The sequence below is a fragment of the Serratia myotis genome, assembly GCF_027474885.1.
In the GTDB taxonomy this organism is placed as follows: Bacteria; Pseudomonadota; Gammaproteobacteria; order Enterobacterales; family Enterobacteriaceae; genus Serratia; species Serratia proteamaculans.
The window spans coordinates 4196336-4254006 of sequence record NZ_CP099707.1 but is presented as its reverse complement, the minus strand read 5'-3'; the positions used below and the strand labels follow the sequence as shown (position 1 = coordinate 4254006).

At 56.1% G+C, this 57671-nt stretch carries 50 protein-coding genes (2 of these 50 running past the window's edge); 38 read left to right on the top strand and 12 right to left on the bottom strand.

Annotated features, from left to right (window positions below; all coding sequences use genetic code 11):
- Both NHG65_RS20010 and NHG65_RS20005 read right to left on the bottom strand, forming a co-directional pair.
- Window positions 1–1427, bottom strand: partial view of a phosphoethanolamine transferase gene (locus NHG65_RS20010; RefSeq protein WP_499182587.1) — the 5' portion only. 181 nt of this gene lie to the left of the window's left edge; only the first 1427 of its 1608 coding nucleotides appear in the window; it begins with the start codon at window positions 1425–1427; the stop codon falls past the left edge of the window.
- A gap of 64 nt (window positions 1428–1491) precedes the next feature.
- Window positions 1492–2340, bottom strand: a complete 849-nt coding sequence (locus tag NHG65_RS20005; RefSeq protein WP_207979560.1) for a MurR/RpiR family transcriptional regulator — start codon at window positions 2338–2340, stop codon at window positions 1492–1494.
- 168 nt (window positions 2341–2508) lie between these two features.
- On the opposite strand from NHG65_RS20005, the gene murQ reads away from it, so the two are divergent.
- Genes murQ through yfhb form a run of 3 tightly spaced genes read left to right on the top strand, consistent with a single transcriptional unit; the run spans window position 2509 to window position 5449 of the window.
- Entirely contained in the window at window positions 2509–3402 is an 894-nt protein-coding gene (murQ, locus tag NHG65_RS20000) for an N-acetylmuramic acid 6-phosphate etherase (protein ID WP_207979561.1), read from the top strand.
- A 19-nt stretch (window positions 3403–3421) separates the two neighbouring features.
- A complete protein-coding gene (locus NHG65_RS19995; RefSeq protein WP_219016810.1) occupies window positions 3422–4789 on the top strand; it encodes a PTS transporter subunit EIIC in 1368 nt (455 codons plus the stop codon).
- Window positions 4790–4792: 3 nt separating this feature from the next.
- Window positions 4793–5449 (top strand): phosphatidylglycerophosphatase C, encoded by a 657-nt coding sequence (yfhb, locus tag NHG65_RS19990; protein WP_099062695.1) that lies wholly within the window; start codon window positions 4793–4795, stop codon window positions 5447–5449.
- A gap of 42 nt (window positions 5450–5491) precedes the next feature.
- Here yfhb and yiaY read toward each other — a convergent pair whose 3' ends face one another.
- Both yiaY and NHG65_RS19980 read right to left on the bottom strand, forming a co-directional pair.
- Window positions 5492–6643 (bottom strand): L-threonine dehydrogenase, encoded by a 1152-nt coding sequence (gene yiaY, locus NHG65_RS19985; RefSeq protein WP_499182586.1) that lies wholly within the window; start codon window positions 6641–6643, stop codon window positions 5492–5494.
- Window positions 6644–6842: 199 nt separating this feature from the next.
- Window positions 6843–7895 (bottom strand): DUF2157 domain-containing protein, encoded by a 1053-nt coding sequence (locus NHG65_RS19980; protein WP_499182585.1) that lies wholly within the window; start codon window positions 7893–7895, stop codon window positions 6843–6845.
- 110 nt (window positions 7896–8005) lie between these two features.
- Here NHG65_RS19980 and tadA point away from each other — a divergent pair, with 110 nt between their 5' ends.
- Entirely contained in the window at window positions 8006–8518 is a 513-nt protein-coding gene (tadA, locus tag NHG65_RS19975) for a tRNA adenosine(34) deaminase TadA (protein WP_261427867.1), read from the top strand.
- Here tadA and mltF read toward each other — a convergent pair whose 3' ends face one another.
- Window positions 8519–9979: a membrane-bound lytic murein transglycosylase MltF gene (gene mltF / locus NHG65_RS19970; protein WP_499182584.1), complete on the bottom strand. Its 1461-nt coding sequence runs from the start codon at window positions 9977–9979 to the stop codon at window positions 8519–8521.
- Window positions 9980–10258: 279 nt separating this feature from the next.
- On the opposite strand from mltF, the gene purL reads away from it, so the two are divergent.
- From purL to NHG65_RS19895, 15 genes are all read left to right on the top strand, one after another.
- Window positions 10259–14149, top strand: a complete 3891-nt coding sequence (purL, locus tag NHG65_RS19965) for a phosphoribosylformylglycinamidine synthase (RefSeq protein ID WP_207979567.1) — start codon at window positions 10259–10261, stop codon at window positions 14147–14149.
- Between the two features lie 800 nt (window positions 14150–14949).
- Window positions 14950–16386, top strand: a complete 1437-nt coding sequence (locus tag NHG65_RS19960) for a sensor histidine kinase (protein WP_099062690.1) — start codon at window positions 14950–14952, stop codon at window positions 16384–16386.
- A 2-nt stretch (window positions 16387–16388) separates the two neighbouring features.
- The gene (qseG, locus tag NHG65_RS19955) at window positions 16389–17261 is read left to right on the top strand and encodes a two-component system QseEF-associated lipoprotein QseG (protein WP_207979569.1); all 873 of its coding nucleotides are present in this window, start codon (window positions 16389–16391) and stop codon (window positions 17259–17261) included.
- Window positions 17258–18595 carry a two-component system response regulator GlrR gene (gene glrR, locus NHG65_RS19950; RefSeq protein WP_099062688.1) on the top strand — a complete coding sequence of 446 codons (1338 nt, stop codon included), beginning with the start codon at window positions 17258–17260 and terminating at the stop codon, window positions 18593–18595. Before qseG ends, glrR begins: the two co-directional genes overlap by 4 nt.
- Before the next feature lie 129 nt (window positions 18596–18724).
- Window positions 18725–20347 (top strand): NAD+ synthase, encoded by a 1623-nt coding sequence (locus NHG65_RS19945; protein WP_099062687.1) that lies wholly within the window; start codon window positions 18725–18727, stop codon window positions 20345–20347.
- Between the two features lie 10 nt (window positions 20348–20357).
- Complete coding sequence (gene glnB / locus NHG65_RS19940) at window positions 20358–20696, top strand: nitrogen regulatory protein P-II (RefSeq protein ID WP_004847623.1); 339 nt, start codon at window positions 20358–20360, stop codon at window positions 20694–20696.
- A gap of 223 nt (window positions 20697–20919) precedes the next feature.
- Window positions 20920–21843, top strand: a complete 924-nt coding sequence (locus NHG65_RS19935; RefSeq protein WP_219016806.1) for a LysR substrate-binding domain-containing protein — start codon at window positions 20920–20922, stop codon at window positions 21841–21843.
- Between the two features lie 115 nt (window positions 21844–21958).
- On the top strand, window positions 21959–23422 hold the full coding sequence (locus NHG65_RS19930; protein ID WP_085118316.1) for a gamma-aminobutyraldehyde dehydrogenase: 1464 nt from the start codon (window positions 21959–21961) through the stop codon (window positions 23420–23422).
- Between the two features lie 61 nt (window positions 23423–23483).
- Window positions 23484–24638 carry a putative ABC transporter substrate-binding protein YdcS gene (gene ydcS, locus NHG65_RS19925; protein ID WP_085118314.1) on the top strand — a complete coding sequence of 385 codons (1155 nt, stop codon included), beginning with the start codon at window positions 23484–23486 and terminating at the stop codon, window positions 24636–24638.
- A gap of 55 nt (window positions 24639–24693) precedes the next feature.
- Window positions 24694–25722, top strand: a complete 1029-nt coding sequence (locus NHG65_RS19920; protein ID WP_219016805.1) for an ABC transporter ATP-binding protein — start codon at window positions 24694–24696, stop codon at window positions 25720–25722.
- Window positions 25723–25729: 7 nt separating this feature from the next.
- On the top strand, window positions 25730–26668 hold the full coding sequence (locus tag NHG65_RS19915) for an ABC transporter permease (RefSeq protein ID WP_369804750.1): 939 nt from the start codon (window positions 25730–25732) through the stop codon (window positions 26666–26668).
- Window positions 26658–27464: an ABC transporter permease gene (locus NHG65_RS19910; protein WP_085118310.1), complete on the top strand. Its 807-nt coding sequence runs from the start codon at window positions 26658–26660 to the stop codon at window positions 27462–27464. Before NHG65_RS19915 ends, NHG65_RS19910 begins: the two co-directional genes overlap by 11 nt.
- Window positions 27465–27510: 46 nt before the next feature.
- On the top strand, window positions 27511–28935 hold the full coding sequence (patD, locus tag NHG65_RS19905; RefSeq protein ID WP_099062685.1) for an aminobutyraldehyde dehydrogenase: 1425 nt from the start codon (window positions 27511–27513) through the stop codon (window positions 28933–28935).
- A gap of 213 nt (window positions 28936–29148) precedes the next feature.
- Window positions 29149–31059: an NAD(P)-binding protein gene (locus tag NHG65_RS19900; protein ID WP_413481376.1), complete on the top strand. Its 1911-nt coding sequence runs from the start codon at window positions 29149–29151 to the stop codon at window positions 31057–31059.
- Window positions 31056–32243, top strand: coding sequence for a c-type cytochrome (locus tag NHG65_RS19895; protein ID WP_499182583.1), 1188 nt, complete (start codon window positions 31056–31058; stop codon window positions 32241–32243). Before NHG65_RS19900 ends, NHG65_RS19895 begins: the two co-directional genes overlap by 4 nt.
- A gap of 165 nt (window positions 32244–32408) precedes the next feature.
- On the opposite strand, the gene hmpA is transcribed toward NHG65_RS19895, so the two are convergent.
- Window positions 32409–33599 (bottom strand): NO-inducible flavohemoprotein, encoded by a 1191-nt coding sequence (gene hmpA, locus NHG65_RS19890; protein ID WP_499182582.1) that lies wholly within the window; start codon window positions 33597–33599, stop codon window positions 32409–32411.
- Window positions 33600–33972: 373 nt separating this feature from the next.
- On the opposite strand from hmpA, the gene glyA reads away from it, so the two are divergent.
- The 5 genes from glyA to NHG65_RS19865 all read left to right on the top strand — a co-directional run bounded on the left by glyA (window position 33973) and on the right by NHG65_RS19865 (window position 39254).
- Complete coding sequence (gene glyA, locus NHG65_RS19885; protein ID WP_099062681.1) at window positions 33973–35226, top strand: serine hydroxymethyltransferase; 1254 nt, start codon at window positions 33973–33975, stop codon at window positions 35224–35226.
- 282 nt (window positions 35227–35508) lie between these two features.
- Complete coding sequence (locus NHG65_RS19880; RefSeq protein WP_219016802.1) at window positions 35509–36693, top strand: NupC/NupG family nucleoside CNT transporter; 1185 nt, start codon at window positions 35509–35511, stop codon at window positions 36691–36693.
- An 82-nt stretch (window positions 36694–36775) separates the two neighbouring features.
- Window positions 36776–37519, top strand: a complete 744-nt coding sequence (locus NHG65_RS19875) for a glutamine amidotransferase (RefSeq protein ID WP_099062679.1) — start codon at window positions 36776–36778, stop codon at window positions 37517–37519.
- A 1-nt stretch (window position 37520) separates the two neighbouring features.
- Window positions 37521–37949: a cytidine deaminase gene (gene cdd / locus NHG65_RS19870; RefSeq protein ID WP_099062678.1), complete on the top strand. Its 429-nt coding sequence runs from the start codon at window positions 37521–37523 to the stop codon at window positions 37947–37949.
- 153 nt (window positions 37950–38102) lie between these two features.
- On the top strand, window positions 38103–39254 hold the full coding sequence (locus tag NHG65_RS19865; RefSeq protein WP_207979581.1) for a 3-phenylpropionate MFS transporter: 1152 nt from the start codon (window positions 38103–38105) through the stop codon (window positions 39252–39254).
- Here NHG65_RS19865 and csiE read toward each other — a convergent pair.
- Window positions 39251–40516 carry a stationary phase inducible protein CsiE gene (gene csiE, locus NHG65_RS19860; protein ID WP_207979583.1) on the bottom strand — a complete coding sequence of 422 codons (1266 nt, stop codon included), beginning with the start codon at window positions 40514–40516 and terminating at the stop codon, window positions 39251–39253. The two genes, NHG65_RS19865 and csiE, sit on opposite strands and share 4 nt — an antisense overlap.
- Window positions 40517–40660: 144 nt before the next feature.
- On the opposite strand from csiE, the gene NHG65_RS19855 reads away from it, so the two are divergent.
- Entirely contained in the window at window positions 40661–41329 is a 669-nt protein-coding gene (locus NHG65_RS19855) for a DUF1007 family protein (RefSeq protein WP_207979584.1), read from the top strand.
- Window positions 41320–42342 carry a nickel/cobalt transporter gene (locus NHG65_RS19850; RefSeq protein WP_099062675.1) on the top strand — a complete coding sequence of 341 codons (1023 nt, stop codon included), beginning with the start codon at window positions 41320–41322 and terminating at the stop codon, window positions 42340–42342. The genes NHG65_RS19855 and NHG65_RS19850 overlap by 10 nt, the downstream gene beginning before the upstream one ends.
- A gap of 63 nt (window positions 42343–42405) precedes the next feature.
- Here the strand turns inward: NHG65_RS19850 and suhB are convergent, their stop codons facing one another.
- A complete protein-coding gene (gene suhB / locus NHG65_RS19845; protein WP_085118289.1) occupies window positions 42406–43209 on the bottom strand; it encodes an inositol-1-monophosphatase in 804 nt (267 codons plus the stop codon).
- A gap of 119 nt (window positions 43210–43328) precedes the next feature.
- Between suhB and trmJ the strand changes: the two genes are divergently transcribed.
- The 11 genes from trmJ (at window position 43329) to sseB (ending at window position 52351) form a co-directional block, all read left to right on the top strand.
- A complete protein-coding gene (gene trmJ, locus NHG65_RS19840; protein WP_085118287.1) occupies window positions 43329–44063 on the top strand; it encodes a tRNA (cytosine(32)/uridine(32)-2'-O)-methyltransferase TrmJ in 735 nt (244 codons plus the stop codon).
- A gap of 194 nt (window positions 44064–44257) precedes the next feature.
- On the top strand, window positions 44258–44752 hold the full coding sequence (gene iscR, locus NHG65_RS19835) for a Fe-S cluster assembly transcriptional regulator IscR (protein WP_085118285.1): 495 nt from the start codon (window positions 44258–44260) through the stop codon (window positions 44750–44752).
- Between the two features lie 54 nt (window positions 44753–44806).
- Complete coding sequence (locus NHG65_RS19830; RefSeq protein ID WP_085118284.1) at window positions 44807–46021, top strand: IscS subfamily cysteine desulfurase; 1215 nt, start codon at window positions 44807–44809, stop codon at window positions 46019–46021.
- A gap of 24 nt (window positions 46022–46045) precedes the next feature.
- Entirely contained in the window at window positions 46046–46432 is a 387-nt protein-coding gene (gene iscU, locus NHG65_RS19825) for a Fe-S cluster assembly scaffold IscU (protein WP_012146333.1), read from the top strand.
- Between the two features lie 125 nt (window positions 46433–46557).
- Window positions 46558–46881: an iron-sulfur cluster assembly protein IscA gene (gene iscA / locus NHG65_RS19820; RefSeq protein ID WP_085118282.1), complete on the top strand. Its 324-nt coding sequence runs from the start codon at window positions 46558–46560 to the stop codon at window positions 46879–46881.
- Between the two features lie 63 nt (window positions 46882–46944).
- Window positions 46945–47466, top strand: coding sequence for a co-chaperone HscB (hscB, locus tag NHG65_RS19815; protein WP_261427873.1), 522 nt, complete (start codon window positions 46945–46947; stop codon window positions 47464–47466).
- A gap of 27 nt (window positions 47467–47493) precedes the next feature.
- Entirely contained in the window at window positions 47494–49344 is a 1851-nt protein-coding gene (hscA, locus tag NHG65_RS19810; RefSeq protein ID WP_261427874.1) for a Fe-S protein assembly chaperone HscA, read from the top strand.
- Window positions 49345–49346: 2 nt separating this feature from the next.
- Entirely contained in the window at window positions 49347–49682 is a 336-nt protein-coding gene (fdx, locus tag NHG65_RS19805; protein WP_085118276.1) for an ISC system 2Fe-2S type ferredoxin, read from the top strand.
- Window positions 49683–49695: 13 nt separating this feature from the next.
- A complete protein-coding gene (iscX, locus tag NHG65_RS19800) occupies window positions 49696–49896 on the top strand; it encodes a Fe-S cluster assembly protein IscX (RefSeq protein WP_085118275.1) in 201 nt (66 codons plus the stop codon).
- Between the two features lie 239 nt (window positions 49897–50135).
- A complete protein-coding gene (pepB, locus tag NHG65_RS19795) occupies window positions 50136–51431 on the top strand; it encodes an aminopeptidase PepB (RefSeq protein WP_085118273.1) in 1296 nt (431 codons plus the stop codon).
- Window positions 51432–51520: 89 nt separating this feature from the next.
- On the top strand, window positions 51521–52351 hold the full coding sequence (sseB, locus tag NHG65_RS19790; RefSeq protein ID WP_499182581.1) for an enhanced serine sensitivity protein SseB: 831 nt from the start codon (window positions 51521–51523) through the stop codon (window positions 52349–52351).
- Between the two features lie 142 nt (window positions 52352–52493).
- On the opposite strand, the gene NHG65_RS19785 is transcribed toward sseB, so the two are convergent.
- From NHG65_RS19785 to NHG65_RS19770, 4 genes are all read right to left on the bottom strand, one after another.
- Window positions 52494–52646, bottom strand: coding sequence for a Hok/Gef family protein (locus NHG65_RS19785; protein WP_207979597.1), 153 nt, complete (start codon window positions 52644–52646; stop codon window positions 52494–52496).
- A gap of 283 nt (window positions 52647–52929) precedes the next feature.
- Window positions 52930–54108 (bottom strand): MalY/PatB family protein, encoded by a 1179-nt coding sequence (locus NHG65_RS19780; RefSeq protein WP_499182580.1) that lies wholly within the window; start codon window positions 54106–54108, stop codon window positions 52930–52932.
- A 1-nt stretch (window position 54109) separates the two neighbouring features.
- Window positions 54110–55549, bottom strand: a complete 1440-nt coding sequence (nhaC, locus tag NHG65_RS19775; RefSeq protein WP_099062670.1) for a Na+/H+ antiporter NhaC — start codon at window positions 55547–55549, stop codon at window positions 54110–54112.
- A 123-nt stretch (window positions 55550–55672) separates the two neighbouring features.
- The gene (locus tag NHG65_RS19770) at window positions 55673–56710 is read right to left on the bottom strand and encodes a LacI family DNA-binding transcriptional regulator (RefSeq protein ID WP_219016792.1); all 1038 of its coding nucleotides are present in this window, start codon (window positions 56708–56710) and stop codon (window positions 55673–55675) included.
- 149 nt (window positions 56711–56859) lie between these two features.
- Here NHG65_RS19770 and NHG65_RS19765 point away from each other — a divergent pair, with 149 nt between their 5' ends.
- Window positions 56860–57671 carry the beginning of an alpha-2-macroglobulin family protein gene (locus NHG65_RS19765; protein WP_499182579.1) on the top strand. The gene runs 4180 nt beyond the window's last position, so 812 of the gene's 4992 nt are visible here — the first part of the coding sequence; it begins with the start codon at window positions 56860–56862; its stop codon lies off the right edge, out of view.

The following is a 57671-nucleotide window of genomic DNA, read 5'->3' as shown; positions in this document are numbered from 1 at the left end:
AGGGTCCGTTGCCGGTCTGAATCAGAAAGTACCAGCAGCGGAACTTCATAATTCTGCCGGGTACCTGCGCCATGGCGCAGGTAAAGTTTGCCGTCAATCTCACGGTGGGAAAGACCGTGGTCAGAGAAATAGAATAATTTAAACGGGGAGTGAGTCGCCTGCAGCATTTCATAAGCATGCTCGATGAAACGGTCCGTCTTGCGGTAGGTTGAAAGGTAACAAGCGAGCTCAGCGTTATCGCTGGTGAAAACCGGCGGCTCACCACCAAGGCGTTCGCAAAAGTCCGGGTGAGATCCCATGATATGCAGAACATACAGGTTTCCCAGACCATTGCTCGCCAATGAGCTTTGTAGCAGAGGCAATAGCTCATCATCGTCGGTGTTAAGTGACTGGTAATCCCCCTGTTTCAGGAACTGGTGCTCATCACTGAACATGGCTATTTTGGATACCGGCGTATCAAACTGGCCAATCAGACCCTGGTTGGAAAACCAATGGGTGTGTAATCCTGCGTTTTTCGCCAGCGTAATAATATTATCTGCAATATGACTGTTTTCCCCTTCACTCAATGCCAGCGTTCTCGGCAAAGATTCGAAGGTGTTCGGCGCGGTGGAAATATAATTACTGTAAAAGGTCCCGTTGACGTGATCCAGGAAGGGGGTTGTCGGCGTCGGATAACCGAATAATGACATGTAGTCCCTGCGCATGCTTTCGCCAACCACAATGACATAGTTAGCCTTGTTACTATTAGCGCCATTAAGGAGCCAATTGGGTTGTGAAAGCGTACTGACATCAATTTCAGCCATTTTTTGGTTGTAGCTCTGGTATGAAGAAATTAGTGAGGAAAAGAAATCCACTAATTTTAGGTTTCCCATTCCCCCACTGAGTATTCTGGCGAACAGCAAAACGATAAAAATCACCAAAAATGGCAATATCTTTTTAGTCGATAGTGGCCGCTGCCAGCTATAGCGAGCAAGAATAAACAATGTGAGCAGTGTGGCGCAAGGTAACAAATAGCAGCCGGCAGGTATGGCGCGCAGAAATTCGATGGCTTCCCCCCTGTTGGTTTGAAACAGGGCCGACACCACGGAGACTGACGGTGGGCCGTAGAGCATCCCTACAGGGGCATAAATGGCACAGAATATAATGTAGGGGATAACCAGAAAATATCGCGTGAGGGGGATGGCAGATAATAATAACAGGCTAAGGGAAATAAACAGGATATCAACCCCTTTGGTGCCGCCATACCCCATCGCTTTTATTAATATCAATGAAACGACAACGAAGAGCAAAAAATTGCGGGCCACGGGGGATGTTGCGAGTATGTGGGTTCTATTTAAAATTGTTGTATGTGTTTTCATAAACTCTATTATCAATATATTGCTGTCCATGGCTGTTAAAATTCCGGGCGGAATTTGAACAATAAACACCACACACTCTATTTTTAGATATGCTTTTTATATCCTGGTATTTGTGGCCTGAGCATTATACGACTCAGACGAGTTTTTTCACTAATTGTTCGCTATGTTTTATTCGGTTGCGGGCATGATCAAGATCGTGCTGGATTAAGGCCATAAACAGCAGGTCGGTGAGGGCATATTGAGCGGTGCTGGAAGAAATAGCGGCGCTGCGGGTATTGGGTTCTTCAGCAATGGTATATAAACAGTGGTCGGCGCGTTGTTGCAGGCCGTTCGGCGAGAAGCTGGTGAGCGCCAGCACTTTAGCGCCGGCCAGGCGGGCTTCTTCCGCTGCCAGGTTGATTTCCCGCCGCTCACCGCTGAACGAAATTGCCAATAGCAAATCCCGCTTATCCAGCGCCTGAACCGTTGCTAACTGGACGTGCATATCTTGCTCGGCCACCGCCATCACGCCAATTTTCATCAGTTTGTAGGAGAAGTCCTTGGCGACCAGGCCGGAAGCGCCAATTCCCAGCAGAATAACCCTCCGCGCCTGACGTAACATTTCCAGCGCCTGATGCAAACGTTCCTCACTGTTGATGTCCAGCGTGGCGCGCAGTGCTGCCTGCTTCTCTACCAACAGTTTTTCTCCGACGGTTTTCAGGGCGTCACTGCTGAGGATCTGGTTATGCACCGTCACCGAGGGTTCTGTCTGCGGTTGTGCCAGGGTTTCACTCAGCGCCAGTTTTAGCGCCGGGAAGCCCTTGTAACCCATCTTCTGAGCAAACTTCACCACGCTCGACTGACTGATCCCAGCCAGTTGGGCCAGCTTTTGTGAGCTGAGATGGCGCGCCTGCTCGGCGTTATGCAGCAGAAAGTCCGCCAGTTTGCGGTCATTTTGAGCCAGCGTTGGATACATCTGGCGAATACGAAGAAGGGTACTCATTGATATTTCCCTGAAAACCAGACGCCATTCTGCCACGTCGATGGCGAAAACGCGCAGTGAAAATTTTTTGTGAGCGAGTCTTTAAAATAGCAAAAAGCGCTCGCTTTGTTGAATAAAATATTCAAATAATGATTTAAGTTTGTGAATTAAAAATTCAAAGGTGAAGAGATGAACTTAGGCGCATTAGTATCCGAAACCCGCAACCCAGCCACCATGGGGCTGGACGAGATGTCGACGCTGGAGATGGTGAGCTGTTTTAACCGGGAAGATCGCAAAGTGCCCGAGGCGATTGAAAAAGTGCTGCCGGCCATCGCGCAGGCAGTGGATTTGGCGGCGGCGGCATTGAAGGCCGGTGGTCGGTTGATTTATTTGGGCGCTGGCACCAGCGGCCGCCTTGGCGTGTTGGATGCTTCTGAATGCCCACCGACCTTCGGCGTGCCGCATGGCATGGTGATCGGGCTGATTGCCGGTGGGCCGGGCGCGCTGCTGAAAGCGGTGGAGGGCGCAGAGGACGACGCGGCGCTGGGTGAGGCCGATCTCGTCGCGTTGGATTTAACGGCTACCGACATGGTGGTCGGGCTGGCCGCGTCCGGGCGCACACCTTATGTGATAGGTGCGCTGCGCTATGCACGACAACTGGGCTGCCCGACGGCGGCGATCTCCTGTAACCCGGATTCACCGATCGCCCATGAGGCACAGGTGGCGATTTCACCGGTGGTGGGTCCGGAAGCCTTGACCGGTTCAACGCGTCTGAAGTCTGGTACTGCGCAGAAGCTGGTGCTGAACATGCTGTCGACCGGTGCAATGGTCAAGCTGGGCAAGGTCTATGAAAATCTGATGGTGGACGTGAAGGCCACCAACGTAAAACTGGTGGATCGCGCCTGCCGCATCGTGGTGGAAGCCACCGGTGCCGAGCGCAGTCAGGCCGAAGCGGCGCTGACGCAGACCGGTTTTGAAGTCAAACCGGCAATCCTGATGATTCTGGCCGGCATCGATGCTGAAGAGGCGCAGCAGCGCTTACAGCAGCACGACGGCTATTTGCGCGCGGCATTGACGCGCTAAACCACTCCTGGGGCGGGCGATGGACAAGACAACGGCACTGGCGACACAGATTCTGGCGGGCATTGGCGGCGAGGGGAATATCCTCCGTCTGGAGAACTGCATGACAAGGGTGCGCGTCGAAGTTAGCGACGAGCAACGCCTTGATTTAGCGGCGCTCAAACAGTTATCGGGCGTTAAAGGCTATATCAAACAGGGCGATCAGCACCAGTTCATCGTGGGTCCGGGGGCCGCCGCCAAGGTGGTGGATGCCATGCGTTCACTGCTCACCGGCGCACCGGCGGCGGTAGCAGTTGGGGATGCTGTTGCCCGCAACAAGGCGCAGGCCAAGCAAAAGTATGCCGCGCCAATGAGCGGAGCGCTGAAAAAACTGGCCGATGTCTTTATTCCGTTGATCCCGGCGTTTATCGCTTCCGGTTTGATTACCGGCATCATTAACCTGCTGAAACGGCCGGATATTGCCGGTGAGCTGGCAGTGAATTACCCCAACGTGCTGGGGCTGTTGGCGATTTTCGGCAGCGCAGTATTTGCCATCATGAATATTCTGGTGGGGGTTAATGCCGCCAGGGTGTTTGGCGGTTCACAGGCGATGGGCGGCGTCATGGCCGGTATTCTCTCCAGCCCGGCGTTGGCGCAGATCACTCTGTTTGGTGAGGCGTTGCAGCCTGGCCGTGGCGGGGTCATCGCGGTACTGCTGGTGGTGGCGTTGATGTGCTGGGTGGAAAAGCGCCTGCGTAATTGGCTACCGGAGTCGATTGAGTTAATCCTCAACCCGCTGATCACCACGCTGGTCACCGCATCGTTGGCAATTGTGATCCTGCAGCCGCTGGGCGGCTATATTTCGGACGCTATCGCCCACGGCGCCAATTTGGCGATCGATAAAGGGGGCTTGCTGGTGGGCGCGGTACTGTCCGGGCTTTTCCTGCCGCTGGTCCTGTCAGGTTTACATCAGGGGCTGGTGCCGATCCACGTCGAACTGGTACAGGCGCACGGTTCTAATCCTCTGTTGCCGATTTTGGCCATGGCAGGGGTCGGCCAGGTCGGAGCCGCGCTGGCAGTATTAATGAAAACCCGTAATGCCCGCCTGAAAAAGGTGATCAAAGGGGCGCTGCCGGTCGGCATTCTTGGCATTGGCGAGCCCTTGATTTTCGGTGTGACTTTGCCGCTGGGGAGGCCCTTTATCGCCGCCTGTCTCGGCGGGGCAGTGGGTGGTGCACTGATCAGTTACTGGAAGGTGGCGACGGTGATCACCTTCGGCATCTCGGGTTTACCTTTGGCGTTAACCATTGTCTCGGGTAAGGTGATGTTGTATCTGGCTGGTCTGGTGATTACCATTGCTGCTGGATTTATTTTCACCTGGATAATGGGATTCAACGATCCTGAGGAGTAGCGCTTGAGCGAGAAACAGAACCAGCAGGCCGAGGAAGGCCGCCGTGTGGTGTTCTTTGATCTGGACGGCACGCTGCATCAGGAAGACATGTTTGGCAGTTTCTTGCGTTTTTTGTTACGCCATCTGCCTTTGAATCTGTTGCTGGTGGTGCCGTTGTTGCCGGTTGTCGGGCTGACACTGCTGGTGATGGGGCGCGCCGCCCGCTGGCCGATGAGCGTTCTGTTGTGGTCAATTACCTTTGGTCGCTCAGAGGCCCGTTTAAAGGCATTGGAACAGCGCTTTGTCAGTTATTTTCGCGATAAGGTGACCGCTTTCCCGGTGGTGCAAATGCGTCTGCGTCAGTACCTCGAAGTGCATGATGCGCAGGTATGGCTGATCACGGGTTCGCCGGAGCGACTGGTGGAGCAGGTGTATCAGGACTCTGCTTTTCTGCCACAGGTACATCTGGTGGGGAGCCGTATTTTACGGCGTTACGGTGGTTGGGTGCTGGCTCTGCGTTGCCTGGGGGTGCAGAAGGTGACTCAGTTGGAACAGCGTCTCGGTGCACCGCTCAAGTTATATAGTGGCTACAGCGACAGCAAGCAGGATAATCCTTTGCTGTATTTCTGCGAGCACCGTTGGCGGGTCAGCAAGCTGGGTGAGCTGCAACAGCTGGAATAACAACAAAGGGCGGGAGATCCGCCCTTTGTTGTTTTTGGTGGTTTACATTGCCGCGCGGAAGATAGCGACAATCTGCTCGTGGGTGGCTTGTATCGGGTTGGTAAAACCGCAGGCATCTTTCAGCGCGTTGGCCGCCAGCGTATCGAAGTCTTGTTCTTTCACCTTTAAATCGAGCAGCCCGGCCGGGATACCGACGTCTTTCGCCAGCAAACGGATGGCGGCGATACAGGCGGCAGCGCCCTGTGGGTCGTTAAGGTGTTTCACATCCAGCCCCATGGCGACGGCGATGTCTTTCAGCCGTGGTGCACAAACGCGGGCGTTGAACTCCTGCACATGTGGCAGCAGCACGGCGTTGCATACCCCATGCGGCAGATCGTAGAAACCGCCGAGTTGGTGCGCCATGGCGTGCACATAACCGAGTGAAGCGTTATTGAAGGCCATGCCGGCCAGGAACTGGGCATAGGCCATATTTTCACGCGCCTGCATATTACTGTCGTCGGCAACCGCGTCGCGCAGCGATTCGGCAATCATGGTGACGGCTTTCAGAGCGCAGGCATCGGTAATCGGGTTGGCGGCGCTGGAAACGTAGGCTTCAATCGCGTGGGTTAATGCATCCATCCCGGTGGCGGCGGTCAGCCCTTTTGGCATGCCGGCCATCAGGTGTGGATCGTTGACCGACAGGATCGGGGTGACGTGTTTATCGACAATCGCCATTTTGATGTGGCGTGCTTCATCGGTAATGATGCAGAAACGGGTCATTTCGGAGGCGGTGCCGGCGGTGGTGTTAATGGCAATCATCGGCAGTTGCGGTTTGGCAGAGCGATCGACACCTTCATAATCCTTGATCTCCCCGCCGTTGGTCGCGACCAGCGCAATGCCTTTGGCGCAGTCATGCGGCGAACCTCCACCGAGCGAGACTACGCAGTCGCAGCGGTGTTCTTGCAGCAGCGCCAGGCCCTGTTTCACGTTCAGCGTGGTTGGATTAGGGTGAGTACCGTCATAAACGCAGCTTTCGATCTGTTGTGCGGCGAGCAACCGTTGAACCTGGGCAACCACGCCAATGTTATTCAACACTTTGTCGGTCACGATCAATGCGTGGCGCAATCCCTGTTGTTTCATGGTGTTTGCCGCTTCGTCCAGACAGCCGGAACCAATCATATTGACTGAAGGGATAAAGAAAGTTGAGGCAGCCATAACTCACTCCTTGATAAAAGCTTTATTGCTTGCCTCAAACACTACTCCGCTAATTATTAAATCATTATGATCTATCGCAATTTTGCAGTGGTTAGACCAGGTGATTGATTTGATTCCAATTTAACCATTTTAATTGTATGGTCTATTTCCCCTGCATCAGCCCAATCCAGCAGTAAGACTTACGATTAAGCGACAGGCCTTAATCCTCGGTTTGATCGTGGGGTTTACGGCCCAGGTGCCATATCTTTTCTGCATAGTGGCCTAATGCCCACAGGCTCAGGCCGAGCAGTACGAAGAAAATCGCCTTTGGCATGGCGCCCCAGAAGAATTCGAAGAATCGGGTATAGAGGTTAATGCCAAGGAACGTCAGCCCGAATCCGCGCAGCATGCCGTCGTCGCGCTTCAGCCCCAGCCAAATGCAGCCGATGGCGACCAGGCCGAACAACAGGCTCCAGTGGAACAGTTCAATCTGACGCGCGTTGTACCAACTGTCGAGGTCGCCATAGTTACCAAAGATCGACAGCAACCACAGGGCAATAAACAGATACAACAAACCCATCGCCAGCGAAACTCGCTCCAGCCCGCGACTGGCGAGCAGGGGCCGCAACAGCAATGCCGCGGCGATCAATACTGCTCCGAAGGCGATAAAGCGCATTGGGAAGCTCATGCCCAGCCAATAAGCTCCCCAGCCGGACATATAGCCGGTTTCGGCACCGAAGGCATTGCCGAGTGACAGCAAGGCAAACCACCACACCAACCCGGAGCGGCTGAACCAGCCAATCACGGCATACAACAGGGCGGCAAACATCAGCAGCAGGGAAACCCGACCGCTGCCGTTATCGAGCCAGACGCCCATTTGCCACAGGGCGCAGGCAGTGAACAGCACGGCAACAAACAGTGCCGCTTCATTGCCATAGCGTTTTTCCGGATGACGGCGGCGACGGCGCAGCGCCCAGACATAACCCAGGGCGGCCACCACGGCGGCCATTGTCATGCGTACCGGCGCATCGAAGCGGAACAGTTGACCCAGCCGGTAAAGCAGCTCGCTGTCGGCGAACAGGCTGCTGATGGCAATCACCAACGAAGCCAACGCGGCGAGAAACGCATAACGCGCCAGTCTTCGCCAGTCAAAGGGCTGTACTTCGACATGTTGCAGCAGTTGTTGCTGTTGTTGCGGAGTCAGTGCGCCTTCACCCACCCAACCGTCCAGCGCCTTACGCACCACAACGGCATTCTTTTTGCTGAATTTCATGTTTCCTGTCCCTGAAAAACACTGTTATTCGGCCAGTATAGTCGAGTGGCTGCGACAAAAGGGGGGTACTGTGTATAATGCCCGCCGCAAAGTGCACGAGGAATGATGCAATGACTGAATATAATGATGAGTACTGGATGCGTCAGGCATTGCGGCTGGCCCTGCGTGCGCAGGAAGAGGGCGAGGTGCCGGTAGGCGCGTTGCTGGTGCTGGATAATCAGGTGATTGGCGAAGGCTGGAACCGGCCGATTGGTCGCCACGATCCGACGGCGCATGCGGAGATCATGGCGTTGCGACAAGGCGGGACAGTGTTACAGAACTACCGTCTGCTGAACGCAACCTTATATGTGACTCTGGAGCCCTGCGTGATGTGTGCCGGCGCGATGGTGCACAGCCGTATTCGTCGGTTGGTGTACGGCGCGGCCGATGTCAAAACCGGTGCGGCAGGATCGCTGGTGGATATTTTGCGCCATCCGGGCATGAATCATCAGGTGGAGATCCTGTCCGGCGTACTGGCCGAGGAGTGTGCCGCCACGCTGAGCAACTTTTTCCGCCTGCGTCGTGAGCAGAAAAAGGCGTTGAAGCAGGCGCAGCGCAGCGATACGGATAACAGGCCTGAATAATCAGAAGTTCAGTGCCAACTCCGGTGTCACGGCCGGATAGCCTTTCCCCAGTTCCGCCTGCTCGGCCGCTTCCTGCGCCGCCTTTCTCTCCTTTTCTTGCAAATAACCGACCAGGCTAACCTGATAGCGGCGGATGTTTTCCACGTAGTTATAGGCTTCGCGCCCGCGTGCATAGCCGTAGGTTAATTGCGGGTAGTAGCGTTTCTGGCTGAGCATCGGCAGGCGCTGTTTGACGTCGACCCAACTGTCCGGATTGCCTTTTTGCATTTTGGTCAGCTTACGGGCATCGAGCATATGGCCCCAGCCCATGTTGTAGGCCGCCAGTGAGAACCAGATACGTTCATCTTCCGGCACGCTGTCGGGCACCTTGGCCATCAGCCTTTGCAGGTAGAGGGCGCCGCCCTGAATGCTTTCCTCGGGGTCGAGACGATCGTTAACCCCCAGTCCGTCGGCGGTGGCTCGCGTCAACATCATCAGGCCGCGTACGCCGGTGGGTGAGGTCGCCTGCGGGTTCCAGTGTGATTCCTGATAGGCAATGGCCGCCAGCAGCTTCCAGTCGATCTCGCTGGCGTACTTTTCAAACAGCGAACGGAAGGTCGGCAGCACTGAATCGATGGCGGACAAGAAGGTTTTGGTGTCGACGTAATCGAAACTGCCGACGTGGCCGAGGTACTTCTCTTCCAGCCGCGCCAGCGTGCCGTCATCAACCATCTGGCTGTAGAAGTCCAGCATCGCCGCATACAGGCTGTCGTCACTGCCACGCTTGAGATACCAGGTGACCGGTTCTTCATCGGTGGCGTCGAAGGCTACCGCCAACTGAGGGTGAATGCGTTGCAGCAGGGCGATGGTGACGGAATCGCCGAGGGTGTAATCCAGCTTGCCGTCGGCCACCTGCTCCAGCAGCTCTTTCGAAGTGAGATCGCTGGAGGCTTCCCAACTGAGGTTAGGGAATTTACTTTGCTTAAGCTGTTTCAGGGTGCTGACGTGTGCCGAACCGGAGGCGACCGCCAGTTTGCCTTTAATGTCGGCAAAGGTTTTCGGGCGTGCGGTACCCAGGCGATAGACCAGCTGTTGGGAAACAGAATAATAAGCCGGGCCGGTGCGCGCACGGCTGAGCCGATCCTGATTGTAGATCAGCCCGGCGGCCAACAGGTCGGCGTCGTCATCGTCCAGATCGTCAAACAGGTCATTAATGTTGTTGTGCGGGATCACCACCAGTTTCACCCCCAGATAGTTGGCAAAGCGTTTTGCCAGCTCATAGTCGAGGCCACTCGGCCCCTGCTTGGTGGTGAAATAGGTTAACGGCGAGTTTAGCGTACTGATACGCAACTCTCCGCGGGATTTGATCTCTTCGAGTTGCCCGCCCTGACCGCCGCGCCAGGTAATATTGGGCCACAGGGCGAGCGCCAGAAGCAAGGTAACAACACCGATTAGAATGTAGTTTATTTTAAGGCGTTTCAAATAGTTATCCAGTGGTGGCACACATGCACTGCCGACGGCTGACCAGTCTTTTCTTATGGTTAAATCAACAGTGCCGGGGCATTTTGCGCAACAAAACGCCAGCGTGCAACTTTATTGACACGTTATGACAATTCGACGGCGCAGACAGCTTTTATTAATAATAGCTACGCAAACGGTTTCGTCGGCGGCGTAGATTCTCTATAATGGCGCGCGTTTTCCCCCTGTTGCGCCCAATGAAGTGCTGAAGTCAGTTGCTTCGAAGACGAGAGAACTTTGATTATGGAAATACTGCGTGGTTCGCCCGCTTTGTCGGCTTTTCGTGTTACCAAACTGCTGTCCCGCTGCCAGGACGCTCAACTCCCGGTCAGTGATATCTACGCCGAGTACGTCCACTTTGCTGATGTTAGCGCACCGTTAAATACCGAAGAGCACGCCAAGCTCGCGCGCTTGCTCAAGTACGGCCCCTCTCTCGCCGAACATGCCCCTGAAGGCCGCCTGCTGTTGGTGACGCCGCGTCCGGGTACCATTTCTCCGTGGTCTTCCAAAGCCAGCGATATCGCCCATAACTGCGGTTTGAAGCAGGTGCTGCGGCTGGAGCGCGGTCTGGCGTTCTACGTCAAGGCCCCGACGCTGACCGAAGCACAATGGCAGCAGCTTGCCACGTTGTTGCACGACCGCATGATGGAAACCGTCTTCAGCAGTCTGCAACAGGCCGAACAACTGTTCGCTCAGCATCAGCCGGCACCTTACCAGGCGGTCGACATGCTGGGAGAAGGGCGCAGCGCGCTGGAGCAGGCCAACATCAAGCTGGGTCTGGCGCTGGCCGAGGACGAAATCGACTATCTGCTGAATGCCTTTACCGGTCTGGGGCGCAACCCGACGGATATCGAACTCTATATGTTCGCGCAGGCCAACTCTGAGCACTGTCGCCATAAGATTTTCAACGCCGACTGGATCATCGACGGTGAACAGCAGCCGAAGTCGCTGTTCAAAATGATCAAAAACACCTTCGAGCAGACGCCGGATTACGTGCTGTCGGCTTATAAAGACAATGCGGCCGTGATGGAAGGCTCGCAGGTCGGCCGTTTCTTCGCCGCGCCGGAAGATGGTCAGTATGATTATCATCAGGAAGAAGCCCATATCCTGATGAAGGTAGAAACCCATAACCACCCGACGGCGATCTCCCCATGGCCGGGTGCTGCTACCGGCTCCGGCGGCGAGATCCGTGACGAAGGCGCTACCGGTCGCGGTGCCAAACCCAAAGCCGGTCTGGTGGGCTTCTCGGTTTCCAACCTGCGTATTCCCGGCTTTGAACAGCCATGGGAGCAGGACTTCGGCAAACCGGACCGCATCGTTACCGCACTGGACATCATGACCGATGGCCCATTAGGCGGCGCGGCATTTAACAACGAATTCGGCCGTCCGGCGCTGGTGGGTTACTTCCGTACCTATGAAGAGCAGGTCAACAGCCATAACGGCGTGGAACTGCGTGGTTACCACAAGCCGATCATGCTGGCGGGCGGTATCGGTAACATCCGTGCCGACCACGTACAAAAAGCAGAAATCACCGTCGGTGCCAAACTGGTGGTGCTGGGCGGTCCGGCGATGAATATCGGCCTGGGCGGCGGTGCGGCATCTTCTATGGCCTCTGGCCAGTCCGACGCCGATCTGGATTTCGCCTCGGTACAGCGCGACAACCCGGAAATGGAACGTCGTTGCCAGGAAGTGATCGACCGTTGCTGGCAGTTGGGCGAGCAAAACCCGATTCTGTTTATCCACGATGTCGGTGCCGGCGGCTTGTCCAACGCCATGCCTGAACTGGTCAGCGATGGCGGCCGCGGTGGTCGTTTCGAACTGCGCGATATCCTGAACGACGAACCGGGCATGAGCCCGCTGGAAGTCTGGTGTAACGAATCGCAGGAACGCTATGTGATGGCGATTGCCCCGGCGCAGATGGCGCAGTTTGACGAGATTTGTCGCCGCGAGCGCGCGCCTTATGCGGTGATCGGTGAAGCCACCGAAGAACAGCATCTGACGCTTAACGACAGTCATTTCGACAATCAACCGATCGACATGCCGCTGGACGTGCTGTTGGGCAAAACGCCTAAGATGACGCGTGACGTGACCCGTCTGCAGGCCAAAGGCCAGCCGCTACAGCGCGACGAGATCACCCTGGCCGATGCGGTCAACCGCGTTCTGCATCTGCCGGCCGTCGCAGAGAAAACCTTCCTGATCACCATTGGCGACCGTACCGTGACCGGTATGGTGGCGCGCGATCAGATGGTGGGGCCGTGGCAGATCCCGGTGGCCGACTGTGCGGTCACTACCGCCAGCCTGGACAGTTACTACGGTGAAGCGATGTCGATCGGCGAACGTGCGCCGGTGGCGCTGCTGGACTTCGCCGCCTCTGGCCGCCTGGCGGTCGGGGAAGCCCTGACCAACCTGGCGGCAACCGAAATCGGTTCGCTCAAGCGCGTGAAGCTTTCTGCTAACTGGATGGCGGCAGCCGGTCACCCGGGTGAAGATGCCGGTCTGTATGAAGCCGTGAAAGCGGTGGGCGAAGAGCTTTGCCCGGCGCTGGGTATCACTATTCCGGTGGGCAAAGACTCGATGTCGATGAAAACCCGCTGGCAGGAAGGTAATGAACAGCGCGAAATGACCTCGCCGTTGTCACTGGTGATCACCGGCTTTGCTCGCGTAGAAGACGTACGCCACACGGTGACGCCACAGTTGCGCACCGATAAAGGCGACAGCGCGCTGCTGCTGATCGACCTGGGTAACGGCCATAACGCGCTGGGTGCCACTGCGCTGGCGCAGGTTTATCGTCAACTGGGCGACAAACCGGCCGACGTGCGTAATGTTGAGCAACTGGCGGGCTTCTTCAATGCCATGCAACAGTTGGTGGCCGATCGCGCGTTGCTGGCATACCACGACCGTTCTGATGGCGGCCTGCTGGTCACGCTGGCGGAAATGGCGTTTGCCGGTCACTGCGGTGTGCAGGTAGATATCAAAGGGCTGGGCGACGACGCACTGGCTGCGCTGTTCAACGAAGAGTTGGGCGCGGTGATCCAGGTCACGGCTGACCAGCTTGCAGCGGTGCAGCAGGTGTTTGCGCAGCACGGCTTGAAGGACAATGTTCACCACATCGGCAGCGTGCAGGCCGGGGATCGCTTTGTGATTACTCAGGGCGATAAAGCGGTGTACAGCGAAAGCCGTGCCACGCTGCGTACCTGGTGGGCGGAAACTACCTGGCAGATGCAGCGTCTGCGTGATAACCCGGAATGTGCCGATCAGGAGCACCAGGCCAAGCAGGATGAACGCGATCCTGGCCTGAACGTCAAACTGAGCTTTGCCCCGGAAGAAGACGTTGCTGCGCCGTACATCGCCAAGGGCGCGCGCCCTAAAGTGGCGGTGCTGCGTGAGCAAGGGGTTAACTCTCACGTTGAGATGGCTGCGGCATTCCATCGCGCCGGTTTTGATGCGGTAGACGTTCACATGAGCGATTTGCTGGAAGGCCGTCGTGACCTGCAGGACTTCCATACGCTGGTGGCCTGCGGGGGCTTCTCATACGGTGACGTACTGGGCGCCGGTGAAGGTTGGGCGAAGTCGATTCTGTTCAACGATCGCGTTCGTGACGAGTTCGAGTCCTTCTTCCACCGTCCGCAAACGCTGGCGTTGGGTGTGTGTAACGGCTGTCAGATGATGTCGAACCTGCGCGACCTGATCCCGGGTGCTGAACACTGGCCGCGCTTCGTGCGCAACCTGTCAGACCGTTTTGAAGCGCGTTTCAGCCTGGTGGAAGTGGCGGCCAGCCCGTCGCTGTTCATGCAGGGCATGGCGGGTTCACGCATGCCGATCGCCGTATCGCACGGTGAAGGGCACGTCGAAGTGCGTGATGCTGCGCATCTGGCAGCGCTGGAACACCATAACCTGGTGGCATTACGCTTTGTCGATAATGCCGGCCAGGTAACGGAAACCTACCCGGCCAACCCGAACGGGTCGCCGAACGGGATCACCGCAGTGACCAGCACCAATGGCCGCGCAACGGTGATGATGCCGCATCCGGAGCGGGTCTTCCGCACCGTCAGCAACTCGTGGCATCCGGAAGAGTGGGGCGAAGACAGCCCGTGGATGCGCATGTTCCGCAACGCCCGTAAACAGCTGGGTTAAGCGAGCATTTAGCTGTAGCCCGAGGGGCGCAAGAGATTGCGCCCCTTTTTATTGTTCTGCGCGCTGGTGGTTGTCTGCATTTTGCGACAGAGGCTATTTTCATTGTCTCTAAAAAGAGACACTTAACTCATTGATTTATAATGGTGAAAAATTAATTGGCTTAAGTTGTCGGTTTTTGACGACAGGGTGGCGTTTTTTTCTTCACCCGATGTGGCGTTAATGAGCGACTTTTGACAGAGAATAAATTTTTTATCCATATATATCAGTATGTTAAAAATTACTTGAAAAGTTGGCACGATAAGTGCATTATTCTCCCCAGTTGCTCATTCAACTTTTTATGACGGCCCCGTATTTAGACGGAACAGTTGCCTCATAAGCCTCCGAATGATGCCAAAGAAATGGTGCCTATCGTCCAACCAAACCGATAACAGACGCGCAAGCGCTTTATCAAGCATCGGGCGACACGTGGAGTGAGGCACCGCCTGTATCCAACTGTGATGAATATTCATCAATCCCGGATACTTACGGATGCTATTCGTCCTGTTCGATGCCAGCCTTGTGCTACATCACCCTGGGGACGAGATTCAAGGGCATCCACACTTTCTTGCGATGGGGCAGCCCTGCCCCAGCGTCAAATCTCAAAGTTATGCTTACCTCTGTATTCATCCGTTATCGAAAGCCTTAAACGCAAACTCCCTACGATGGCCCGCTGACCTGTATTTTCCTGACGCTCCGCGGAACGCCGGGCTTTCCTCTCATCGGCGACTCGGTTAGCATCGGAGCAGACTAGAGACAATGAGATGATTTCGTTGAAAAGATGGCGTTTATTTCCCCGCTCACTGCGCCAACTGGTGCTGATGGCGTTCTTGTTGGTGCTGTTGCCACTGCTGGTGCTGGCCTATCAGGCTTACCAGAGTCTGGATCATCTCAGTGCTCAGGCGGCGGACATCAACCGCACCACGCTGGTGGATGCGCGACGTAGCGAAGCGATGACCAGCGTGGCGTTGGAAATGGAACGCAGCTATCGCCAGTACTGCGTGCTGGTGGATCCCACCCTGGCTCGGCTGTATCAGAACCAACGTAAACAGTATTCGCAGATGCTCGATGCCCACGCGCCGATCCTGCCGGATGAACGCTATTATCAAACCTTGCGCGATCTGCTAACCCAACTGGCGGCGATTAAATGCCAGAACAGCGGCCCGGACTCGCAGGCGTCGACGCTGCTGGAGTCGTTCTCGCGCTCCAATGCCGAGATGGTACAGGCCACGCGCGCCGTGGTGTTCTCTCGCGGCCAGCAGTTGCAGCAGGCGATCGCCGAGCGCGGCCAGTTCTTCGGCTGGCAGGCGCTGATGCTGTTCCTGGTCAGCGTGATGCTGGTGGTGCTGTTTACCCGGATGATTATCGGCCCGGTAAAAGCGGTCGAGCGTATGATCAACCGTCTGGGGGAAGGGCGGGCGTTGGGCAGTACCGCCTTGTTTAAAGGGCCGCGTGAACTGCGTTCGTTGGCACAGCGCATTATCTGGTTGAGTGAACGTTTGGCGTGGCTGGAGTCGCAGCGCCATGAGTTCCTGCGCCATATCTCGCATGAGTTGAAGACGCCGTTGGCCAGCATGCGTGAGGGCACCGAACTGCTGGCGGACGAAGTGGCCGGTCCGCTGACCTCAGATCAAAAAGAGGTGGTGGCCATTCTCGACGGCAGCAGTCGCCACCTGCAGCAACTGATTGAACAACTGCTGGATTACAACCGCAAACTGGCCGATGGTCCGGCAGAACATGAGAATGTTGAGCTGGAAGGGATGGTCGAAATGGTGGTGGCTGCGCACAGTTTGCCGGCGCGGGCAAAAATGATCGGCACCGAGATCCAACTGGATGCGGAAATCTGCTGGGCAGAGCCTACGCTATTAATGCGCGTGCTGGATAATCTCTACTCCAATGCGGTGCACTACGGCAAGGAATCCGGTAACATTTGGATCCGCAGCCGTCAGGTTGGGCAAAGGGTGCAGATTGATGTCGCTAACAGCGGCACGCCGATCCCCGAAGCCGAGAAAACCATGATTTTTGAGCCTTTTTTCCAGGGGAGTCACCAGCGAAAAGGGGCAGTAAAAGGAAGCGGTCTGGGGTTGAGCATCGCGCAGGATTGTATCCGCCGCATGCGTGGCGAACTGCAGTTGGTCGAAGTCGCCGGCGCAGACGTCTGCTTCCGTATTGAATTGCCATTAACCGCCGAGAATGAATAATAATGTACACATGGTCTAAACGCCTTCGTCTCTCGCAGACCGAACGTTCACCGCGTGCCACACAGGGCACGCCGCTCGGCAAGCGTCGATTTTCCTTTTTAGGCAGCGTTCTTTTTATGCCGTTTCTGTTAGCGGGCTGCGTCGATCGTGCGGTCAGCGGTGGCCTGAATCAGCCGCAGCAGGAAGCGATCCCGGACACCAAAGTGGTGGATTACCGCATCGCAGCGTGCGACACCCTGTGGCCGCTCGACGAAAAAGACGCGTTGAATAACTCACTTTACTGGCTGCGCGCCATGGACTGTGCCGATCGTATCGGTTCAACCCAGGCCCGTGCGCTGGCGAAAACCTTGCCCGGCAACAGTTGGGACGGCATTTTCAAGCAAAGCATTCTGTTGGGCAGCGCCGAGCCGACCTCGGGCGAACGCCGCCAGATGATCGATCGCCTGAACAGTTACCGCATGGAGTTCCCAAGTTCCCTGCGCCCGCTGTTGCAGCTGTGGCGTCAACAGCAGGTGCTGCAGATCACCCTGTTTGATGAAAAGGCGCGCTATCAACACCTGCAGGAAAGCTCTGACAGCCAGATCGATACGCTGCGTCAGAGCCAGGTGCGTCTACAGGCGCAGCTGCAGGACACTTCACGCAAGCTGGAAAACCTGACCGATATCGAACGTCAGCTCTCTTCACGCAAGCAGTTGCAGAGTGACATCCCGGACAACGGCGGGACGCAGCAAAAAACCGACGCCACGGGCAAGAAAGTCGCACCGGCCAAGGCGGCAGAGTCGGACGCCGAACCGGAGAAGGGCACCGCCCTGCCGGTGGAGCCGGAAGACACTTACGCGCCGCCCCCCGCTAACAAGGAGTCTCACGCGCAATGACCGCACGCAAACCGGCCAATTTGTTATTGGTTGACGACGATCCCAGCCTGCTCAAGCTGCTGGGGATGCGCCTGACCAGCGAAGGTTTCCATGTCACCACCGCCGAAAGTGGCCAGGAAGCGCTGCGCCTGTTAGGGCGTGAGAAGATTGATCTGGTGATCAGCGACCTGCGGATGGACGAAATGGACGGCATGGCGCTGTTTGTCGAGATCCAAAAGCACCAGCCGGGCATGCCGGTGATCATCCTGACCGCCCATGGCTCGATCCCGGACGCGGTGGCGGCTACCCAGCAAGGGGTGTTCAGCTTCCTGACCAAACCGGTGGATCGCGATGCGCTGTACAAAGCCATCGACGATGCGCTGTCGTTGTCACTGCCAGCCGGTGATGACAGCTGGCGTGAGGACATCGTCACCCGCAGCCCGATTATGCTGCGCCTGCTGGAGCAGGCAAAAATGGTGGCGCAGTCGGACGTCAGCGTATTGATTAACGGCCACAGCGGCACCGGTAAAGAGGTGTTGGCACAGGCTATCCACGGCGCCAGCCCGCGTGGCAAGAAGGCCTTTATTGCCATTAACTGCGGCGCGTTACCGGAGCAGTTGCTGGAGTCCGAACTGTTTGGCCATGCCAAAGGGGCCTTTACCGGCGCGGTCAGCAGCCGCGAAGGGCTGTTCCAGGCGGCGGCAGGCGGCACGCTGTTCCTCGACGAGATCGGCGATATGCCGCTTTCACTGCAGGTTAAGTTGTTGCGAGTTTTGCAGGAGCGCAAGGTGCGCCCGCTGGGCAGCAACCGCGATCTGGACATTGACGTCCGCATTATTTCCGCCACTCACCGCGATCTGCAAAAGGCGATGGCGAAAAACGAATTCCGCGAGGATTTGTACTACCGCCTGAACGTGGTGAACCTGAAGATCCCGGCGTTGAATGAGCGGGCCGAGGATATCCCGTTGCTGGCCAATCATCTGTTGCGTGAATCCGCCAAGCGCCATAAGCCGTTTGTCCGCAGTTTCTCAACGGATGCCATGAAACGCCTGATGACCGCTACCTGGCCGGGCAACGTGCGCCAACTGGTGAACGTGATCGAACAGTGTGTGGCCTTGACCTCTGCGCCGGTGATCAGTGAAGCGCTGGTTGAGCAGGCGCTGGAAGGCGAAAATACCGCCTTGCCGACCTTTGTCGAGGCGCGCAATCAGTTTGAATTGCACTATCTGCGCAAGCTGTTGCAAATCACCAAGGGTAATGTGACCCAGGCCGCGCGCATGGCGGGCCGCAACCGTACCGAGTTTTATAAATTGCTGTCGCGCCATGAACTGGACGCCAACGATTTTAAAGAATGATATTTTCCGCCGCAGCCTGCGCACGCAGGTTCTCAACAAACGCGGCGGAATGATTTACACTCCGTTCTCTTGTTTGCGGCATGGCCCAACACAGAGCACCATGGAACGTATTAAGCGGGATCCTAAACAATGAGCAGATCACTTTCCATCGCACTGGCCCAGCTAAATCTGCTGGTCGGTGACATTGAAGGCAACACCGAACGCATGTTGCAAACCGTGCAAGAGCAGCAGAAGGCGGGAGCCGATCTGGTCATGTTCACCGAGTTGGCGCTCTCCGGCTATCCGCCGGAAGACCTGCTGTATCGCAACGATTTTTATCAGCGCTGTGACGCGCAGTTGCACCGTTTACAGCAGGCATCTGCCGAGGTCGCCATTCTGGTTGGTCACCCGTGGCGCGAAGGTGACAAGCTGTATAATGCGCTGTCGCTGTTCTCCGAAGGGCAGTTGCTGACGCGGTACTTCAAGCAGCAGTTGCCGAACTACGGCGTTTTCGATGAGAAACGCTACTTCGAGGCCGGTAACGAAACCTGTGTGGTTGAGCTGAAAGGCTATCAATTGGGCCTGCTGATTTGCGAAGATTTGTGGTTCCCGGAACCGGTGGATGCCGCCAAGGCGGCCGGTGCCGAAATGATTTTGTCGATCAATGCCTCGCCGTATAACCGCGAAAAACCGTATATCCGCAAGACGCTGATGGCCGGCCATTGCCAACGTACTCATCTGCCGCTGGTGTATCTGAACCAGATCGGCGGGCAGGATGAGCTGATTTTTGACGGCTGCTCGAAGGTATTCGACGCGGCCGGCAACATGACCCACCGCCTGACGGCGTTTGCCGAGCAGGTGACCCTGCTTGAGCTCAATGAGCTGGAGGTGGTGCCGATGACCGCTCCGGCCGCCGAGCTGCCGCAGTTGGCACAGGTGTACGAAGCCCTGGTGTTGGCGGTGCGTGATTACGTGACCAAAAACGGCTTTAAGGGCGCGGTACTGGGGTTGTCCGGCGGCATCGATTCGGCGCTGACGTTGGCGATTGCCGTCGATGCGTTGGGCAAAGACAAAGTGCAGGCGCTGATGATGCCGTTCCGCTACACCGCGGATATCAGCATCGCTGATGCGAAGGAAGAAGCGGAAATCCTCGGCATTGAATTCGACATCGTCTCCATTGAACCTATGTTCGATGCCTTTATGGGCCAGCTGACGCCAATGTTTGCTGGTACCGAACGCGACACCACCGAAGAAAACCTGCAGGCACGCTGCCGTGGCGTGGTGTTGATGGCGCTGTCCAACAAACGCCGTAGCATCGTGCTGACCACCGGCAACAAAAGCGAGATGGCCGTAGGCTACGCCACGCTGTATGGTGATATGGCGGGTGGCTTCGACGTGCTGAAGGACGTACCGAAAACGCTGGTGTTCAAGCTGTCCGAATACCGCAATACCGTCTCATACGTGATCCCGCAGCGGGTTATCGATCGTCCGCCGTCCGCCGAGCTGGCACCGGATCAGCTCGATCAGGACAGTCTGCCGCCGTACGACATTCTGGATGCGATTCTGGAAGGTTATGTTGAGCGCGATAAGTCGGTCGCCGATCTGGTGGCTGAAGGTTTCGACGAGGCGATCGTGCGCAAGGTTATCCGCCTGGTGGATATCAACGAATACAAACGGCGTCAGGCCGCCGTTGGGCCGCGCATCACCGCCCGCAATTTCGGCAAAGACCGCCGCTACCCAATCACATCCGGCTTTGGCCGCAAAAATTGGTAAAGGAAACAAGATGAAAAAGATCGACGCTATTATCAAGCCGTTCAAACTGGATGATGTTCGTGAAGCGCTGGCTGAGGTTGGCATTACCGGGATGACCGTTACCGAAGTGAAAGGCTTTGGCCGCCAGAAGGGCCACACCGAGCTGTACCGTGGCGCGGAGTACATGGTCGATTTTCTGCCGAAGGTGAAAATTGAGATCGTGGTGGCCGACGATATCGTCGATACCTGCGTAGAGACCATCATGCAGACGGCGCAAACCGGCAAAATTGGCGACGGCAAAATCTTTGTCTTCGACGTGGCGCGAGTAGTGCGCATCCGTACCGGCGAGCAGGACGAAGAAGCGATCTAATTTAACGTTTCTGGTCTGAAATCCCTGAGGGCGCAGCTCAATACTGCGCCCTTGTTGTTTCCGCCATTCCCCCTTGAGCCCGCGGTTTTATTCTCCAGTCTCAGTCATTCCTGTGGTTAGCATTCTAAAAAAGCGAAGGCTGTCGCGTTTTGGATAGTTTTTCCGATCGCTTTCCGCACGGCATCTACACTCAACCCAACTGTTTTGATTAAGGTTGTTACCTATGATGACGCTGCGCCAAATCCGCCATTTCATTGCCGTGGCGGAAACCGGGTCGATCTCCGCCGCCGCTCAGGCGGTGTTTGTTTCCCAGTCCTCACTGACGCTGGCCATTCAGCAGTTGGAAACCGACATCGGTGTGCGGCTGTTTGATCGCCACGCCAAGGGCATGAACCTGACGCACCAGGGCCACCAGTTTCTGCGCCAGTCTTATCTGATCCTCGCGACGGTGGATAACGCCAAGCGCAGCCTGCAACTGGGGACCGAAAGCCTGACCGGAAAGCTGACCATCGGTGTGACCAGCCTGGTGGCCGGGTACTTTTTGGTCGAGCTGTTGAAGCGGTTTAAATCGGCTTACCCCAACGTCACCCTTCAGGTGATCGAAGACGAACGCCCTTATATTGAGCATCTGCTGGTGAGTGGAGAGATAGATATCGGCGTGCTGATCCTGTCGAATATCGAAGACCGCGACGCGTTGCAGACCGAAGTGCTGATGCATTCGCCTTATCGCCTGTGGCTGCCACCGCTGCATCCGCTGTTGGATCATGAAAGCATTGGTCTGGCGGACGTGGCGAAGCTGCCGTTGATCCAGCTTAACGCCGATGAAATGGACGTCCATGCGCGGCGCATCTGGGCTCGCGCCGGAGTGAAACCGGAGATTGCCATGAAAACCGGGTCGACGGAGGCGGTGCGCAGCCTGGTAGCAGCGGGCATGGGTGTCTCGATCCTGCCGGACATGGCCTACCGCGCCTGGTCGCTGGAAGGCAACATGATTGAGGCACGCAAGCTGGTGGATCTGCTGGAGCCGCTGGACATCGGTCTGGCCTGGCGACGCGGCAGTGCGCGGCCGGAGCTGGTCACGCCGTTCCTTACCATTGCGCGTGAGAACGGCAATATGCACGCCGCTGGGCTGAAGCATTCGATTTAATCGAACGCGGCGTTCAGTATTTAGAATTTGTTGGCTGCCTGAGGCTCGCTTAGTCTGATTGAAACTAACTTATTCACATTTAGTTAACGTTTTGGTCACTTAGAGGCGATACGCGATGGCAGATGTGCACCTCCTTTCAGGTTTATCCTGTCAGCAATTCATTAACGGTCAGTCGGTCGAAGGCGAAGGCCAGCAAGAGTGCATCGTTAATCCCGCCAATGGCGAAACGCTGGTTTCCATCACCGAAGCTTCATCGGCACAGGTTGGCAGTGCGGTCAAAGCGGCACAGCAGGCTTTCGGCCACTGGTCGCGCACCACGCCGGCCTACCGTGCTGCTATTCTGCTGCGCATTGCCGACGCCATCGAACGGCAGGCCGGGCGTCTGGCCGGTCTTGAGGCGCTCAACTGCGGCAAGCCGTTGCATCAGGCGCTCAATGACGATCTGCCGGCCGCCGTCGATGTGTTCCGGTTCTTTGCCGGCGCGGTACGCACCCAGCAGGGGCAATTGGCCGGTGAATATATTGAAGGCCACACTTCGATGATCCGCCGCGACCCGATCGGTGTGGTGGCCTCGATTGCGCCGTGGAACTACCCACTGATGATGGCGGCGTGGAAGATCGCGCCGGCGCTGGCGGCGGGTAACACCGTGGTATTCAAACCTTCCGAACATACTCCGCTGACCATTCTGGCGCTGGTGCCTGCGTTGCAGGACATCCTGCCACCGGGCGTGCTGAATATCATTTACGGCGGCGGGGAAGGGGTCGGCAGCCATCTGGTCGGTCATCCTCAGGTGCGGCTGGTCTCGGTTACCGGCGATATCGTCACCGGGCAAAAAATTCTGCAGGCCGCGGCGAAGAGCGTCAAACGTACTCACCTGGAGCTGGGCGGCAAGGCTCCGGTGATTGTTTGCGACGACGCCGACCTGGATGAAGTGGTCAACAGCATCCGCACCTATGGCTACTACAACGCCGGACAAGACTGCACCGCCGCCTGCCGCATCTACGCGCAGGCGGGGATCTATCCCAAGCTGGTGGAGGCGCTGGGCGAGGCGGTTGCCAGCCTGCGTTTTGCCCGCAAACGCGATGAAGACAACGAAATCGGCCCGCTGATCAGCAGCCGCCAACGCGATCGCGTCGCCAGCTTTGTCGAGCGGGCGCTCAGCCAGCCACATATTGAACTGATCACCGGCGCTGCCGCGCATTCCGGCCCTGGCTTCTACTACCAACCCACGCTGCTGGCGGGCTGCCTGCAAAGTGACGAAATCGTCCAGCGCGAAGTGTTCGGCCCGGTGGTGAGCGTCACTCGCTTCGAACATCTGGAGCAGGCGGTCAACTGGGCAAACGATTCCGAATACGGCCTGGCCTCGTCGGTCTGGACGCAGAATATCGATCGGGCGCTGCATATTGCCGCGCATCTGCAATACGGCAGCACCTGGATCAATACCCATTTCACCCTGGCGAGTGAGATGCCGCACGGGGGCCTGAAACGCTCCGGCTACGGCAAAGATCTGTCCAGTGATTCACTGCAAGACTACAGCGTGGTCAGACACGTCATGGCGAAGTTTAAAGCCAGCTTCTAATGAAATTAGGGCGGCAGCCGTTCCCTGCCGCACACAGATACGCAACACAGGGGTAATTACGATGGGAAAAACTACCGCAGTCACCACCACAGTTTCCGCACTCTGTTTCACCGTGCTTTGTGGCCTGGCCCAGGCGGCCGACTTGCCGCAGGCGCTGGGTAAAGGCGAAGGGCGACTGGATATCATTGCCTGGCCCGGCTATATCGAACGCGGTCAGTCCGATAAAAACTATGACTGGGTCAGCCAGTTTGAAAAACAAACCAGCTGTGCGGTGAATGTGAAAACCGCCGCCACCTCCGATGAAATGGTCAGCCTGATGGCCAAGGGCGGCTATGACCTGGTCACCGCTTCCGGCGACGCCTCGTTACGCCTGATCTTCGGTAAGCGGGTGCAGCCGATCAACCCTGCACTGATCCCCAACTGGAAAAATATCGACCCGCGCCTGCTGAACGGGGCCTGGTACACCGTAGACGGCAAAACCTACGGCACACCCTATCAGTGGGGGCCAAACCTGCTGATGTACAACACTAAAACCTTCCCGACGCCGCCAGACAGTTGGGCGGTGGTGTTCCAGCAACAAAACCTGCCGGACGGCAAGACCAATCAGGGCCGGGTACAGGCTTATGACGGGCCGATTTACATCGCCGATGCAGCGCTGTTCCTGAAGGCTACGCAGCCGCAGCTTGGCATCAGCGACCCGTACCAGTTGAACGAAGAGCAATATCAGGCGGCATTGAAGATATTGCGCACCCAGCATGCGTTGATCCACCGCTACTGGCATGACACCTCGGTACAGATGAGTGATTTCAAAAACGAAGGCGTCGTGGCCTCCAGCGCCTGGCCGTATCAGGCCAATGCCCTGAAAGGGGAAGGCCAGCCGATTGGCACCGTGTTCCCGAAAGAGGGCGTTACCGGCTGGGCGGACACCACCATGCTGCACGCCGATGCCAAACACCCGAACTGTGCTTATCTGTGGATGAACTGGTCGCTGGAGCCAAAAGTGCAGGGCGACGTTGCCGCCTGGTTTGGTTCGGTACCGGCGTCTCCGGCAGGCTGCAAGGCCAGTACGCTGCTGGGTGACAAGGGGTGTGAAACCAACGGCTTCAACCAGTTCGACAAGATTGCCTTCTGGAAAACGCCGCAGGCTCAGGGCGGAAAGTTCGTGCCGTACAGCCGCTGGACTCAGGACTATATCGCCATCATGGGCGGTCGGTAACCCGCGGAGGGCGTAGCCTGCTACGCCCGATGAATGCCTATCAGGAGCGCAGATCATGACCATTGCCGTACAATTTATCGATGTTTCGCGGAGCTTCGGCGACGTTCGCGCCGTGGACCGGGTTTCTATCGAAATACAAGATGGGGAATTCTTCTCCATGCTCGGGCCTTCCGGCTCGGGTAAAACCACCTGCCTGCGACTGATCGCCGGCTTTGAACAACTCAGCGCCGGTTCGATCCGTATTCACGGCCAGGAAGCGGCCAATCTGCCGCCGTATCAGCGTGACGTGAATACCGTCTTCCAGGATTACGCGCTGTTCCCGCACATGTCGGTGCTGGAAAACGTGGCCTACGGATTGATGGTGAAAGGCGTCACCAAGCGTGAAAGGTTGGCTCGGGCCCAAGAGGCGCTGGACAGTGTGGCGCTGGGGTTCGTCGCCGAACGCAAACCGGCGCACCTTTCCGGTGGTCAGCGGCAGCGTGTGGCACTGGCCCGCGCACTGGTTAACCGACCACGGGTGCTGTTGCTGGATGAACCGCTGGGCGCGCTGGATCTCAAGCTGCGTGAACAGATGCAGGGCGAACTGAAAAAGCTGCAGCGCCAGTTGGGGATCACCTTTATTTTCGTCACCCATGATCAGAGCGAAGCGCTGTCGATGTCGGATCGGGTGGCGGTGTTCAATAACGGGCGTATCGAGCAGGTGGACGCGCCACGTGAACTGTATATGCGGCCGAAGACGCCGTTTGTCGCCGAATTTGTCGGGACTTCCAACGTGGTGCGCAGCGAGCTGGCGCAGCGCTTGCTCGGCCAGACCGCCACCTTCTCTATCCGCCCCGAACATATTCGCCTGGTGGATATGACCGGTGCCGCGCAGGGCGAAATTCAGGTGCAGGGCACGCTGCAAGAGATCCATTATCAGGGCGCGGCGACGCGTTATGAAATTGCGCTGAGCAGCGGTGAAAAACTGCTGGTCAGCGAGGCGAATCCTCAGTGGCACGCCGCCGGACAGCAGCATTTGATCGGTCAGCCGGTCACCGCCTGCTGGTCGCGTGAAGCGATGGTGCCGCTGCTGGAGGAGAGGTGAGATGGAGATGAGCATCGACTATCCCGCGCCGCGCCGCGGTACCTTGCGCGCCCTGTCGACCTTTCTCTACCGCCGGCCGACGCTGTACCTGCTGCTGTTACTGGTGCCGCCGCTGCTGTGGTTCGGTGCGGTGTACCTCGGCTCATTATTGACGCTGTTGTGGCAGGGGTTCTATACCTTCGACGATTTCACCATGACGGTGACGCCGGATCTGACCTTCGATAACCTGCGGGCGCTGTTTAACCCGGCCAACTACGACATCATCCTGCGCACGCTGACAATGGCGGTGCTGGTGTCACTGGCCAGTGCGGTGCTGGCGTTCCCGATTGCCTATTACATGGCGCGTTACACCAGCGGCCGCGTCAAAGCGTTCTTTTATATCGCGGTGATGATGCCGATGTGGGCCAGCTATATCGTCAAGGCCTATGCCTGGACGCTGCTGCTGGCGAAGGATGGCGTGGCGCAGTGGTTCTTGCAGCATCTGGGGCTGGAGCCGGTACTGGCAGCGATCCTGACCGTGCCGGGCGTCGGCGGCAATACCCTGTCGACCTCCGGGCTGGGGCGTTTTCTGGTGTTTGTCTATATCTGGCTGCCGTTCATGATCCTGCCGATCCAGGCGGCGCTGGAACGTCTGCCACCTTCGTTGCTGCACGCCTCGGCGGATCTGGGCGCACGTCCGTCGCAGACTTTCCGTTACGTGATCCTGCCGCTGGCGGTGCCAGGCATTGCCGCGGGGTCGATCTTCACCTTCTCGCTGACGCTGGGGGACTTTATTGTGCCGCAGCTGGTGGGGCCGCCGGGCTATTTCATAGGCAGCATGGTGTACGCCCAGCAAGGGGCGATCGGCAATATGCCGATGGCAGCAGCCTTCACCCTGGTGCCGATTGTGTTGATCGCGATTTATCTTTCCATTGTGAAACGTCTGGGGGCCTTCGATGCACTCTGAGCGCGCGCCATTAGGGCTGAAACTGGCCGCCTGGGGCGGTCTGATTTTCCTGCATTTCCCGCTGGCGATTATCGCCATCTATGCCTTCAACACCGAGGACGCGGCGTTCAGCTTCCCACCGAAGGGCTTCACGCTGCATTGGTTTAGCGTGGCTGCCGGTCGGCAGGACATTATCGATGCGATGCTGCTTTCCGCGCAGATTGCCGCGCTGGCGACGGCGGTAGCGCTGGTGCTGGGCACCCTGGCAGCGGCGGCGCTGTACCGGCGTGATTTCTTCGGTAAAGACAGCATTTCACTGTTGCTGCTGTTACCGATCGCGCTACCGGGCATTGTCACCGGTCTGGCGCTGCTGGCGGCGTTCAAGGCACTGAATATCGAGCCGGGGGTGCTGACCATCGTGATTGGCCATGCCACCTTCTGCGTGGTGATCGTGTTCAACAACGTCATCGCTCGTTTCCGCCGGACTTCCCATAGCCTGATCGAGGCGTCAATGGATCTCGGCGCCGACGGCTGGCAAACCTTCCGCTACGTGATGCTACCCAATCTGGGCTCGGCATTGCTGGCCGGGGGCATGCTGGCATTCGCGCTGTCGTTTGATGAAATCATCGTCACCACCTTTACCGCCGGACATGAGCGCACGTTGCCGCTGTGGTTGCTGAACCAGCTTGGCCGTCCGCGCGATGTGCCCATCACCAACGTGGTGGCGCTGTCGGTGATGTTGCTGACCATGTTCCCGATTTTGGGGGCCTATTACCTGACCAAGGGCGGCGAGAGCGTCGCCGGCAGCGGCAAATAACCTCTGACCCTAATGCGTACCAGACATCTTATAAAAGGATAACCCTATGCAAAGCCAATTGTTGATTAACGGCCAACTGGTTACCGGCCAGGGCGAGTTGTTGCCGGTGTATAACCCGGCAACCGGAGAGGTGGTGGTACAGGTGGCTGAAGCCAGTGCAGAGCAGGTCGATCAGGCCGTACTGGCGGCCGACGCCGCATTTGTACACTGGGGGCAGACCACGCCGAAAGAACGTGCTGAACACCTGTTGAAGCTGGCGGATCTGATCGACAGCCATGCGGAAACCCTGGCCCGCCTGGAATCGATCAACTGCGGTAAACCCTACCACTGCGTGCTGAATGACGAACTGCCGGGCGTGGCTGATGTCTTCCGCTTCTTCGCCGGGGCCAGTCGTTGCCTGAGCGGGCTGGCGGCCGGTGAGTATCTGGCCGGACACACGTCGATGATCCGCCGCGATCCGCTGGGCGTAGTCGCCTCGATCGCCCCCTGGAACTATCCGCTGATGATGGCGGCGTGGAAGCTGGCTCCGGCGCTGGCGGCAGGTAACTGCGTGGTGCTTAAGCCGTCGGAACAAACCCCGTTGACCACCTTCAAGCTGGCCGAACTGGCCGCCGGTCTGTTCCCGCCGGGCGTGTTTAACGTGCTGTTCGGCCGTGGTGCCAGCGTCGGTGATCGCCTGACCGGCCATAACAAAGTACGCATGGTGTCGCTGACCGGCTCAATCGCCACCGGCGAACACATCATTGGCCATACCGCATCCGGCATTAAGCGCACCCATATGGAGCTGGGGGGCAAGGCACCGGTGCTGGTGTTTGACGACGCCGACCTGCAGCAGGTGGTGGAGGGGATCCGCAGCTTTGGTTTCTACAACGCCGGTCAGGACTGTACCGCCGCCTGCCGAATTTATGCGCAGAAGGGGATCTATCCGCAGTTGGTGAAGGCGTTGGGCGAGGCCATCGGTAGCCTGAAGATCGGCCCACCGGAAGATCAAAGTAGCGAACTGGGCCCGTTGATAACCGCCCAACATCTGGAGCGGGTGGTGGGTTTTGTCGAACGGGCCAAGGCTTTGCCGCATGTGCAGGTGGTGACCGGTGGTGAAAGGGTTAACGGCCCTGGCTACTATTTCCAGCCGACGCTGTTGGCGGGGGCTCGGCAGGAAGATGAAATCGTCCAGCGTGAAGTGTTCGGCCCGGTGGTGACCGTCACGCCGTTCGACGACGAAGCACAGGTACTGGCCTGGGCCAACGAGTCTGACTACGGGCTGGCGTCTTCCCTGTGGACGCGCGACGTGGGCCGGGCACACCGCCTGAGCGCCCGTTTGCAGTATGGTTGTACCTGGGTGAATACCCATTTTATGCTGGTCAGCGAGATGCCGCACGGTGGCCAAAAGCTGTCCGGTTACGGCAAGGATATGTCGATGTACGGCCTGGAAGATTACACCGCTATCCGCCACGTGATGTTTAAACATTGATTCATCAGGTTTTATCTGCAAAATAACGCGGCTTTCAGACCGGCTCCGGCCGGTCTGATGATAATAAAAACAGACTGCTGACAAAGCCCGTTATTAGGGAGAGCGTGCCGAAGGGGTTGTAGCGGCTTGCCCGCCGGAGCGCCCCTCGGTGCGCTAGGCCCGGTATCTCGGGTTCAAAGACCACTTTGTCATCAAACTCAAAGGAAGCCAATTATGGGTATCACCAGACGCGATTTTCTTAATGGGGTAGCGATCACCATCGCCGCCGGGTTAACGCCGATGCAGATCCTGCGCGCATCGCCGCAAACCGCCAATCAAACCCTCTATTACCCACCGACGCTGACCGGGCTGCGGGGCAACCATCCCGGTTCGTTTGAGCATGCGCATCAATTGGGACGTGACGGCAAGGCCTTCGATTTTGCCAGCATCCCAGCCACGGAAGAGTTCGATCTGGTGGTGGTCGGTGCCGGAATCAGCGGGCTGGCGGCAGCCTGCTTCTGGCAGCAAATGAACGGGCCGCAGCAGCGTATTTTACTGATTGATAATCACGATGACTTTGGTGGTCACGCCAAGCGTAATGAGTTCAGCAGCGAGAACGGCACCATCCTCGGCTACGGTGGCAGCGAGTCGCTGCAGTCGCCGCGATCCAACTTCAGTCCGGTGGCGATGGGGCTGCTGCAAAAGCTGGGCGTCAGTATCGACAACCTGGAAAAGGCTTTCGATAAAACCTTCTACCCGGATCTGAACCTGAGCCGTGGCGTCTATTTCGATCGCAAAAACTTCGGCGTCGACAAAGTGGTGAACGGGGATCCGGGCCGCATGGTGGCGGATGATATCCCCCATGACCGCCTCAACGGCCGTTCCTACGAAGCCTTTATCGGTGATTTCCCACTGCCGGAAAGCGATCGTCAGGCGCTGATTGTGCTGCACACCGTGGATAAAGATTATCTGCCGGAGATGAACCAGGAACAGAAAAGCGAATGGCTCGACAAGCACAGCTATACCGAATTCCTGCGTGACAAGGTTGGCCTGAGCGAAATGGCGATCCGCTATTTCCAACAAACCACCAGTGATTTCCAGGCGGTGGGTATCGACGCCACCTCTTGCAGCGATGCGCGTATCTGCGATCTTCCCGGCCTGAACGGCATGAACCTGCCGCCGCTGGATGAAGAGTCGCAGGCGGATCTCGACGATCCTTACGTGTTCCATTTCCCGGACGGCAACGCCACGCTGACGCGCTTAATGGTGCGCCATCTGATCCCGGCAGTCTCACCGGGTGGTAACGACATGAATGACATCGTGTTGGCGAAGTTCGACTACAGCCAACTCGACCGAGCGGAGTCACCGGTAAAACTGCGGTTGAACAGCACCGGGCTGCACGCGGCCAACGTCGGTGATAAGGTCGAGGTGACCTATATGACCGGCGAGAAGATGACCAAGGTGCGCGCCGGACAGGTCGTGATGGCTGGGTACAACATGATGATCCCGTATCTGGTGCCGGAAATGTCAGCTGAGCAGCAACAGGCGCTGAAGCAGAACGTCAAGTCGCCGCTGGTGTACAGCAAAGTGGTGATCCGCAACTGGCAGTCGTTTATCAAACTGGGCGTGCATGAAGTTTACTCGCCGACGGCGCCTTATTGCCGTGTGAAGCTGGATTATCCGGTGAGCATGGGCGGCTATCAGCACCCGCGGGATCCGAACCAGCCGATTGGCCTGCACATGGTGTATGTGCCGACGCTGGCGGGCAGCGGGCTGAGCCCGCGTGAACAGTCGCGCAAAGGTCGCGCCTTGCTGTTGGGTACGCCGTTTGAAGTGCATGAGCAGATGATCCGCGAACAGTTGCAGGGCATGCTCGGCTCTGCCGGTTTCGATCATCAGCGGGATATCGAGGCGATCACCGTTAACCGCTGGTCGCACGGCTATTCTTACTTCCTCAACGGGCTGTTTGACGACGAGGACGAGGCGAAGAAAATCATAGAGACGGCACGCCAGCCGATCGGCAAAATTGTGATTGCCAACTCGGATTCAGACTGGAGTCCGTACGCCAATTCGGCGATCGACCAGGCATGGCGCGCGGTAAATGAACTGGCCTTCGGCCATGTTGCCGCCAAGGAGGGAGCATGAGCATGCGTTCACTGTATTTACTGACCTTACTGGTGGCGGGCGGTTCGGCCCAGGCGATGTCGGCCGGAGAATACGTGGCCAAGGCCGGTGACTGCACCGCCTGCCATACCGCACCGGGCGGTGCTCTGTTTGCCGGTGGCATGAAGTTCCCGACTCCGTTGGGCAATATTTACGCTACCAATATTACGCCAGATAAGCAGCAGGGCATCGGAGCTTATTCCTTTGACGAGTTTGACCGTGCGATGCGCCAGGGGATCGCCAAAGATGGCCATCGGCTGTATCCGGCGATGCCGTACACCTCTTACGCCAAAATGAATGCGGAAGATATGCGCGCGCTGTACGACTACCTGATGAAGGAGGTCCCGGCGCAGAATACGGCTAACCGTGCCAGTGATATCAGTTGGCCACTGTCGATGCGTTGGCCGTTGGCAATATGGAACCAGCTGTTCCATGAGGATATGCCTTACCAGCCGGACGCGGGTCAGAGTGCTGAATGGAATCGCGGGGCTTATTTGGTGCAAGGAGCGGGGCACTGCGGCAGTTGCCATACGCCGCGTGGTTGGGCGATGCAGGAGAAAGGATTGGACAGCAAAGAGCCGGCCTTCCTGAGTGGTGCCGAACTGGACGGGTGGTACGCTTCCGGATTACGCGGGCTGCAACAGGACGAGGTCGTGGCCCTGCTGAAAACCGGACGTAGCCAACATGCGGCGGTCGCAGGGCCGATGGGTGAGGTGGTTAGCCACAGTACGCAATATCTGACCGATGGCGATCTGAATGCCATTGCGACCTATCTGCACAGCCTGGCGGCGGAAAAACCGCAGGCGGACAAAGCCATGGCAATGAAGACCGGCAATTCGCAGGCAGGGCAAGCCACCTATGCCATGTATTGCTCAACCTGCCATGGCAATAAGGGCGAGGGCAGCGACAACACCATTCCGGCACTGGCGGGTAACACAACGGTCACGGCGGAAAACCCGTTAACTGCGCTGCGCGTGGTGCTGGAAGGGGCGCATACGCCAATCACCCAACATGCCACGGCAATCGCCATGCCGGGTTACGCCTGGACGTTGAACGATCAACAGGCCGCCGATCTGATGAGTTATTTACGGGGAAGCTGGGGTAACCAGGCGGCACCGGTTACGGCGCAACAGGTTCAAGAGACACGTAAGCTGGCGGAGAAATAACAGAAGGGCGCGGGTTGAGCTGTTTATTAGATAGAGATACTCGGGCCTAGCGCACCGAGGGGCGCTCCGGCAGCTAAAGCTGCTACGACCCCTTCGGCACGCTCTCCCTAATAACGAGCATTATCAGCCATCTGAGGGCGCGGCAACAGGTCGCGCCCCTTTTAATTACAGAACCTTATGCGGGCCGAAGCATTCGTAGTGGATGCGTTCGGCTTCTACACCCATCTCCAGCAACTGCTTGCCCACATGCTGCATAAACGGCACCGGCCCACAGAAATAGTAATGCATCTGCGGCGTGCTGAGTGTTCCGCGCAGGGCACTGAGGTTCATCAGGCCACGGCTCTGGTAGTCACGGCCTTCCACATCATTGACGCCCGGTTGGTTGTACCAGACGTGGCGGCTCAGATTTGGCATGCGGTCGGCGATGTTTGCCACTTCATCGGCAAAGGCGTGAACGCTGCCGTTTTCCGCTGCGTGCAACCAGTGTACGTCCGCAGGGTGCTGGTTATCGTGCAAGGTATTGAGCATGCCGAGCATCGGCGTTTGGCCGACACCGGCGGAGATCAGTGCCACCGGGGTTTCCGGCTGCGCTTCGAGGAAGAAATCCCCGTGCGGCGGAGCGAGATAAATCACGTCGCCTTCTTTGGCTTGCTGATGCAGGAAGTTCGATACCTTACCCTGATCTTCACGTTTTACCGCAATGCGATAGTATTCGCCATTCGGTGAGGTGGTCAGTGAGTATTGGCGAATTTCCTGGTTTTCCATGCTGTCGTGCTTGATGTAGACCGCCAGGTATTGACCCGGTTTGAAGTCGATCACCTTGCCACCGTCAACCGGTGCCAACACGAAGCTGCAAATCACCTCGCTCTGTGGCTGTTTTTTGACGATGCGGAATGCGCGCAGGTCACGCCAGCCACCGTCAGCCGTTTCACTGTCCTGATAAATCTGGCCTTCGCGCTGGATAAATACATCCGCCAACACGCCGTAAGCTTTACCCCAGGCATCCAGTACTTCCTGGCCCGGACTGAACATTTCATCCAGGGTTGCCAGTAAATGACCGCCAACAATTTGGTATTGGTCCGGCCGAATATTCAGGCTGGTGTGCTTCTGAGCAATACGTTCTACCGCCGGCAGCAACGCCGCCAGATTTTCGATATTCGCGGCATAGGCACAGATCGCGTCGAACAGCGCCTGACGCTGATCGCCATTGCGCTGGTTGTTCATATTGAACACATCTTTTAACTCAGGATTGTGCTCGAACATGCGATCGTAGAAATGGGCAGTCAGTTTCGGCCCGGTAGCGGCCAGCAGGGGAATGGTAGATTTTACGGTGGCGATGGTTTGGCTATCCAGCATGGTAGCGCTCCTTGGTCGATCATTATTGGAATATTTAAATGATGTATTTTAAATGCATCTTTAAGTTTTAACGCATCCTAACGGTTTCTGCCCTGGCTGTAAATACCCCTGTTTTTGTTGCGGGGTCGTTAAGCGACGATCTTGCTCACAGAACATGAAAAAACCGCATGCTCAGTATGAGTAAAAGTCCGTTGTCGAATGGGGTAGTTTATCGGATCAAAGCCTTGCTGCGCCTAATGCCAATCGTTTGCGTAAAAACCTCTGTCAAGGCCTATCCTCATTGGGGCGAAACAGTTTACACTGTGGGCCAGAACCCAACCGGGTAGTTATTTGGTGATTTTTTAGTTAGCCGATTTAAGTCAGGAGAAGCCGGATGTTAAAGCGTGAAATGAACATTGCTGATTACGATGCCGAACTGTGGCGTGCAATGGAGCAAGAAGTGGTGCGTCAGGAAGAGCACATTGAGCTGATTGCATCTGAGAACTACACCAGCCCGCGCGTAATGCAGGCTCAGGGTTCCCAGTTGACCAACAAATACGCTGAAGGTTATCCGGGCAAGCGTTATTACGGCGGCTGCGAATATGTGGATATCGTTGAGCAACTGGCTATCGACCGTGCCAAAGAGCTGTTCGGTGCTGATTACGCCAACGTTCAGCCACACTCCGGTTCCCAGGCGAACTTCGCCGTTTATACCGCGCTGCTGCAGCCGGGCGATACCATTCTGGGGATGAACCTGGCGCACGGTGGCCACCTGACCCACGGTTCTCCGGTTAACCTGTCCGGCAAACTGTATAACGTGGTGCCTTACGGCATCGACGAAAAAGGTCAAATCGACTACGAAGATCTGGCTAAACAGGCACAGACTCATAAACCAAAAATGATCATCGGCGGCTTCTCTGCCTTCTCCGGTATCGTTGATTGGGCAAAAATGCGTGAAATCGCCGACAGCATCGGCGCCTACCTGTTCGTTGACATGGCGCACGTTGCGGGCCTGATTGCCGCCGGCGTTTATCCGAACCCGGTCCCTCACGCGCACATCGTGACCACCACCACCCACAAAACCCTGGCGGGTCCGCGCGGCGGCCTGATCTTGGCGAAAGGCGGTGATGAAGACCTGTATAAGAAGCTGAACTCCGCCGTGTTCCCTGGTGGTCAGGGCGGCCCGCTGATGCACGTGATCGCCGGTAAAGCGGTGGCGCTGAAAGAAGCGATGGAGCCTGAGTTCAAGATTTACCAGCAGCAAGTGGCCGATAACGCCAAAGCGATGGTGGAAGTGGTTCTGCAACGCGGCTACAAAGTGGTTTCCGGTGGTACCCATAACCACCTGTTCCTGCTGGACCTGGTTGACAAGAACCTGACCGGTAAAGAAGCTGACGCAGCCCTGGGCCGTGCCAACATCACAGTGAACAAAAACAGCGTGCCAAACGATCCCAAGAGCCCGTTCGTCACCTCCGGTGTGCGTATCGGTACTCCGGCTGTGACTCGCCGCGGCTTTAAAGAAGCTGATGTGCGTGAACTGGCCGGCTGGATCTGTGATGTGTTGGACAACATCAATGATGAAGCCACCATCGAACGCACCAAGAAGAAAGTACTGGATATCTGCGCCCGCCTGCCGGTTTACGCATAATTCCGCTTTCTCGCTAAAAAACGCTCAGGCGTCATGCCGGTCACTTAGGTGACCGGTTTTTTTTTACCTGCTGTCGACGGTGGTAGATCCAACGTCGTATATATGTTTCCGTCATTAATATTAGTTATTAATATATTTAATAACAACAGGCTGTGATATTTATCGCCTTTTAATTAATTGCATTGTGTTGAGGGCGTGTTATGTGATGTGCGTCTATATGATTGTTATTTACTCTCATGGTATACCTTAATAAATGACGATTATTATACTATGGAGTGTCGTATGACGCAGGTTATTCATTTTGCTCTCTCTTGTCTGTTAGTAACGGTAATGGCATTGCTGGTAAGCCATAACCGAAAGTTAATTAAGGTTCGTTATATTATCCAGCTGCTGGTGATAGAGGTATTACTCGCCTGGCTATTTCTCCGTTCTGATATTGGCACCGGCTTTACCGCACAGGTTTCTACGGTGTTCAATGGGTTGATGCTGTTTGCCGGCGAAGGCACCGATTTCTTATTTGGTGGAATGCGAGCGCAAGGGTTGGCATTCTTCTTCCTTAATGTGTTATGCCCGATTATTTTTATTTCTGCATTGATCGGTATTATTCAGCATATCAATCTATTGCCGATTATTATTAGGGTGGTGGGGACGGTATTGTCCAAAGTCAACGGTATGGGCAAACTGGAATCTTTTAATGCCGTCAGTGCATTATTGCTTGGGCAGTCGGAGAACTTTATCGTCTATAAAGATGTGCTGGGCAAGATGTCTGAAAACCGTATCTACACCATGGCGGCTACTGCAATGTCAACCGTCTCGGTGTTTATGGTCGGCGCCTATATCAATATGGTTGATGCCCGATATGTCGTGGTGTCATTGATTCTGAATATGTTTAGCACGTTTATTGTGCTGTCACTGATTAATCCCTATCGCGTCGATTTGGAAGAAGAAGTTCAGATGCAGGATCTGCATCGCGGACAAAGCCTCTTTGAAATGCTGGGCGAATATATTCTCGCCGGCTTTAAGGTAGCAGTAATCATTGCAGCGATGCTATTGGGGTTTATTGCCCTGATCGCTGCCATCAATGCGTTGTTTAGCAGCCTGTTTGGCATCAGCTTCCAAGGATTACTGGGCTATCTGCTTTATCCTTTTGCCTGGGTGCTTGGCGTGCCGGCTCATGAGGCGCAGCAGGTTGGCAGCATCATGGCGACCAAAATTGTGGCCAACGAGTTTGTCGCCATGACTGACTTGCAACAAATCAAAGCTGCGTTGTCGCCACGCGCTGAAGGGATCTTGTCGGTGTTCCTGATCTCCTTTGCCAACTTCACCTCGGTGGGCATTGTGGCGGGGGCGATTAAAGCACTGAATGAGCAACAGGGGAATGTGGTTTCCCGTTTCAGTCTGAAACTGCTGTATGGCTCAACGCTGGTGAGTTTTTTATCGGCAGCGGTAGCCGGATTAGTTATTTAAAACGCCGGCTAGCCTCTTTCCAGGCCAGAAGTTATTTCTTTCCGACAGAGTTTAAAATCGACAGACATAATGAGGTATTACCATGAGGGTTTTGTTTATTGGTGAGTCATGGCATATTCACATGATCCACTCTAAAGGCTTTGACAGTTTTACATCGAGTAAATATGAAGAGGGCGCGGAGTATCTGTTGTCCTGTTTACGCGGCGCAGGGATGACTATCGATTATATGCCGGCGCATACCGTGCAAACCGCCTTTCCGCAAACGTTGGACGAACTGCTAATTTATGATGCTGTCGTGATTAGCGATATCGGCAGCAATACCTTCTTATTGCAAAATAAAACCTTTTATAAAATGGAGGTGATGGCCAATGCCCTGTCATTGATAAAAGACTATGTCGCCATGGGGGGCGGAGCATTAATGATAGGCGGTTATCTTTCCTTTACCGGCATAGAGGCAAAGGCAAATTATAAAAACACCCTCCTTGCCGAAGTGTTGCCGGTTGAAATGTTAGACCATGACGACCGTATTGAATTACCGCAAGGCTGTAAACCGTTCACGCTGAGCCACAGTCATGAGATCACCCGTGATTTAAATGAATGGCCGATTTTGCTGGGATATAACAAATTTATTGCCAAACCTGGCAGCGAAACATTAGCCGAGATTAACGGTGACCCCTTGCTGGTGGTTGGCAAGTATCAGAAGGGGCATGTTGCCTGTTTTGCCAGTGATTGTTCGCCACATTGGGGCGGACCGCAATTTATGCAGTGGGAAAACTATACCGCCTTCTGGTGCAATTTAATGAATTCAATCAAAAGGAGAAATTGAAATGGATGACAAAGCCAAGATACAAGAAATGATTGCTGCGGCCTCCCGAGCCAGGGAGTTTTCCTATGCCCCTTATTCTAATTTTACCGTGGGTGCGGCATTGATGACCAAGAGCGGTAAGGTGTACAGCGGCTGTAATGTCGAATCTGTTTCCTATTCGCCCACCACCTGCGCAGAACGCGTTGCTATTTTAAAAGCCGTTTCTGAAGGCGAGCGCAGTTTTGAAATGATTGTGGTGATCGGTGGTCCCAGAGAGGGTGAAAGCAAGGCTAAAGGCTATTCCGGGCCATGCGGTGTGTGTCGTCAAATGATCTATGAGTTTGGCAAGGACACCAGGGTTATTATTGCCAACAGCCTGGATGAATACTACGTACACGACATCTCGGAGCTTTTCCCCTTTGGGTTCGGTCCGGACCATTTATTAGGGTAAATCGCCGACCCTCCGTCATAGGGGCGCTGCAAGTTGCGCCCTGATTCCGGGCATAAACTGTGAACTGCATTGCACTCTATCCCTTTGAAGGTGAATGAACATTGCTAGCCAATGTGACCTCTGTCAAAGTATCGCCCTCACACCGGAGGGATCATGGTTCTGCAATCTACGCGTTGGCTAGCTCTCAGTTATTTCACCTATTTCTTTTCTTACGGCATCTTCTTACCTTTTTGGGGCGTTTGGTTAAAGGGTGAAGGCATACCGCCTGAAACCATCGGTATTCTGCTCGGCGCCGGTCTGGTTGCCCGCTTTCTCGGTAGTTTGTTGATTGCCCCTCGGGTAAAAGATCCCTCTCATCTGGTGACGGCATTACGCCTGCTAGCGTTACTGACGCTGGCTTTTGCCATTGGGTTCTGTTTCGGCAACGGCTGGGGCTGGCTGATGTTGGTGATTGCCGGCTTCAACCTGTTCTTTTCGCCGCTGGTACCGCTGACCGATGCGCTGGCCGGCACCTGGCAAAAACAAATTACCCTGGATTACGGCCGGGTCAGGCTATGGGGCTCGCTGGCGTTTGTGATTGGCTCGGCGCTGACCGGGCAAATGGTTTCCGTCTGGGGCCATAACGCCATCCTCTACAGCCTGATCATCAGCATACTGGCGATGCTGTTGGGCATGATGCTGAAACCAAGCGTGATGCCACAGGGCGAGGCGCGGACCCATAGCGAAGCCGACCGTTCACTGTGGGAGATGCTTAAGGAAGGGCCTGTCTGGCGCTTCCTGTTGTGCGTAACCCTGTTGCAGGGCGCACATGCCGGTTATTACAGTTTCGGCTCTATCTACTGGCAGGAAGCGGGCTATTCGGCTTCGACCATTGGCTACTTGTGGTCGCTGGGTGTGGTGGCGGAAGTGATTATTTTCGCCAGCAGCAATTTCCTGTTCCGTCGCTGGAATGCACGCAATCTGCTGCTGCTCTCCGCCTGCTGCGGGATCCTGCGCTGGGGCCTGATGGCCAGTAGTACCGAACTGGGGTGGTTGCTGGTGATCCAAATTCTGCACTGTGGCACCTTTACCGTTTGCCATCTGGCTGCGATGCGCTTTATCGCCGCGCGCAAGGGGCCGGAAGTGATCCGACTGCAGGCGGTCTACTCGGCGCTGGCGATGGGCGGTGGCATTGCGATTATGACGGTGATCGCCGGCTTCCTGTTTGAGCATCTGCAGGGTGGGGTGTTCTGGGTGATGGCGGCCGTGGTGGTGCCGGCGCTGTTTATCCGCCCGCCGGCGGTTACGGTCAGCGGTAGTCGTTAAGAGGTTTCCAGCAGCGCACGGATGGCTTTGCGCTGCTGGCGCTCTAACGGTAATTCGGTATGAATCAGCGGTGGCTGCGGTTCAGCGTGCTCCGTGGCATAAGGGGTGATCACCAATGTGACCCCCTGCGGAGCACCGGAGTGCAGATAGTCGTGCAGCGGCAAGTATTTGATGTTCAACGGCAGTAGCGTTAATTCGCGGATCTGATATTCCACTTCCTCTTCCAATTGCGGGTTGTCCAGCGTCAGCAATAACACCTGCTTTTCCTGCAACGCATTGCCCTGCATCAACCAGGCACCGAAACTGATGGCGACCAGCCCGGCTTCCTCGCTGGAGAAATGAATGCTGTACTCCTGTTCGAGCGGTGCCAGTGCTTCCTGAGCGGTACGCATCAGGCGTGGATATTTGCGCTGCACTTCTTCCAGCAGCGAGTTATCGATGCCGATCTCAAAGCGACAGCGTTCTACCGCCGGTGCCAGGTGGGCAAACAGTTGACTGATCAAGTCCTCTTTACTGCTGAAGGTCATGCCGGAAATCTGTTGGAAGCGCTCAACCATATTTTCAATCGCCGCCATCAATCGCAGATCTTCCGCTGAGTCGTTGCTGTGGTAGCTGTGGTTTTTCAGCATGGTGAACATTAACACCAGGAAGTCGCTTTCGCTGGCCTCGGGGGGCAGGACAAAAAGTTGATTCAACGCTTGATGCAGCCAGCCGGCGGCCTGATGCTCCGGTTTCTGATGCAGCCAGTCACGCTGGGCGGGGCTGAATGTCGGGTGCCGCTGACGTTGGGTTTCCCATGCGCAATAGCGCAGGTAGTGCTGCAGGAACTGACGATCGCGCCGATCAAAGCTGCGGTCGATCAGCGTTTCACACTCGCTGATACACTGCTCCAACTGCGGGGTCAGATCGGTGCTCAGCCCCAAAGCCTGCTGTAGCCAGTGGGAAAAATGGTGATCGATAAATTCCGGGCTGCAGCGCAGGGCTCGTCGCAACCAGTGGAGCAGGCAGAGGCGTTGGTTGAGCGCGCTGCCCCTGATCCGGTAACCTTCGTCGGGGTTGCCGTCGATCTCCAGATGGTGGAAACGCTGGATTTCACTGGCAACCTCGGCTATATCTTGCCGGGTGATGGGGGGGGCGACGCCATTAATTTGGCTGATAGTCTCCAGTTGTACTGCGGGCACCGGCGCATACAGCATCAATAACAGATGGCAGCGTCGTTGTTGACCGGAGAGCTCAGGCACGGGGCCAGTGTCCAGGCTCATATCACCTTCAGGCAGGTCACGTTTAAATTATGAATAAGCATAGCAAATGGCGCTGCGCGGCGTGGCAACGGCACCCGGTTTTACTTCGGCTTACAACTTTCGTCACAATTATTGGGCGGAATGGCGCTGGTTGAAGAACGGTTGATGTTACTTTATAACAATAATGAGTATCGTTTGATGATGAAGTTACGTTTTATTTTTGCCGGGTTTCTAACGCTATTCTGCACCGGCGCTGTCGCTCACCCGCACAGCTTTATTGATATGAACACCACCTTTGTGGCTAAGGATCAACAGCTGGTTGGCTTGAAAATGGTTTGGGTTATGGATGAAATCACCTCGGCGGATCTGCTGTACGATGCGGAAAATGCCAAAAACGACTCGGAAGTGTGGAAAAAGCTGGCGGCACAGGTGATGGCCAATGTCCTGGGGCAACACTATTTCACCGATGTCTATCGCGACGGCAAGCCGGTGAAATACCTGAATCTGCCAACGGAATATCACCTTTCGCGTCAGGGGCACCAGGCGGTGCTGGAGTTTGTCCTGCCGCTGGCCGAGCCGCAGCCGCTGGCGGGCAAGCCGTTTGAGATCTCCACTTACGATCCCACCTATTTTGTCGATATGACTTATAAAGATAAAACGGCACTGCATTTGCCGCCGGAGATGACGGCGCAGTGCAAGTTCAAACTGATGACGCCAAAACCAGACAGCTCCCTGCAGGCCTATGCGTTATCCCTCGATAAGAATGATTCACCCGGCGAAGATATGGCGCTGGGACAACAGTTTGCCCAGCGGGTCAGCCTGCAATGTCAATAAACCTCACTCAACACACCCCGCGTAAGCGACACTGGGCTTTCAGCCTGTGGCCGTTGTTGCTGTTTGCGCTGTTGCTGGCGCTGGGCGCCCAGTTGGTGTGGCACTATTGGCCGCAGCTGTTGATGCAAAGCGTGGTGTGGCAGAAAGGCCTGCACCAGCAGTTGGCTGGTTTGTTGCAGCAGGTAAAAGCGGCGCCACAGCAAGCCGGGTTGGCGTTGATGCTGTTCAGCCTGAGCTATGGCGTGTTGCATGCGCTCGGCCCAGGCCACGGCAAGGTAGTGATCGCCACTTATCTGGCCACTCATCCGGCGCGGCTGAAAAGCAGCCTGAAACTGACCTTTGCCGCTTCACTGGTTCAGGGCTTGGTGGCGATCGTCCTGGTGACGCTGATGCTGGTGGTACTGCAATTGTCGTCCCGGCAGCTGCATCAGAGCAGTTTCTGGATGGAGAAGGGCAGTTTTATTCTGGTGATGCTGCTTGGGGTGTTGCTGAGCTGGCGAGCGCTGAAGCGTTTGTATCACGCGGTGAAAGCCATGCGTCCCTCTCCGGCTCTGCGTATCAACAGTCTGCAACCGCTACCGGCGGATCATGTTCATAGCGACCATTGCGGCTGTGGTCACCGCCATATGCCGAGCGACAGCGAACTGCAGGCGGGAAGCGACTGGCGTACGCAGACTGCCATCGTGCTGGCGATGGGGATGCGGCCGTGTTCAGGCGCAATACTGGTATTGCTGTTTTCCAAGGTGATTGGCGTGTTTATCTGGGGCGTTTTTTCGGCGTTGGCCATGGCGCTGGGCACCTCGCTGACCATTTCATTGCTGGCGTTGCTGGTACATTACAGCCGTCGGTTGGCGGTGCGTCTTAGCCGTTCACGCGCGCCTGCGGCCTGGAGCGCAGTCGCCTGGGGTTCGCTGGCGCTGGCCGGTGGCCTGATACTGTTGTTCGCCGGGGTGTTGCTGTATGTCACTGCCCAGTCGGAATTCATCGGTGGCATCCGGCCTTTCTCCCGCTGACCGGCATAAAAAAAGCGCTGCAAATATTGCAGCGCTTTTTCTTTATTCATTCACTTCGCGATATTAACGCTTCAGCGCTTCGCTCAGTTCTTCCCGCATGGTGGAAAGCATGGCTTTCACGACGCGCGGGTTACCGGCTACCACGTTGCCGGAGCTGAAGTGGTTGTGGCCGCCAACAAAGTCGGTCACCAGGCCGCCAGATTCGCGCACCAGCAGTTCACCCGCGGCGAAATCCCATGGCTTCAGGCCAATTTCGAAGAAACCGTCAACGCGGCCGGCGGCCACATAGGCCAGATCCAGCGCGGCAGAACCGGTGCGACGGAAGTCGGCACACTGAGTGAACAGTTTGCCAACGATGTTGATGTAAGGGGTTGCGTGCTGCTTCACCTTGAACGGGAAGCCGGTTGCCAGGATGGTGCCATCCAGGTCTTTGGCATTGGTGCCGCGCAGACGGTAACCGTTGAGCTGTGCGCCCTGGCCGCGAGCCGCGGTGAACAGTTCGTTACGCATTGGATCGTAAACCACAGCCACTTCAGTACGGCCTTTGATGCGTACGGCGATGGAAACTGAGAAGTGTGGGAAACGTTTGATGAAGTTTGATGTGCCATCCAGTGGATCGATCACCCATTGTACATCTTTATCTTCGCCGACCAATTCGCCGCGTTCTTCGGTAACAATAGAATGTTGCGGATAGGACTTGCGAATGACGTCGATGATCAGATGCTCTGCATCGCGATCGACGTTAGTGACAAAGTCATTGGTCCCTTTTTGGCTCGCTTCTACAGCGTCCGGGGTTTCGTAGTTTTTGGCAATCAGGTTACCGGCCTTGCGCGCAGCGCGCACGGCGATCGTCAGCATCGGATGCATGGGTATCTTCCAACTAGGATGTTAAAGAACAGGAAACGGCGCGAAGTATAGCAGGTGTTCGGCAAAATGCCTACGGCTGTGTTAAGCTGCTGTGATTTTCCGCTACGCTCAGAGTTTGTATGCTGCATAACATCCGCATTGTTCTGGTAGAAACCTCTCATACCGGTAACATGGGCTCGACCGCCAGAGCCATGAAAACCATGGGATTAACCAACCTTTATTTGGTTAATCCGCTGATAAAACCTGATTCTCAGGCGATTGCCCTGGCCGCAGGCGCCAGCGACGTGATCGGCAACGCCACCATTGTTGACACTCTGGATGACGCCATTGCCGGCTGCAGTCTGGTCGTGGGCACCAGTGCGCGTTCACGCACCTTGCCGTGGCCAATGCTGGAACCGCGTGAATGCGGCATACGCGCCGTGCACGAAGGTGAACATGCACCGGTCGCGCTGGTGTTCGGCCGTGAACGTGTCGGCCTGACCAATGATGAGCTGCAAAAGTGCCATTATCATGTCGCCATTCCCGCCAACCCGGATTACAGCTCGCTGAATCTGGCGATGGCCGTGCAGATCCTGGCGTATGAAGTGCGTGTGGCTTACCTCGATCGCCAACAGGTGGGCGCGCCGCAGCTGGAAGAAACCCCTTATCCGTTGGTGGACGACCTCGAACGTTTCTATCAACATCTGGAACAAACGCTGCAGCATAGTGGCTTCATTCGTCCGTCCCATCCGGGGCAGGTGATGAGCCGTTTACGCCGTTTGTTCACCCGCGCGCGGCCGGAAGCTCAAGAGCTGAATATCCTGCGCGGTATGCTGACGTCGATCGAGAAACAGGATAAACATCAAGGTAATTAATTTGATGTGAAATGACGGCTGGCGGTAATAGTATTAGTTATCTAATGGTTATAATGTGTATTTTATATGCATATTATCTGGCTTAGTCCAAAACGTGCTAATACTTGAGTAAATTACTAGGTTAAATAGTTGACTGATTTACTCAGGAATGTCAGACTTTCGGCCATGTTTGACCAACAGGTAACCACTTAGCTATGAGACTGACATCCAAAGGCCGTTATGCCGTAACCGCTATGCTTGACGTGGCATTGCACTCCCAGGAAGGGCCCGTACCTCTGGCGGATATTTCTGAACGCCAGGGTATTTCGCTCTCTTATCTGGAACAATTATTCTCCCGTCTGCGTAAGAATGGCCTGGTGGCCAGCGTACGTGGGCCGGGCGGTGGTTATCTGCTGGGTAAAGACGCAAGTGAGATTGCCGTAGGTGCAGTTATCACGGCTGTCGATGAGTCGGTAGATGCAACCCGTTGTCAGGGTAAAGAAGGCTGTCAGGGTGGCGATCGCTGTCTGACTCATACCCTGTGGCGCGATCTGAGCGAGCGCATCAGCGGGTTCCTGAACAACATTACGCTGGCTGAACTGGTAAACAACCAGGACGTGCTGGTGGTGGCGGACCGTCAGAACAACGATACCCGTCGCACGGCCAACGGTCGTCAGCAAGAAACTATCAACGTTAATCTGCGCGCATAAGCAGCTGGCGATATTTTTTTAGTTTTTGGAAGTGATGTACGGAGCACAAGAGCAATGAAATTACCGATTTATTTGGATTACTCAGCAACGACGCCGGTTGACCCGCGCGTTGCTGAGAAAATGATGCAGTTTTTGACTCTGGACGGGACCTTTGGTAACCCGGCTTCCCGTTCCCACCGTTTCGGGTGGCAGGCGGAAGAAGCGGTAGATATCGCCCGTAACCAAATTGCTGAACTGGTTGGCGCTGACCCGCGCGAAATCGTGTTCACTTCCGGAGCCACCGAATCCGACAACCTGGCGATCAAAGGTGCTGCCAATTTCTATCAAAAGAAAGGCAAGCACATCATCACCAGCAAAACCGAACACAAAGCCGTGCTGGACACCTGTCGTCAGCTAGAGCGTGAAGGCTTTGAAGTGACCTATCTGGCACCGCAGAGCAACGGTATTATCAGTCTGCAGGCCCTCGAAGCCGCGATGCGTGAAGACACCATTCTGGTTTCGATCATGCACGTGAACAACGAAATTGGCGTGGTGCAGGATATCGAAGCTATCGGCGAAATGTGTCGTGCGCGCGGTATCATTTATCACGTTGATGCGACCCAGAGCGTGGGCAAACTGCCTATCGACCTGAGCAAGCTGAAAGTCGATCTGATGTCGTTCTCCGGCCACAAAATTTATGGCCCGAAAGGCATTGGTGCACTGTACGTGCGTCGTAAGCCACGTATCCGTATCGAAGCCCAGATCCACGGTGGTGGCCATGAGCGCGGTATGCGTTCCGGTACTCTGCCAGTCCATCAGATCGCCGGTATGGGCGAAGCCTACCGTATTGCCAAAGAAGAAATGGCGACGGAAATGGCACGCTTGCGCACGCTGCGTGATCGTCTGTGGAACGGCGTGAAAGATATGGAAGAAGTGTATCTGAACGGCGATCTGGAGCACGGTGTTCCTAACATTCTGAACGTCAGCTTCAACTATGTTGAAGGTGAATCGTTGATCATGGCGCTGAAAGACCTGGCCGTATCCTCGGGTTCAGCCTGTACCTCCGCCAGCCTTGAGCCATCTTACGTGCTGCGCGCGTTGGGCATGACTGATGAATTGGCGCATAGCTCGATCCGTTTCTCTCTGGGGCGTTTCACCACAGAAGAAGAGATCGATTACACCATTCAACTGGTGCGTAAATCCATCGGCCGTCTGCGTGACCTGTCTCCACTGTGGGACATGTTCAAACAGGGCGTGGATATCAACAGCATCGAATGGGCACATCATTAATTCTCAGGATTCAGGAGCAAGGTCATGGCTTACAGCGAAAAAGTAATCGATCACTATGAAAACCCGCGTAACGTGGGTTCTTTCGACAACGAAGATCCGAGTGTTGGCAGCGGCATGGTGGGTGCACCGGCCTGTGGCGACGTGATGAAGCTGCAGATCAAAGTCAACAATGAAGGTATCATTGAAGACGCCCGTTTCAAGACTTACGGCTGCGGTTCCGCCATCGCCTCCAGCTCGCTGGTGACAGAATGGATGAAAGGCAAGTCTCTTGATCAGGCAGAAGCGATCAAAAACACCCAGATCGCTGAAGAACTGGAATTACCGCCGGTAAAAATTCACTGCTCTATTCTGGCCGAAGACGCCATTAAAGCAGCGATTGCCGACTACAAGAGCAAACATAGCGCCAAGTAATTATTGTGTAGGGGCGCTGCATGCCGCGCCCGCGTTGGTCGGGGCGAATATATTCGCCCCCTACACCGGTTAGCACCCCAATACCGGTTTTGCTATAGGTTGGGGATATTGAGTATGAGGTTGTGATGTCAATTACCATGAGCGACAGCGCTGCGCAGCGTGTTCAGGCATTTATGGATAACCGCGGCAAAGGCCTTGGCCTGCGTCTGGGGGTGAGAACCTCTGGCTGCTCCGGGATGGCGTACGTGCTGGAATTTGTTGACGATATGAACGATGACGACATCGTTTTTGAAAACAAAGGCGTTAAGGTGATCATTGACGGCAAGAGCCTGGTCTACCTTGACGGCACCGAGCTTGATTTCGTTAAGGAAGGCCTGAACGAAGGCTTCAAGTTCAACAACCCCAATGTCTCAAGCGAGTGCGGCTGCGGCGAAAGTTTCAACGTCTGACAGTCCATCGTGCTCCCCCGCCAGCCGCGGGGGAACTTCATTCGATAACGCCCAGAGCACGCTATGGATTACTTTACTTTATTCGGGCTGCCAGTTCGCTATCCCGTGGACGGCAGCCTGCTTGCATCTCGCTATCAGGATCTGCAGCGCCAATTCCATCCCGATCGTTTTGCCAGTCAGCCAGAACGCGAACGCCTGATGGCGTTGCAACAGGCTGCGACTATCAATGACGCCTACCAAACGCTGAAGCACCCATTAAAACGCGCAGAGTATATGCTATCTTTGCACGGCTTTGATTTGGGCAACGAGCAGCATACCCTGCGTGATACTGCGTTCCTGATGGAACAGCTGGAACTGCGCGAAGAGCTCGACGCCATAGAACGCAAAGCGGATGCAGAAACTCTGCTGGCCAGCTTTGGCGTGCGGGTGAACGAGACGGTCAAACAGCGCAGCGCGCTGATGGTGCAACAGCTGGATAGTCAACAGTGGGTTGATGCCGCCGACACCGTGCGTAAGCTGCGCTTTTTGGACAAACTCCAGCAACAGGTTGAACAACTCGAAGAAAAACTGCTGGGTTTTGAGTAACACATTTTTGATTGTGGAAGCTTCAATATGGCCTTATTACAAATTAGTGAGCCCGGCCTCAGCGCTGCGCCGCACCAGCGCCGTCTGGCTGCCGGTATTGATTTAGGCACCACCAACTCTCTGGTCGCCACGGTGCGCAGCGGGCAGGCGGAAACGCTGGCCGATGCCCAGGGGCGCGATTTACTGCCCTCGGTGGTGCACTATCAGGCTGACACCTTGCGTGTCGGTTGGGATGCGCGCCAGCAGGCAGCGCAGGATCCCGCCAATACCATCAGCTCAATCAAACGCATGATGGGCCGTTCATTGGCCGACGTGCAACAACGTTACCCGAACCTGCCGTATCAGTTCCAGGCCAGTGACAATGGCTTGCCGATGATAGTCACTGCTGCCGGTGCGGTTAACCCGGTAGGGGTTTCCGCCGATATCCTCAGGGCACTGGCCGAGCGGGCGAAAACGGCGCTGGAAGGGGAACTCGACGGTGTGGTGATCACCGTTCCGGCCTATTTTGATGATGCACAACGCCAGGGCACCAAAGACGCCGCGCGTCTGGCCGGGCTGCACGTGCTACGCCTGCTGAACGAACCGACAGCGGCGGCGATTGCCTATGGTCTGGATTCCGGGCAGGAAGGCATTATCGCGGTGTACGATCTGGGCGGCGGTACCTTTGATATTTCCATTCTGCGGCTGAGCCGTGGGGTGTTTGAAGTGTTGGCCACCGGCGGGGATTCCGCGCTGGGGGGCGACGACTTTGACCATCTGCTGGCCGACTGGTTGCGTGAGCAGGCCGGTGTGGCTGACCGTAGCGATCACGGCGTACAGCGCCAACTGCTGGATGCGGCCATCGCGGCCAAAATTGCGCTGAGCGATGCCGACAGCACTGTCGTTGAGATAGCCGGCTGGCAGGGCGAAGTGACCCGCGCACAGTTTGATGCGCTGATCGCGACTCTGGTGAAACGTACTCTGATGTCTTGCCGCCGTGCGCTGAAAGATGCAGGGGTGAGTGCCGAAGAAGTGCTGGAAGTGGTCATGGTTGGCGGCTCCACCCGCGTGCCCTTGGTGCGTGAGCAGGTCGGTACGTTCTTCGGCCGCACGCCGTTGACCTCGATCGATCCGGACAAAGTGGTTGCTATCGGTGCTGCGATCCAGGCTGACATTTTGGTGGGCAACAAGCCGGACAGCGACATGCTATTGCTGGACGTGATCCCACTGTCGCTTGGTCTGGAAACCATGGGCGGTCTGGTAGAGAAAGTGATCCCGCGCAACACCACCATTCCGGTGGCGCGTGCGCAGGAGTTCACTACGTTTAAAGACGGCCAAAGTGCGATGATGATCCACGTGCTGCAGGGTGAACGTGAGCTGGTGCAGGATTGCCGTTCGCTGGCACGCTTCTCGCTGCGTGGCTTACCGCCACTGCCAGCCGGCGGCGCACATATTCGCGTTACCTTCCAGGTGGATGCCGATGGCCTGTTGAGTGTCACCGCGATGGAGAAATCCACCGGCGTAGAGGCTTCAATTCAGGTTAAACCGTCGTACGGTCTGTCCGACGCCGAAATCGCCGGCATGATCAAAGACTCGATGGCCAACGCGCAGAGCGATGTTGGCGCACGCATGCTGGCGGAACAGCGGGTTGAGGCGTCACGGGTGCTGGAAAGCCTGCAGGGTGCACTGGCCAGCGATGCCGCATTGCTGAGTGAAGCAGAAAGTACGGCGATCCCCGCGGCGGTGGAAGCTTTGCAACTGGCGACGCAGGGCACCGATCCTGCCGCCATTGAAGCCGCAATTAAAACATTAGATGCACAAACGCAAGACTTTGCCGCGCGCCGCATGGATGCTTCCATTCGCCGCGCGCTGGCTGGCCATTCTGTGGATGAGGTTTAATCATGCCTAAAATTGTTTTCCTGCCCCATCAAGATTTATGCCCGGAGGGGGCAGTACTGGAAGCTGAACACGGGGAGTCAATCCTCAATGTGGCGCTGCGCAATGGTATCGAGATTGAGCATGCCTGTGAGAAATCCTGCGCCTGCACCACTTGTCACTGCATTGTACGCGAAGGTTTTGACTCTCTTGAAGAGAGCAGCGAACTGGAAGACGACATGCTGGACAAGGCCTGGGGTCTGGAGCCGGAAAGCCGTCTGAGCTGTCAGGCGCTGGTGGCCGACGAAGATTTGGTGGTTGAAATGCCGCGTTATACCGTCAACCACGCGCGTGAAGGGTAAGAGGATAATAGGAATGGGACTGAAGTGGACCGACAGCCGTGAAATCGGCGAAGCCCTGTACGACCAATACCCGGATACCGATCCGAAAACCGTACGTTTTACCGACCTGCATCAGTGGATTTGCGATCTGGAAGATTTTGACGACGATCCACAGGCTTCCAACGAAAAAATACTGGAAGCTGTCCTGCTGGTCTGGTTAGATGAAGCGGAGTAAATAGCGTAACGGGCTGCCATTGGCGGCCCGTTTATTTTGTATCCGACATACCCGTCGCCTTTCAAGCTGCAGCGTTGTTGACTGCACTCACTCCCCCCAGTTACTTACTGAAGTAAGCGCCTGAGGATGAGCGAGCTGGCCGCCTAGCTGCAACTTGAAACTCATAGGGTATACAATAAAAATCCCCAATAGATTTCGCGCAACAACGTGAAAATGAAGGGGAAATCCGGAGTAAGGCTATGACAACTGAATTTATGCTGGTAACGCTGTCGAACCAACCTGCTGACGCTCGCTGGGGCGAGAAAGCGCTGCTGAGCACCGGTACAGAAGGGATGACTATCCACCTGACCGGCAACGACAAACTGGGCAGCATTCAACGTGCCGCCCGTAAGATCGACGGACAGGGCATCAAGAACGTCAAACTGGCCGGCGATGGCTGGGATTTGGAAAACAGCTGGGCGTTCTGGCAAGGTTTCCGTGGGCCGAAGGGCAAGCGCAGCGTCGAATGGGCAGAATTGCCGGAAGCGGAAAGCAAAGAGCTGGAACAGCGCCTGAAGATTGTTGACTGGGTGCGTGACACCATCAATATGTCAGCGGAAGAGTTGGGGCCAGAACAACTGGCTACCCGCGCAGTGGATCTGATGTGTGATGTCGGTTGTGAAGCCGTCAGCTACCGTATTACCAAAGGTGAAGATCTGCGTGAGCAAAACTACGCCGGTATTCACACCGTGGGGCGCGGCTCGGATCGTTCGCCGGTGCTGTTGGCACTGGACTTCAACCCGACCGGCAACCCGGAAGCGCCGGTGTTTGCCTGCCTGGTGGGCAAAGGTATCACCTTTGACACCGGTGGCTACAGCCTGAAACAAAGCGCCTTTATGGATTCCATGAAAGCGGATATGGGCGGTGCAGCTACCATTACCGGCGCATTGGCGCTGGCGGCGGCTCGCGGTCTGAAGCAGCGTGTGAAGCTGTACCTGTGCTGTGCCGACAACATGGTCAGCGGCAACGCCTTCAAGCTGGGCGATATTATTCGTTACCGTAACGGTAAAACCGTTGAGGTAATGAATACTGATGCTGAAGGGCGTCTGGTGCTGGCCGATGGCCTGATCGATGCGTCCGCGCAGAACCCTCAGTTGATTATCGACTGCGCCACTCTGACCGGTGCGGCGAAAACGGCGGTGGGTAACGACTACCATGCGCTGTTCAGCTTCGATGACGCTCTGGCGCAAGAACTGCTGGCCAGTGCGGCCGCTGAACAAGAGCCTTTCTGGCGTCTGCCGCTGGCTGAGTTCCATCGGAGCCAACTGCCGTCCAATTTTGCCGAATTGAACAACGTGGCCGCTCCGGCTTACACGGCGGGTGCCAGCACCGCGGCCGCATTCCTGTCGCATTTTGTGAAAAATTATCAGCAGGGTTGGGTGCACATCGACTGTTCCGCCACCTACCGTAAAGGTGCCGTGGATCAATGGGCTGCCGGCGCGACCGGTCTGGGCGTACGTGCTCTGGCCAACCTGCTGCTGAGCAAAGCCAAATAATTGAATGCCCACCAAGGTGGGCGTTAGAATGTCGTTTACCCTCGGGGCCCAGCATGCTGGGCCCCGTTATTTGATTGCTGGAGTTTGCCATGAGTTCTCACCATCACGAAGTCGCCACAGGCGAAAATGAACTTGAACGTCTGTTGAAACTGGCGGTGACGGAGCAGGCCCATCGTCCGGCATTCTTCCGTGAACTGCTCGACGCTACGGTGTTGATCCTCGGTGACAGCGAGCAGGTGCAACTTGGCGGTGACATCACGCTAAATGCCGATACACCGGTGAATATCCAGCACTGGGAAAAGCAGGACGGCGGCAGCATCATCCCATTCTTTACCTCGGTAGAAGCGTTGCAAAAGGCCGTTGAGGATGAACAGCCGTTCATCGCCATGCCGGCACGCGTCTTATTCGAGATTACTCAGGGTGCTGATCTGTTCCTCAACCCGAAGGCCGAGTACGGCAAAGAGTTTTACCCTGAAGAAGTGGCAATGCTGTTAGCGACCGGGGGTGTGAGCAAACCGGCAGAACGTTATATCGATAAGGATACCCAGATCCTGCTGGGGCAGCCGGAAGAATACCCGTCGGCAATGGTCGATGCCTTGACCACGCTGTTCAGTCAGCGCAAGCCGGTGCGTCGCGCATTTCTGGCTCTGATGCACGATCAGGCGGTCGACGAAAAACCTAACCTGCTGGTTGGGCTGGAAGTGGATGGCGAGCAAGCCGACATTGAGGCATTGATCAACGAGGCGGGCAGCGTGGCCAGCGAAACCGCGCCTAATGATGAACCGGTGGATTTTTGCCTGGTATCGGAAGAGGAACGTGGCGTCAGCCATTATTTGATCACCCATACCCAACCCTTCTACCAGCGTCGCTGGGGCAGTTGGTTGCGTAATATTATCCCTTCGACTGATAAAACCCAGTAATCCTGTTTTTGCTGTTGTTCTCTGTATCAAAGCTAAGGAGAGCGGCCAGCCTCGAAAGGCTGGCCGGATACAACAATGGGCGCTGGAAAACCACTGCGTCACACCAAAACAGGCGGGGCGAACCCCGCCTTCAGGTTGCCATTTAACGTTGAACGTTACAGGACAACACTGCCGCTACCTCCGTATTTCCCTGCTTGAACGTCAGCTCACAAACTGAACCACGTATAAGCCAGATGAATACCAGAAACGTTACACAACTTACTGTAAATCCTGGTAAAAACAGTTTTCGCGACATGTCAGCCCTCCGTTGCATTTCTGCGGTTAAGAGGCTACCATGCTGGTGTTGATGCAGTATGGTGAAGCCTCATTCTGATTAAGAGTCAGTTTGGGGCTTTCTTCTTTCTGCTTCCCACCCAGGGCCTGAAGCAGAAAGCTTCAAGCGCCCATCCGCAGTCTAACAGAAGCTTTAATTTCAAAGCTATACCGTCAGGTCGCGGTAAATTCATTCAATCATTCCCACCAGATATCGTTCAAAAAAAGACCCCGACTGGGGCCTTTCATACACCGGTGATTGTTGCTCAGGTTTTTAGTCGGGCGAGCCCCGCGATGGCCTGTTCAAGATACTGCCGCGGGCAGCCAAGGTTGATGCGTATAAAGCCTTTTCCTTGGTCACCAAAGCTGATGCCCATCGAGGCGGCAATCTTTGACTGGTGGATCAACGCCTGCTGTAGGGCGTTATCATCCAGGCCTAAAGCGCGACAATCCAGCCAGGCAAGGTAGGTGCCCTCGGCTCGAGTCATTTTGCACCAGGGCGCGGCATAGGCTAATGCCTGTTCAAACCAACGCCGGTTGTCGGCCAGATAACCTTGTAAATCATCAAGCCAGGTTTCCCCCTGTTGATAAGCTGCCGTTGCGGCGGTCATCGACAGCGCATTGAAGACATCCAACCCATGGGCATTAAGGCGTTCGATAAACGCATTGCGGGTGCGAACATTGGGGATCAGGAAATTTGAGATCCTCAGCGACGACAAGCCAAAGCTCTTGCTGGCAGAGGTCGCTGAAATCAGGTGGTCATGCCAGGCTTCATCCAGGTGCAGCACCGAGGTGAAGGTTTCGCCGGGTAGCGTCAGGTCGGCCCAGATTTCATCGGAAATCACCGTCACGCCATGGCGGCTGCACAGCGCCATCAACTGCGTCAGTTCGCTGTGGCTCCAGCATCGTCCGGTTGGATTATGGGGGTTACACAGCAACAACAATGGCGGTTTCCGCTGCTCAAAACAGGCCTCCAGATGCTCGAAATCGAATTGATAGCCTTGTGGGCTTTCCTTCAGCGGGTTTTCGAGGACCTCTCGGCCATTCATGGTGATGATCTTGGCGAAAGATCCATAGTATGGCCCCTGGATCACCACCGGATCGCCAGGCTGGCTAAGCAACTGGATCAGGATCGCCAATCCGGGTACCACCCCTTCGATGGACGTGAACCATTCGCGCTGCAAAGGCAGATGGTGCCTGCTTGAGAACCACTCTATGACCGCCTGGTAATATGAGTCATCGCGTTCGCTATAGCCAAATATGCCGTGATCCACCCGCTGATGCAGCGCCTGCCGGACTTCCTCTGGACACTGGAAGTCAAAATCAGAGACCCACATCGGCAAAAGGTCGGTTTCATCGAGCTGCAGATAGCGGTCAATAAAGTCCCATTTCACCGAACCGGTGTTGTGGCGGTTAACTATCTGGTTAAAATCGGTTGGTTTCACGTCAGGCTTCCTTACGCTGTAAATCGTTTTCTGGCTGTATTCTGGCAATCCCGAATCCGGTAAAGCCATAAATCAGGGCGAAGAACACGGCGGCGTAGCATTGGATGGCCCAAGGCAATAAATCCAGCGTGCTGACACCCAGGGTGGTTGCCATATAAATACCTGCGGCGGTCCACGGAATTAAAGGTTCGATGACGGTGCCCGCGTCCTCCACGGTCCGTGACAGGTTTTTATTGTCTAATCCCATGCGGCGGTAGGCGCCCTTGAACAGTTCTGCGGGGATCAGCAGCGCCAGCTTGCCGTCGCTGGTGGCGCCGGTCACCAGGATGGTGGTTGCGACCGTTGCGGCAATCAACTGGCCGGTGGTATGAACCACTTTCAGCAGTCGGTTGATGATAACGGTCAGCGCGCCGGTCAGCGTTAAGGCCCCGGCAAAGGAAAACGCGCAGAACACCAGCAGGATAGTGCTCATCATCGAGAACATGCCGCCGCGGTTGAGCAGGCGTGGAACATCGTCGACGATGCCGGTAATGCTGTGCCCCTGGGCGGTAAACATCGAAAGGTTAAAACCGTCCATCAACGCATTTAAGCCCTGCTGCAGGTTAAAGCCCTGGAGCAGTACCCCAATGGCGATGGCCAGAGTACAGGCCGCCAGCATCACGGGGATCACCGGTCGTTTAGTGACGGCACCCCAAAGCACCAACACCGGCGGCAGGATCAGCAGCAGGTTAAAGTGATACAGACCCTCCAGCGCGGTCACTATCTCGGTGACTTTTTCCGGCGTGGCTACGCTGCCGACGGCGCTGGTGTGCCCGGCAATCAGATACACCACCGCGGCTAAAACGAAGCTCGGTAATGTCGTGTACATCAGGTGCTGGATATGGCTGTAAAGGTCGGTATCCGCGACGATGGCGGCGAAATTGGTGGAGTCAGACAACGGAGAGATTTTGTCGCCAAAGTAGGCCCCGGAAACCACGGCACCGGCGGCGGCGGCCAAAGGGACATCCAGCCCGGCGGCCACGCCCATCAGTGCCACGCCGACGGTACCGGCTGCGCCCCAGGAGGTGCCGGTACAAACGGAGATCACGCTGGTAATGAAGAACGCGGCGATCAGGATATATTGCGGGCTGATCAGTTTTAAGCCCCAGTACACCATGTAGGGAATGGTACCGCTGAACATCCAGGTGCCGATCAAACCGCCGACGCAGATCAGGATCATGATCACCGGCATCGCCTTGGCCAGCTTGGCCACGATCGAGTCGATAATGTCGTTCCAGCGGTAACCTTGCCACCAGGCCAGTGCGGCGGCAATGGCGGCTGAGACCAGCAGCAACGGCTCGATCCGCAGCCCAAGCTGGCCGTAGCCGATGATCAGCAGTAATAGCATCGCCACAATGGGTAGCATCGCTAGCCCCAGGTTGAGTTTCTTTTTGTTATTCATTAACAACTCCGGTTAAGGATGAGGGTGTGACGCCAGCCTAATGAATTCGTTTTGATTGAGGTGTGAGCGCGGGCAACTGTCCATGTAATCGGTTTCATGGACTGCTGTTGTGTGAAATAGCTCTCACTTTATGGCCTTGTTTTCTTTATTTGAGGTGTTTTTCTCGAGGGAGGCGACCGAGTCTCGCAGGATCAATTCAGCGGAAAACATATTATTCTGCGGTGCCACAGCAACAGCAGAATTGAGCTGTAGCGCCAAATTAGCCGCGCGTCGTGCCATTTTCTCAACCGGATAATGCACGGTGGTCAATGCCGGGTGGAGATATTTTGCCAGGGCCACGTCATCAAACCCGACAATCGAGATATCCTCCGGCAGGCTCATCTGGCGTTGGCGAAAGGTTCGCATCATACCGGCGGCCATCACGTCATTGAACGTCAGTGCGGCGGTAAAATGGTGACCGCTGGTCAGGATCCTTTCTGCCGCTAATTCGCCTCCTTGTTCATTGAAGGGGACGCTGATGATCCAGGCACCCGGCACCGAGATCCCGGCGTGAGCCATGGCGTTGCGGTAGCCTTCCAGACGCTGTTTTCTGTCATCGATCGGCAAGTCTGTCGTGATACAGGCGATATTCCGGTGCCCGTGTTGAATCAGCATCTGGGTGGCGGCCTGAGAGGCGCTGACGTTATCCAGCCAAATGCAGCGATTGGCGATGGCGGGCAAATAGCGATTGATCACCACCATTGCCGGGGTGTGGGCGGCGTAGCGTAAGACGTCGGCATCGCTCATCCGGGTCACGTGGGCCACGATGGCTTCGCAGCCCTGGTTGATCAGAAAATCGAGCCCGTTTTTCTCCAGTTCGGCCTGATGGCCGCCACTGCAGACCATCAATTTTACGCCGCCTTTGCGCGTGATATCTTCGACGCCCCGTGCCAGTCGCGAGAAAAAAGGATCGTCGAGATTGCCGGTCAATAACCCCAGCATATTGCCGCTTCTTTTCGCCAGGGCCAGCGCGGCAGCATTGCGGTGATAGTTAAACTCGCGCATGGCCTTTTCAACACGTTCACGGGTGACCGGTTCAACATAGGCGGTGCTGTTGATCACCCGGCTGACGGTGGCCGTCGATACACCTGCCCGTCGGGCAACATCTTTCATTGTGGCCATATCATCTCCTGCTCAGGCTTCGGTTGCCCTTTCTGTTGACGGGGAAAAATTGAGCTGGGTCTGATGCTAACAGCGCTGCTATCATTCATCCATATTCGGATATTGCGCCGACGGGTGTCGTTGCGTAAAGGCTGCCAGGGAGTTAAACGATGAAACCATGCCGTTCAGGGGCATTTGCATCAGGCAAGAAGCTTTGTCAGGGGATCGTATTGGCGGGGGGCCTGCTACTGCTGGCTGCCTGTGATGACAACGGTCAAACCTCAACCGCGGCGCAAGCCGATGCTCAGGCCAGCAGCGTCACGCAGGCCAAGCGGCTGGATGCCGCCGCGCTGGCAGCGTTGGCGAAACGCGACGCCGGGAAACCCTTAACGCTGCTTGATGCCTCCGAACTGCAACTCGACGGCGCCAGTGCCATGGTGCTGACGTTTTCTTTGCCGCTGGATCCGAATCAGGATTTCGCCGCGCGAGCTCATCTGGTCGACAGCGTCAGCGGTAAAATCGATGGTGCCTGGGAGCTGTCAGATAATTTTATGGAGCTGCGGTTACGCCATCTGCAGCCTAACCGCAAAGTGGTACTGACCCTTGAGGGTGGCCTGAAAGCGGTCAACGGTGCCGAACTGGGTAAACAGCAACAACAGACAATTACCACCCGCGACATCAAACCGAGCGTCGGCTTTGCCGGCAAAGGCTCACTGCTGCCAACCAAGCTGGCGCAGGGGTTACCGGTGATGGCGCTCAACGTCGATAACGTCGACGTTAACTTCTTCCGGGTGAAGGCCGATGCCTTACCGGCATTCCTGGCCAACTGGGAGTACCGCAATTCGCTTTCCAGTTGGGAATCGGAAGAACTGCTGAAAATGGCCGACCTGGTCTACAGCGGCCGTTTTGATCTCAATCCGCAACGCAATACCCGCGAACGCCTGCTGCTGCCGTTGAGTAGCATCGAAGCCTTGCAGCAGCC

Coding starts and splice junctions, on each gene's coding strand:
- NHG65_RS20005 (WP_207979560.1), bottom strand. CDS start 2,340: ATGAGTACCCTTCTTCGTATTCGCCAGATGTATCCAACGCTGGCTCAA.
- murQ (WP_207979561.1), top strand. CDS start 2,509: ATGAACTTAGGCGCATTAGTATCCGAAACCCGCAACCCAGCCACCATG.
- NHG65_RS19995 (WP_219016810.1), top strand. CDS start 3,422: ATGGACAAGACAACGGCACTGGCGACACAGATTCTGGCGGGCATTGGC.
- yiaY (WP_499182586.1), bottom strand. CDS start 6,643: ATGGCTGCCTCAACTTTCTTTATCCCTTCAGTCAATATGATTGGTTCC.
- NHG65_RS19980 (WP_499182585.1), bottom strand. CDS start 7,895: ATGAAATTCAGCAAAAAGAATGCCGTTGTGGTGCGTAAGGCGCTGGAC.
- tadA (WP_261427867.1), top strand. CDS start 8,006: ATGACTGAATATAATGATGAGTACTGGATGCGTCAGGCATTGCGGCTG.
- purL (WP_207979567.1), top strand. CDS start 10,259: ATGGAAATACTGCGTGGTTCGCCCGCTTTGTCGGCTTTTCGTGTTACC.
- NHG65_RS19960 (WP_099062690.1), top strand. CDS start 14,950: ATGATTTCGTTGAAAAGATGGCGTTTATTTCCCCGCTCACTGCGCCAA.
- qseG (WP_207979569.1), top strand. CDS start 16,389: ATGTACACATGGTCTAAACGCCTTCGTCTCTCGCAGACCGAACGTTCA.
- glrR (WP_099062688.1), top strand. CDS start 17,258: ATGACCGCACGCAAACCGGCCAATTTGTTATTGGTTGACGACGATCCC.
- NHG65_RS19945 (WP_099062687.1), top strand. CDS start 18,725: ATGAGCAGATCACTTTCCATCGCACTGGCCCAGCTAAATCTGCTGGTC.
- glnB (WP_004847623.1), top strand. CDS start 20,358: ATGAAAAAGATCGACGCTATTATCAAGCCGTTCAAACTGGATGATGTT.
- NHG65_RS19935 (WP_219016806.1), top strand. CDS start 20,920: ATGATGACGCTGCGCCAAATCCGCCATTTCATTGCCGTGGCGGAAACC.
- NHG65_RS19930 (WP_085118316.1), top strand. CDS start 21,959: ATGGCAGATGTGCACCTCCTTTCAGGTTTATCCTGTCAGCAATTCATT.
- ydcS (WP_085118314.1), top strand. CDS start 23,484: ATGGGAAAAACTACCGCAGTCACCACCACAGTTTCCGCACTCTGTTTC.
- NHG65_RS19920 (WP_219016805.1), top strand. CDS start 24,694: ATGACCATTGCCGTACAATTTATCGATGTTTCGCGGAGCTTCGGCGAC.
- NHG65_RS19915 (WP_369804750.1), top strand. CDS start 25,730: ATGAGCATCGACTATCCCGCGCCGCGCCGCGGTACCTTGCGCGCCCTG.
- NHG65_RS19910 (WP_085118310.1), top strand. CDS start 26,658: ATGCACTCTGAGCGCGCGCCATTAGGGCTGAAACTGGCCGCCTGGGGC.
- patD (WP_099062685.1), top strand. CDS start 27,511: ATGCAAAGCCAATTGTTGATTAACGGCCAACTGGTTACCGGCCAGGGC.
- NHG65_RS19900 (WP_413481376.1), top strand. CDS start 29,149: ATGGGTATCACCAGACGCGATTTTCTTAATGGGGTAGCGATCACCATC.
- NHG65_RS19895 (WP_499182583.1), top strand. CDS start 31,056: ATGAGCATGCGTTCACTGTATTTACTGACCTTACTGGTGGCGGGCGGT.
- hmpA (WP_499182582.1), bottom strand. CDS start 33,599: ATGCTGGATAGCCAAACCATCGCCACCGTAAAATCTACCATTCCCCTG.
- glyA (WP_099062681.1), top strand. CDS start 33,973: ATGTTAAAGCGTGAAATGAACATTGCTGATTACGATGCCGAACTGTGG.
- NHG65_RS19880 (WP_219016802.1), top strand. CDS start 35,509: ATGACGCAGGTTATTCATTTTGCTCTCTCTTGTCTGTTAGTAACGGTA.
- NHG65_RS19875 (WP_099062679.1), top strand. CDS start 36,776: ATGAGGGTTTTGTTTATTGGTGAGTCATGGCATATTCACATGATCCAC.
- cdd (WP_099062678.1), top strand. CDS start 37,521: ATGGATGACAAAGCCAAGATACAAGAAATGATTGCTGCGGCCTCCCGA.
- NHG65_RS19865 (WP_207979581.1), top strand. CDS start 38,103: ATGGTTCTGCAATCTACGCGTTGGCTAGCTCTCAGTTATTTCACCTAT.
- csiE (WP_207979583.1), bottom strand. CDS start 40,516: ATGAGCCTGGACACTGGCCCCGTGCCTGAGCTCTCCGGTCAACAACGA.
- NHG65_RS19855 (WP_207979584.1), top strand. CDS start 40,661: ATGTTACTTTATAACAATAATGAGTATCGTTTGATGATGAAGTTACGT.
- NHG65_RS19850 (WP_099062675.1), top strand. CDS start 41,320: ATGTCAATAAACCTCACTCAACACACCCCGCGTAAGCGACACTGGGCT.
- suhB (WP_085118289.1), bottom strand. CDS start 43,209: ATGCATCCGATGCTGACGATCGCCGTGCGCGCTGCGCGCAAGGCCGGT.
- trmJ (WP_085118287.1), top strand. CDS start 43,329: ATGCTGCATAACATCCGCATTGTTCTGGTAGAAACCTCTCATACCGGT.
- iscR (WP_085118285.1), top strand. CDS start 44,258: ATGAGACTGACATCCAAAGGCCGTTATGCCGTAACCGCTATGCTTGAC.
- NHG65_RS19830 (WP_085118284.1), top strand. CDS start 44,807: ATGAAATTACCGATTTATTTGGATTACTCAGCAACGACGCCGGTTGAC.
- iscU (WP_012146333.1), top strand. CDS start 46,046: ATGGCTTACAGCGAAAAAGTAATCGATCACTATGAAAACCCGCGTAAC.
- iscA (WP_085118282.1), top strand. CDS start 46,558: ATGTCAATTACCATGAGCGACAGCGCTGCGCAGCGTGTTCAGGCATTT.
- hscB (WP_261427873.1), top strand. CDS start 46,945: ATGGATTACTTTACTTTATTCGGGCTGCCAGTTCGCTATCCCGTGGAC.
- hscA (WP_261427874.1), top strand. CDS start 47,494: ATGGCCTTATTACAAATTAGTGAGCCCGGCCTCAGCGCTGCGCCGCAC.
- fdx (WP_085118276.1), top strand. CDS start 49,347: ATGCCTAAAATTGTTTTCCTGCCCCATCAAGATTTATGCCCGGAGGGG.
- iscX (WP_085118275.1), top strand. CDS start 49,696: ATGGGACTGAAGTGGACCGACAGCCGTGAAATCGGCGAAGCCCTGTAC.
- pepB (WP_085118273.1), top strand. CDS start 50,136: ATGACAACTGAATTTATGCTGGTAACGCTGTCGAACCAACCTGCTGAC.
- sseB (WP_499182581.1), top strand. CDS start 51,521: ATGAGTTCTCACCATCACGAAGTCGCCACAGGCGAAAATGAACTTGAA.
- NHG65_RS19785 (WP_207979597.1), bottom strand. CDS start 52,646: ATGTCGCGAAAACTGTTTTTACCAGGATTTACAGTAAGTTGTGTAACG.
- nhaC (WP_099062670.1), bottom strand. CDS start 55,549: ATGAATAACAAAAAGAAACTCAACCTGGGGCTAGCGATGCTACCCATT.
- NHG65_RS19770 (WP_219016792.1), bottom strand. CDS start 56,710: ATGGCCACAATGAAAGATGTTGCCCGACGGGCAGGTGTATCGACGGCC.